Annotated in this window: 50 protein-coding genes, 1 tRNA gene and 1 pseudogene (1 of these 52 only partly in view); 26 read left to right on the plus strand and 26 right to left on the minus strand. The window is 30.5% G+C overall.

The genetic code is table 11. The features are described 5' to 3' along the window. The 12 genes in view from H0I28_RS00240 to H0I28_RS00295 are tightly spaced (at most 31 nt apart) and all read left to right on the plus strand, a layout consistent with a single transcriptional unit that may run on beyond the window. Window positions 1-772: the 3' portion of a glycosyltransferase gene (locus H0I28_RS00240; RefSeq protein WP_218759996.1), read on the plus strand. It extends 347 nt beyond the left edge of the window; only the last 772 of its 1,119 coding nucleotides appear in the window; the start codon falls outside the window, past its left edge; the stop codon is at window positions 770-772. Window positions 773-785: 13 nt separating this feature from the next. Continuing rightward, window positions 786-1,760 (plus strand): nitroreductase family protein, encoded by a 975-nt coding sequence (locus H0I28_RS00245; protein ID WP_218759998.1) that lies wholly within the window; start codon window positions 786-788, stop codon window positions 1,758-1,760. 16 nt (window positions 1,761-1,776) lie between these two features. Beyond that, window positions 1,777-2,919: a polysaccharide pyruvyl transferase family protein gene (locus H0I28_RS00250; RefSeq protein WP_218760000.1), complete on the plus strand. Its 1,143-nt coding sequence runs from the start codon at window positions 1,777-1,779 to the stop codon at window positions 2,917-2,919. A 1-nt stretch (window position 2,920) separates the two neighbouring features. Next, window positions 2,921-3,466 carry a putative colanic acid biosynthesis acetyltransferase gene (locus H0I28_RS00255; protein WP_218760001.1) on the plus strand — a complete coding sequence of 182 codons (546 nt, stop codon included), beginning with the start codon at window positions 2,921-2,923 and terminating at the stop codon, window positions 3,464-3,466. Then, entirely contained in the window at window positions 3,459-4,382 is a 924-nt protein-coding gene (locus tag H0I28_RS00260; RefSeq protein ID WP_218760003.1) for a glycosyltransferase family 2 protein, read from the plus strand. Before H0I28_RS00255 ends, H0I28_RS00260 begins: the two co-directional genes overlap by 8 nt. After that, complete coding sequence (locus tag H0I28_RS00265) at window positions 4,383-5,132, plus strand: glycosyltransferase family 2 protein (protein WP_218760005.1); 750 nt, start codon at window positions 4,383-4,385, stop codon at window positions 5,130-5,132. It begins immediately after the preceding gene. A gap of 3 nt (window positions 5,133-5,135) precedes the next feature. Then, window positions 5,136-6,059, plus strand: a complete 924-nt coding sequence (locus tag H0I28_RS00270) for an NAD-dependent epimerase/dehydratase family protein (protein WP_218760007.1) — start codon at window positions 5,136-5,138, stop codon at window positions 6,057-6,059. A 4-nt stretch (window positions 6,060-6,063) separates the two neighbouring features. Then, window positions 6,064-7,038 carry a glycosyltransferase family 4 protein gene (locus H0I28_RS00275; RefSeq protein ID WP_218760009.1) on the plus strand — a complete coding sequence of 325 codons (975 nt, stop codon included), beginning with the start codon at window positions 6,064-6,066 and terminating at the stop codon, window positions 7,036-7,038. After that, entirely contained in the window at window positions 7,028-8,134 is a 1,107-nt protein-coding gene (locus tag H0I28_RS00280; RefSeq protein ID WP_218760011.1) for an aminotransferase class I/II-fold pyridoxal phosphate-dependent enzyme, read from the plus strand. The genes H0I28_RS00275 and H0I28_RS00280 overlap by 11 nt, the downstream gene beginning before the upstream one ends. Window positions 8,135-8,165: 31 nt before the next feature. After that, window positions 8,166-10,079 carry a nucleoside-diphosphate sugar epimerase/dehydratase gene (locus H0I28_RS00285; protein ID WP_218760013.1) on the plus strand — a complete coding sequence of 638 codons (1,914 nt, stop codon included), beginning with the start codon at window positions 8,166-8,168 and terminating at the stop codon, window positions 10,077-10,079. Window positions 10,080-10,103: 24 nt separating this feature from the next. Then, a complete protein-coding gene (locus tag H0I28_RS00290) occupies window positions 10,104-10,871 on the plus strand; it encodes a polysaccharide biosynthesis/export family protein (RefSeq protein ID WP_218760015.1) in 768 nt (255 codons plus the stop codon). Window positions 10,872-10,874: 3 nt separating this feature from the next. Then, window positions 10,875-13,268, plus strand: a complete 2,394-nt coding sequence (locus H0I28_RS00295; RefSeq protein WP_218760016.1) for a polysaccharide biosynthesis tyrosine autokinase — start codon at window positions 10,875-10,877, stop codon at window positions 13,266-13,268. Window positions 13,269-13,362: 94 nt separating this feature from the next. Here the strand turns inward: H0I28_RS00295 and H0I28_RS00300 are convergent, their stop codons facing one another. Then, window positions 13,363-14,100 (minus strand): tyrosine-protein phosphatase, encoded by a 738-nt coding sequence (locus tag H0I28_RS00300; RefSeq protein ID WP_218760017.1) that lies wholly within the window; start codon window positions 14,098-14,100, stop codon window positions 13,363-13,365. Window positions 14,101-14,254: 154 nt separating this feature from the next. On the opposite strand from H0I28_RS00300, the gene H0I28_RS00305 reads away from it, so the two are divergent. Further along, window positions 14,255-15,106: an N-acetylglucosamine kinase gene (locus tag H0I28_RS00305; RefSeq protein ID WP_218760018.1), complete on the plus strand. Its 852-nt coding sequence runs from the start codon at window positions 14,255-14,257 to the stop codon at window positions 15,104-15,106. Window positions 15,107-15,243: 137 nt separating this feature from the next. Here the strand turns inward: H0I28_RS00305 and murF are convergent, their stop codons facing one another. Both murF and gldJ read right to left on the minus strand, forming a co-directional pair. Further along, window positions 15,244-16,500 carry a UDP-N-acetylmuramoyl-tripeptide--D-alanyl-D-alanine ligase gene (gene murF / locus H0I28_RS00310; RefSeq protein ID WP_218760019.1) on the minus strand — a complete coding sequence of 419 codons (1,257 nt, stop codon included), beginning with the start codon at window positions 16,498-16,500 and terminating at the stop codon, window positions 15,244-15,246. A gap of 67 nt (window positions 16,501-16,567) precedes the next feature. Continuing rightward, the gene (gene gldJ / locus H0I28_RS00315; protein ID WP_218760020.1) at window positions 16,568-18,241 is read right to left on the minus strand and encodes a gliding motility lipoprotein GldJ; all 1,674 of its coding nucleotides are present in this window, start codon (window positions 18,239-18,241) and stop codon (window positions 16,568-16,570) included. 202 nt (window positions 18,242-18,443) lie between these two features. Here gldJ and porU point away from each other — a divergent pair, with 202 nt between their 5' ends. The 7 genes from porU to H0I28_RS00350 all read left to right on the plus strand — a co-directional run bounded on the left by porU (window position 18,444) and on the right by H0I28_RS00350 (window position 28,771). Continuing rightward, window positions 18,444-21,881 carry a type IX secretion system sortase PorU gene (gene porU / locus H0I28_RS00320; protein ID WP_218760021.1) on the plus strand — a complete coding sequence of 1,146 codons (3,438 nt, stop codon included), beginning with the start codon at window positions 18,444-18,446 and terminating at the stop codon, window positions 21,879-21,881. A 43-nt stretch (window positions 21,882-21,924) separates the two neighbouring features. Next, window positions 21,925-23,070 carry a type IX secretion system outer membrane channel protein PorV gene (gene porV, locus H0I28_RS00325; RefSeq protein WP_218752270.1) on the plus strand — a complete coding sequence of 382 codons (1,146 nt, stop codon included), beginning with the start codon at window positions 21,925-21,927 and terminating at the stop codon, window positions 23,068-23,070. Between the two features lie 80 nt (window positions 23,071-23,150). Next, on the plus strand, window positions 23,151-23,633 hold the full coding sequence (locus H0I28_RS00330; protein WP_208888576.1) for a cytidine deaminase: 483 nt from the start codon (window positions 23,151-23,153) through the stop codon (window positions 23,631-23,633). Window positions 23,634-23,785: 152 nt separating this feature from the next. Then, window positions 23,786-24,166, plus strand: coding sequence for a group III truncated hemoglobin (locus tag H0I28_RS00335; protein WP_218760022.1), 381 nt, complete (start codon window positions 23,786-23,788; stop codon window positions 24,164-24,166). Window positions 24,167-24,314: 148 nt separating this feature from the next. Beyond that, window positions 24,315-25,379: a 3-oxoacyl-ACP synthase III family protein gene (locus H0I28_RS00340; RefSeq protein ID WP_218760023.1), complete on the plus strand. Its 1,065-nt coding sequence runs from the start codon at window positions 24,315-24,317 to the stop codon at window positions 25,377-25,379. Between the two features lie 243 nt (window positions 25,380-25,622). Next, a complete protein-coding gene (gene guaA, locus H0I28_RS00345; protein WP_218732744.1) occupies window positions 25,623-27,158 on the plus strand; it encodes a glutamine-hydrolyzing GMP synthase in 1,536 nt (511 codons plus the stop codon). Window positions 27,159-27,163: 5 nt separating this feature from the next. Then, complete coding sequence (locus tag H0I28_RS00350; RefSeq protein ID WP_254712810.1) at window positions 27,164-28,771, plus strand: LysM peptidoglycan-binding domain-containing protein; 1,608 nt, start codon at window positions 27,164-27,166, stop codon at window positions 28,769-28,771. A 465-nt stretch (window positions 28,772-29,236) separates the two neighbouring features. Here the strand turns inward: H0I28_RS00350 and H0I28_RS00355 are convergent, their stop codons facing one another. Both H0I28_RS00355 and ccsA read right to left on the minus strand, forming a co-directional pair. Further along, a complete protein-coding gene (locus H0I28_RS00355; RefSeq protein ID WP_218732746.1) occupies window positions 29,237-29,752 on the minus strand; it encodes a DUF2892 domain-containing protein in 516 nt (171 codons plus the stop codon). A gap of 59 nt (window positions 29,753-29,811) precedes the next feature. Next, on the minus strand, window positions 29,812-32,967 hold the full coding sequence (ccsA, locus tag H0I28_RS00360) for a cytochrome c biogenesis protein CcsA (RefSeq protein ID WP_218760026.1): 3,156 nt from the start codon (window positions 32,965-32,967) through the stop codon (window positions 29,812-29,814). A gap of 111 nt (window positions 32,968-33,078) precedes the next feature. On the opposite strand from ccsA, the gene H0I28_RS00365 reads away from it, so the two are divergent. Beyond that, window positions 33,079-33,654, plus strand: a complete 576-nt coding sequence (locus H0I28_RS00365) for a hypothetical protein (RefSeq protein ID WP_218760027.1) — start codon at window positions 33,079-33,081, stop codon at window positions 33,652-33,654. Window positions 33,655-33,727: 73 nt separating this feature from the next. Here the strand turns inward: H0I28_RS00365 and H0I28_RS00370 are convergent, their stop codons facing one another. The 3 genes from H0I28_RS00370 to H0I28_RS00380 are packed head-to-tail and all read right to left on the minus strand — an operon-like array spanning window position 33,728 to window position 38,311. Next, on the minus strand, window positions 33,728-35,095 hold the full coding sequence (locus H0I28_RS00370; protein WP_218760028.1) for an NAD-dependent succinate-semialdehyde dehydrogenase: 1,368 nt from the start codon (window positions 35,093-35,095) through the stop codon (window positions 33,728-33,730). A 4-nt stretch (window positions 35,096-35,099) separates the two neighbouring features. Continuing rightward, window positions 35,100-36,749, minus strand: coding sequence for an acetolactate synthase large subunit (locus tag H0I28_RS00375; protein WP_218760029.1), 1,650 nt, complete (start codon window positions 36,747-36,749; stop codon window positions 35,100-35,102). A gap of 38 nt (window positions 36,750-36,787) precedes the next feature. Beyond that, window positions 36,788-38,311, minus strand: a complete 1,524-nt coding sequence (locus tag H0I28_RS00380; protein ID WP_218760030.1) for a GH3 auxin-responsive promoter family protein — start codon at window positions 38,309-38,311, stop codon at window positions 36,788-36,790. A gap of 168 nt (window positions 38,312-38,479) precedes the next feature. Between H0I28_RS00380 and H0I28_RS00385 the strand changes: the two genes are divergently transcribed. Beyond that, window positions 38,480-38,809 (plus strand): hypothetical protein, encoded by a 330-nt coding sequence (locus tag H0I28_RS00385; RefSeq protein WP_218732752.1) that lies wholly within the window; start codon window positions 38,480-38,482, stop codon window positions 38,807-38,809. Between the two features lie 11 nt (window positions 38,810-38,820). Here the strand turns inward: H0I28_RS00385 and scpA are convergent, their stop codons facing one another. From scpA to H0I28_RS00475, 18 genes and pseudogenes are all read right to left on the minus strand, one after another. After that, complete coding sequence (gene scpA / locus H0I28_RS00390) at window positions 38,821-40,884, minus strand: methylmalonyl-CoA mutase (RefSeq protein WP_218760031.1); 2,064 nt, start codon at window positions 40,882-40,884, stop codon at window positions 38,821-38,823. After that, window positions 40,877-41,212 (minus strand): hypothetical protein, encoded by a 336-nt coding sequence (locus H0I28_RS00395; protein WP_218732754.1) that lies wholly within the window; start codon window positions 41,210-41,212, stop codon window positions 40,877-40,879. The genes scpA and H0I28_RS00395 overlap by 8 nt, the downstream gene beginning before the upstream one ends. After that, complete coding sequence (locus tag H0I28_RS00400) at window positions 41,205-42,581, minus strand: methylmalonyl-CoA mutase subunit beta (protein WP_218760032.1); 1,377 nt, start codon at window positions 42,579-42,581, stop codon at window positions 41,205-41,207. The genes H0I28_RS00395 and H0I28_RS00400 overlap by 8 nt, the downstream gene beginning before the upstream one ends. Before the next feature lie 3 nt (window positions 42,582-42,584). Beyond that, window positions 42,585-42,899, minus strand: a complete 315-nt coding sequence (locus tag H0I28_RS00405; protein WP_218732756.1) for a septum formation initiator family protein — start codon at window positions 42,897-42,899, stop codon at window positions 42,585-42,587. A 6-nt stretch (window positions 42,900-42,905) separates the two neighbouring features. Continuing rightward, window positions 42,906-43,511: a uridine kinase gene (gene udk / locus H0I28_RS00410; RefSeq protein WP_218732757.1), complete on the minus strand. Its 606-nt coding sequence runs from the start codon at window positions 43,509-43,511 to the stop codon at window positions 42,906-42,908. A gap of 219 nt (window positions 43,512-43,730) precedes the next feature. After that, a tRNA-Thr gene (locus H0I28_RS00415) sits at window positions 43,731-43,804 on the minus strand. Between the two features lie 238 nt (window positions 43,805-44,042). After that, window positions 44,043-45,350: a deoxyribodipyrimidine photo-lyase gene (locus H0I28_RS00420; RefSeq protein WP_218760033.1), complete on the minus strand. Its 1,308-nt coding sequence runs from the start codon at window positions 45,348-45,350 to the stop codon at window positions 44,043-44,045. Between the two features lie 38 nt (window positions 45,351-45,388). Continuing rightward, window positions 45,389-45,865: an SRPBCC family protein gene (locus tag H0I28_RS00425; protein WP_218760034.1), complete on the minus strand. Its 477-nt coding sequence runs from the start codon at window positions 45,863-45,865 to the stop codon at window positions 45,389-45,391. Window position 45,866: 1 nt separating this feature from the next. Further along, on the minus strand, window positions 45,867-46,328 hold the full coding sequence (locus tag H0I28_RS00430; RefSeq protein WP_218760036.1) for a TspO/MBR family protein: 462 nt from the start codon (window positions 46,326-46,328) through the stop codon (window positions 45,867-45,869). Window positions 46,329-46,336: 8 nt separating this feature from the next. Then, a complete protein-coding gene (locus H0I28_RS00435) occupies window positions 46,337-46,507 on the minus strand; it encodes a Lacal_2735 family protein (protein ID WP_218732761.1) in 171 nt (56 codons plus the stop codon). A 3-nt stretch (window positions 46,508-46,510) separates the two neighbouring features. Further along, window positions 46,511-46,984, minus strand: coding sequence for a glutathione peroxidase (locus tag H0I28_RS00440; protein WP_218760037.1), 474 nt, complete (start codon window positions 46,982-46,984; stop codon window positions 46,511-46,513). Window positions 46,985-47,000: 16 nt separating this feature from the next. After that, on the minus strand, window positions 47,001-47,684 hold the full coding sequence (locus tag H0I28_RS00445; RefSeq protein WP_218760039.1) for an SDR family NAD(P)-dependent oxidoreductase: 684 nt from the start codon (window positions 47,682-47,684) through the stop codon (window positions 47,001-47,003). Window positions 47,685-47,690: 6 nt separating this feature from the next. Further along, a complete protein-coding gene (locus tag H0I28_RS00450; RefSeq protein WP_068448590.1) occupies window positions 47,691-47,906 on the minus strand; it encodes a hypothetical protein in 216 nt (71 codons plus the stop codon). Window positions 47,907-47,983: 77 nt separating this feature from the next. Next, window positions 47,984-48,208, minus strand: a complete 225-nt coding sequence (locus H0I28_RS00455; protein WP_165732956.1) for a hypothetical protein — start codon at window positions 48,206-48,208, stop codon at window positions 47,984-47,986. 3 nt (window positions 48,209-48,211) lie between these two features. Next, window positions 48,212-48,460 (minus strand): annotated as a pseudogene (locus H0I28_RS00460) (TIGR03643 family protein). Window positions 48,461-48,809: 349 nt separating this feature from the next. Next, on the minus strand, window positions 48,810-50,231 hold the full coding sequence (locus tag H0I28_RS00465) for an SDR family oxidoreductase (RefSeq protein ID WP_218760041.1): 1,422 nt from the start codon (window positions 50,229-50,231) through the stop codon (window positions 48,810-48,812). A gap of 397 nt (window positions 50,232-50,628) precedes the next feature. Continuing rightward, window positions 50,629-51,933: an AarF/ABC1/UbiB kinase family protein gene (locus H0I28_RS00470; protein ID WP_218760042.1), complete on the minus strand. Its 1,305-nt coding sequence runs from the start codon at window positions 51,931-51,933 to the stop codon at window positions 50,629-50,631. Between the two features lie 6 nt (window positions 51,934-51,939). Continuing rightward, window positions 51,940-52,596 (minus strand): TetR family transcriptional regulator C-terminal domain-containing protein, encoded by a 657-nt coding sequence (locus tag H0I28_RS00475; RefSeq protein ID WP_218752293.1) that lies wholly within the window; start codon window positions 52,594-52,596, stop codon window positions 51,940-51,942. A gap of 155 nt (window positions 52,597-52,751) precedes the next feature. Here H0I28_RS00475 and H0I28_RS00480 point away from each other — a divergent pair, with 155 nt between their 5' ends. The 4 genes from H0I28_RS00480 to H0I28_RS00495 all read left to right on the plus strand — a co-directional run bounded on the left by H0I28_RS00480 (window position 52,752) and on the right by H0I28_RS00495 (window position 57,648). Then, window positions 52,752-53,846 (plus strand): formylglycine-generating enzyme family protein, encoded by a 1,095-nt coding sequence (locus H0I28_RS00480; protein WP_218752294.1) that lies wholly within the window; start codon window positions 52,752-52,754, stop codon window positions 53,844-53,846. 332 nt (window positions 53,847-54,178) lie between these two features. Continuing rightward, a complete protein-coding gene (locus tag H0I28_RS00485) occupies window positions 54,179-55,069 on the plus strand; it encodes a hypothetical protein (protein WP_218760044.1) in 891 nt (296 codons plus the stop codon). 36 nt (window positions 55,070-55,105) lie between these two features. Next, a complete protein-coding gene (locus H0I28_RS00490; RefSeq protein WP_218760046.1) occupies window positions 55,106-56,689 on the plus strand; it encodes a sulfatase in 1,584 nt (527 codons plus the stop codon). A 179-nt stretch (window positions 56,690-56,868) separates the two neighbouring features. Beyond that, window positions 56,869-57,648 carry an aspartate/glutamate racemase family protein gene (locus H0I28_RS00495; RefSeq protein WP_218760048.1) on the plus strand — a complete coding sequence of 260 codons (780 nt, stop codon included), beginning with the start codon at window positions 56,869-56,871 and terminating at the stop codon, window positions 57,646-57,648. Window positions 57,649-57,671 lie beyond the last annotated feature (23 nt).

Raw genomic sequence — 57,671 nt, forward strand, 5'->3', positions numbered from 1 at the left:
AAAAGATGAAGATAGTTTTAAATCTAAATTTTATCTAAATTTTTATAAACTTTTTGATGGTATAATTCTTTATGGAAATGGAGCTAAGAAGAATATGATTAATAAAGGGTTTCCAAAAGAAAAATTAACTGTTATTTATAATTCTTTAAATTATAAAAAACAAATTATAAATAGAGATAAATTAAACGTAGATGATTTTATTACTTTAAAGAAAAAAATATTTGGAACTAATTATAAAAGACCACAATTAATATTTATAGGTAGATTAACAAAACAAAAAAAATTAACAGTTTTATTAGAATTAATTGATATTTTAAATAAAAAAGGACAAAATTTCAACCTTGTTTTTGTGGGTGATGGCCAAGAAAAAAAGAATTTAGAACTAATAACATTAGATAAAGGTTTAGATGATCAAATTAAATTTTATGGTCCTTCTTATGATGAATTTGAAATTTATAGTTTAATTGCAAGTAGTGATTGTTGTGTCTCTCCAGGAGAAATAGGTTTAACAGCTATTCATTCTCTAACATACGGGACTCCAGTTATATCTCACAATAATGCTAATTATCAAATGCCAGAATTTGAATCTATTATTGATGGAGTAAACGGAAAATTATTTGAATATAATGATACCAATAGTTTAGTAGAAGCTGTTTTATCTTGGTTTAATGATAATAAAGATAGAGAAGTTGTAAGGAATAATTGTTACAAGGTTATAGACGAAGTTTTTAACCCTGTAAATCAAAAAAAAATTATTAATAAAATAAAATAATAATTGTAAGATAATGAAAAAGTTTATTAAAAAATATTTACCATTTGGTTTATATATTGGTGTTTTAATAGCCTATTTTAAGGCGTATATTAAATTTGTAAAGTACTCTTCTATAGTTAATGATAACGGAAGCACTAAACTAATAAGTAAGATTATAGCAGATTATCATGTCGTAGAAAAAGGGCTAACGATGTCTGAAACAAGGTTAGGTTTTGGTAAGGATAGAGTTTTACAACTTATTAAATATTGCGAAACTTATGTTTCTAAATACGATAATAAAGATGTTCAACTTATTCATGCTATAAATGTTATTACAGAGTATAGAGTTTTTCATGAAAAAGTAGATTTTACTTTAGATAAAGACCTTTTAGATCGTATTTATAAAGTAGAAGCTTTATTAGCTAAAGCTACACCATCTCAACAAAAGTACTTTACAAGAGATGAATATTATAAAAACATAGATGAACGTTTTGAGTTGTTTTCAAAATCTAGGTTAAGTGTTAGAAATTATTCAGACAAAGTTATCCCTGTAGAAGAATTAAAAAAAGCGGTAGATTTAGCAAAGCACTGCCCTTCATCTTGTAATAGACAAACAATTAGAACTAATGTTTATTCTGATAAAAATTTAATTAAGCAAGTCTTAGAAATTCAAGGAGGAAATAGAGGTTTCGGTCATTTAGCAGATAAATTAATAATTCTTACTTCAGATTTGTCTTATTGGCATGGTGTTTATGAAAGAACAGGCCCTTATGTAGATGGAGGTATTTTTGCAATGAATTTGTTATTATCGCTACATTCATTAAAAATTGCTACTTGCCCATTAAACTGTAACTTATCACCAGCAAAAGAAAAAGCATTAAGAAAACTGTGTAACATACCTTCTAATGAGGTATTTGTAGTAATGATGTCTTGCGGTTACACACCAGATGAATTTAAAGTACCTTATTCTAAAAGGTATGATGTAGATAGTTTAATAAGAATTCATTAAAATTGATATAAAAAATATGAAGAAAATTGGAATAATTACTATTGTACATGTAAATAATTATGGAGCAGAATTACAAGCTTTTGCATTACAACATAAATTAAATAAATTAGGTTATAATGCAGAGTTAATTAATTACTTGTTTTATAAAAACCCTAAATTTAAACCTACAAAAAAGTCTCAACCTTTTATTCAATTATCGTTAAAACAAAGAGTAAAAGAATTTGTTTATCCATATTTTAAAACAGTTAAATCATTACCATATTTAAAACAAAAAAAGTTAAGAGATAATAAGTTTGCAGAATTTCATAAGTTATATACTAAACAAACAAATGAGATTAATACAATAGATAAATTGTATAATACAAAGTTTGATTACGATATTTATGTTGTGGGAAGCGACCAGGTTTGGAACCCTAATACGAATATTAATATAGAACCTTATTTTTTAACATTTGCACCAAAAGATAAACTAAAGGTTTCTTATGCTTCTAGTTTTGGGGTTAATTCAATACCGTTAATTCATCAAGAAAAGTACGCTTCTTTACTTGGTAATTTAGATAAAATTGGGACTAGAGAAAAAACGGGTGTAGAAATTGTAAAAAGTATCTCTTCTAAAGAAGCAACATGGGTGTTAGACCCAACTTTTTTATTAAATAAAAGTGAGTGGAGCGAATTTGAAGTTTCTACAGATATTAAGAAACCCTATTTATTAATGTATGTTTTAACAGATTCTGATTATATTTCTAATTTAGCTAATCAAATAGCAAAGAAACATAATCTTCAAATAGTTAGAATTTGTAAAAATGCGTTTGTTGAAGATAAATCAGAAAACGTTATTAATATAATTGATGCTGGACCAAGAGAATATTTAGGTTTGTTTGCTAAAGCAAGTTTTGTTTTAACAACATCATTTCATGGTACCTGTTTTTCTGTTAATTTTAATATTCCATTTTTTACTATTTTAAAGAAAAATAAAACAAACAATTCTAGACAAATAGATTTATTAGCAGACTTAGGTATTAAAGATAGAATACTTTTTATAGAAGATAAAGTTTCTGACGATGATTTAATGTCTATTAACTTTGCGGATGTAAATGTTAAATTAGAAAAAAATAGAAACAATTCTTTAAAATTCTTAACTGATTCAATTTCAGAATAAAATGAAGTACGAAAAATATAAAAATCAACTAGGTGTTAAGAATAAAATAGCACGGCTTTTATGGTGGTTTGTTTGGTTGTTTATGTTTCGTCCTTTTGGTTTACCTTTTTTTAATGGATGGAGGATTTTTTTGTTAAGAATGTTTGGTGCAAAGATTGGCAAAGGATGTAAAATAACGGCCTCCGTTAAAATTTGGGCACCTTGGAATTTAGAGATGGGAGATTTTGTAGCTTTTGGCTTTGATTCTTTTTGTTACAACCCAGGTAAAATAATTATTGGTAATAAAGTAGCTATTTCTCAAAGAGCACATTTGTGCAGTGCTTCTCATGATATAACAAAAAAGGAAAACCCATTAATTGTTAGTCCCATTATTCTTAAAGATAGATCTTGGGTCGCTGCAGATTCTTTTATTGGTATGGGAGTTACTGTAAATGAAGGTGCAGTTGTTGGTGCAAAAGCGGCTGTTTTTAAAGATGTAGAAGCATGGACTGTGGTAGGTGGTAACCCAGCCAAATTTATTAAAAAAAGAGTTTTAGATAATGATTGATAAAAAAACATCACTAACAGCTTTAGTACTTACTTATAATGAAGAAATGCATCTTAAAAGATGTTTAGAATCATTAAAAGATATTTGTGACGAGATTGTAATTATAGATTCTTTTTCAAATGATGAAACAGAAAATATTGCTAAAGAATTTGGAGCAAGATTTTATCAGAACCCATTTGTAAACCATGCAGTTCAATTAAATTGGGGAATAGAAAATGGAGAAATAAATACAGATTGGGTAATACGAGTAGATGCAGATGAATATATTTCTGATGAATTAGCAAGTAGTATTAAAAATGAGTTACCTACTTTAAAAGAAGATATAACCGGTGTAAGAGTTAAAAGATTAATGTATTTCTTTAATAAACCTCTTAAGAAAGCAGGTATGTATCCAATTTGGCATTTAAAGCTGTGGAGACACGGTAAAGCACTATGCGAACAACGTTGGATGGATGAACGAATGAAGTTATCTAATGGAGATACCACAACTCTAGAAGGTGATTTAATTGATAATAATTTAAACAATTTAACTTGGTGGACACAGAAGCATAATAGTTACGCAACTAGAGAAGCTATAGATATTTTAGATAAAATTTATAATTTTACAAACTCAGACGTAGTTAATGCAAACCTTTTTGGTTCAGCAGAAGAAAGAAGAAGATGGTTTAAGAAAAAATATTTAAACCTTCCGTTGTTTGTTCGGCCAATAATTTTTTGGTTTATAAGGTATATTCTTCAGGGTGGTTTTTTAGAGGGTAAAAGAGGTTTTATATGGAATGCATTACAATGTGGATGGTATCGTTTTTTAGTAGATGCTAAAATCTATGAAGCGTATAAAGCTGCAGGAAAAGATAAAAATGAATTAATAAAGTACTTTAAGGATACTTACGGTTACGATATTACTAAAATAGGGTAGATGAAAATATCTATAATTACAGTCTGTTACAATAGTGCTAAAACAATTGAAAAGACTTTTAAATCTGTACAAAGTCAAACTTATAATAATATAGAATATATTGTTGTAGATGGAGGTTCTAAAGACACTACATTAGATATTGTACAAAAATATAAAGAATTAGTATCTCAATCGGTTTCTGAACCAGACAAAGGTTTGTATGATGCCATGAACAAAGGAATTAAAATGGCTACTGGAGATTTAGTAGGTATTTTAAATTCTGATGATATTTTTACAGATGACCATGTGTTAGAAAATATAGCAAATTTTCATCTAGAAAATAAAGAAATAGATGCTTCTGTAGGTAATATTTTACAATTTAATGAAGAAGGAAAAACAGTAAGAAAATATTCTGCTAAAAACTGGAACCCAGAGAAGCTAAAAATTGGTTTTATGCCAGCGCATCCAGCGATATTTTTTAAAAGAGATTTGTTTAAAAAATATGGGCTTTACCATTTAGATTTTACGATTGGTGCAGATTATGAATTAATTACTCGATTTTTCTTACAACATAAGATCACTTGGAAATTTTCTGATATTACAACGACATCTATGTTAATTGGGGGTGTAAGTAGTTCTGGTTTTAGTAGTTATCAATTAATTTCAAAAGAAATTAAAAAAGCATTGACTAGAAACAATATAAAATTTAGTTATTTAAAAGTACAGTTAAGAGGTTTCTGGAAAATAATAGGGTTTTTAAATAAAAAGTAATTGATGAACAGTAACTTACATATCATTACAGGAAATAAAGGTTTTGTTGGGCTTAATTTGATAGACTATTTTAAGAGACAGAAAAAAGAAACTGTTGGTGTATCTAGAACACCAAAGAACGAAGAGCTTAGTTATGAAACTTTAAGTTTAGAGCAACTTAACCGAGCTAAGAGTTTTATTCATTTAGCAGGGAAAGCCCACGATTTAAAAAAAACATCTGAAGACAAAGAATATTTTGAGGTAAACACAGAATTGACTAAAACACTTTTCAATCAATTTTTACAAAGTGATTGTGAGGTATTTATATACATGAGTTCTGTAAAAGCTGCTGCAGACGAAGTAGAAGGTCTTTTAACCGAAGAATTAAAGCCAAACCCAGTTACGGTGTATGGAAAATCTAAATTAGCCGCAGAAACATATATTTTAGCACAAGAAATTCCTGACAACAAAAGAGTGTATATTTTAAGACCTTGTATGATTCATGGTCCTAATAATAAAGGAAATTTAAATTTACTGTACACTTTTGTCTCTAAAGGAATTCCGTATCCTTTTGGTAAATATGAAAATGCAAGATCTTTTGTTTCTGTAGAAAATTTATGTTTTATAATTAATGAATTGATAGAGAATACAAGTGCACCATCTGGTATTTATAATGTGGCTGATGACACTTCTTTATCTACAACAGCTTTGGTTAAAATTATAGGGGATGTCATAGAGAAACCTGCTAAGGTTTTAAATATTCCAAAGTTTTTTGTAGAGGTTTTAGCAAAAGTAGGAGATGTATTGCCATTACCTGTTAACTCTGAAAGGGTACAGAAATTGACAGAAAATTACGAAGTATCTAATGTAAAGATCAAAAAAACACTTCAAAAAGAATTACCTTTATCAGTAGAAGAAGGAATCAAAAAAACAATAGCATCATTTTAAGTTTATGGAGAAGAATTTAATCGTTTTATGTATATTAATTGTAGCCTCTTTTGTGTATTTAAAGTTGGCTAATAAATTTAATATTGTAGACAAACCCAATGAAAGAAGTTCGCATACGAAAGTAACAATACGTGGAGGGGGAATTATTTTTCCGATTGCAATTTTATTATTCTTCTTTTTGAATGATTTTCAATATCCCTTTTTTGTTTTAGGATTGTTTTTAATTGCTTTTGTTAGTTTTTTAGATGACATCTACACGTTAAGTTCAAGAGTTCGGTTTCCTTTTCAAATAATTGCTATATCCTTAATATTATTTCAAGCAGCGTTCCCTGTTTTTCCATTGTATTATTCAGTACTTTGTTTAGTGTTGGGGGTTGCAGTAATTAATATGTTCAATTTTATGGACGGTATTAACGGCATTACAGGCATGTATAGTTTGGCTGTATTATCTGGTATGTATTTTATCAACTTAAATGAGGCCATCGTTCATACAGATTTAATTGTATTTTCTGGTTTGTCTCTTCTGGTTTTTGGTTTTTATAATTTCAGAAAAAAAGCACTTTTTTTTGCTGGAGATATTGGGAGTATCGCCATAGGGATGTTGCTCTTTTTTATCGGATTTTTATTTGTTTTAAAATTACAATCTCCAATATTTTTATTGTTAATTTTAGTGTATGGAGTAGATACAGCTCTTACAATGCTATATAGAATTGTCTATACGAAGGAAAGTGTTTTAGATCCTCATAGGCACCATGTGTATCAAAAATTGGTTGATGTATCTAAAATGTCACATTTAAAAGTTTCTATAGGATATGCTGTACTTCAGTTAGTTGTAAATTTTACCATCCTTAAAACATATAAATTAGAGTTGTCAACTCAATTGATAGTATTTTTTGGGGTGATTGTACTTTTTATTATACTTTATATTTTCCTTTTTAGATTGCTTGCTAAAAAAGCAAAAATGAACAATGCAACATAAAATTCCTTTAGCTGAGTCTCATATAGATATTGATTTAAAAACTTCTTTTTCATCAATAGATATTGATGTTGTTGCAGAATTTGAAAAATCTTTAGAAAAGTATTATGATTATAAGAAAAGTGTTTTAGCAGTAAATTCTGGAACTTCTGCCATTCATTTGGCATTAATTTTAAGTGGTGTAGCAAAAGGAGATGAGGTTTTATGTCAATCGTTAACTTATGTTGCTACTATAAACCCAATTATTTACCAAAATGCAACCCCTATTTTTATCGATAGTGAGCAGGATACTTGGAATATGTGTCCTATTCAATTAGAGCGCGCTATAAAAGATAGAATCTTAAAAGGGAAAAAACCAAAGGCAATTGTTGTTGTCCATTTGTATGGTATGCCAGCAAAAATTGATGAAATAGTTGCTATTTCTCGTAAATACAATATCATTTTAATTGAAGATGCTGCCGAAGCTTTGGGTGCAGAGTACAAAGGAAAGAAATGTGGTACTTTTGGAGATTTTGGAATTCTTTCTTTTAATAATAATAAGATTGTTTCTACTTTAGGTGGCGGAGCATTAATTTGCAATACAGAAATTGAAAAAGAAAAAGCCTTTTTTTATGCCACACAAGCTAAGGAAAATGAAAGACATTATGAACACAAAGTAATAGGGTATAACTACAGAATGAATTCTTTAGGTGCCCTTATTGGAATTACTCAACTTAAAAAGCTGAAAACATACCTGAAAAAAAGACGTATAATTAATGATTTTTATAAAGAATCTTTTAAGAACTTTTCAGGAGTATTTTTCTTAAAAGAGCCTTCAGCATCTATTGTGTCAAATCATTGGCTGAGCTGTATTCTTTTAGAAGTTGAAGAGGTTGCTGTTACAAAGCATAAGCTGCTGGATGTACTTAAGAAAAACAACATTGAAATTCGCTTTTTATGGAAACCGATGCACTTACAGCCTGTTTTTAAAGAGTATCCGTACTATGGTGGTGAAATTGCAGAAAATTTATTTCAAAAAGGAATCTGCCTTCCATCTGGATCTACTCTCCTAAAAAATGATTTAATCAGAATCTCAGAATGCATTAAGAAATTTTTGTAGATTTGTAAAAAAAAAACTAGAAAACTAAAAAATGATAAGAACCTTTTTTCTTCGAACCTTAAATAAATATGCATCTAAATGGCTAGTTTTATTGATAGACTTATCCTTAGTTTTTATCGCTTTTTTTATTGCCTATTTTATACGTTTTAATGTAAGCTTTAATTTTAACATCTCTAATTTATTAAATCAAATACCTTATGTTTTAGGTTTTGCTTTCATCAGTTTTTTAACTGTAGGTTCTTACAAAGGGATTATCAGGCATACAGGAGTTCGAGATGCTTTTAATGTATTTATTGCAAGTTCATTAGTTTGTTTGTTATTACTTTTGGCGGTTACCTTTAATGTTTTTTTTAAAGTAATCGATTCTTTTTACATTCCAAAATCCATTATTATTATCCATTATTTAGTAACTACTTTAGTACTTATTTTAAGTAGGTTTATCTTTAAAGCCTTTTATGAAGTGTTATCTACAGAGATAGAAACCATTCATAATGTTTTAATCTATGGAGCAGGTGACTCTGGTATTATTGCTTTAAATGCGTTAAATAGGGATAAACAAAACAATTATGATGTTATCGGTTTTATAGACGACAATAAAAATAAAATAGGAAAGAAAATTGATAGAGTATTGATCTTTAACTCTAATGTTATTAATAAAAAATTTATAGAAAAGCACTCCGTTGATCAAGTGATTATTTCGATTCAGAATATCAAGCCAAATCGATTATTAGCAATTACTGATAAGTTTATAAACCTAGATATTGATGTGAAAATAGTACCTCCTTTATCTAAATGGATAGATGGAGATTTAAACGCCAATCAAATTAGACAAATTAAGATCGAAGATTTATTAGATAGAGCACCTATTATTATTGATAATCCGATTGTACAAAGAGAAGTGAATAATAAAGTGGTATTGGTTTCTGGTGCTGCAGGTTCTATAGGAAGTGAAATTTCTAGACAACTAAGTTTATACAATTGTAAATTAATAGTACTTATAGACCAAGCAGAGTCTCCTTTGTATGATTTACAACAGGAGTTAATTCAGAAAGGAATTACCAATTTTGTAGCCATTGTTTCTGATGTCAGAGACCGGTTTAAAGTAGAGCGTATCTTTAAAAAATACAAACCTCAAAGGGTTTTTCATGCAGCTGCATATAAGCACGTTCCTTTAATGGAAAAATCGCCGTATGAAGCCATTAAAGTAAATGTGTTAGGAACAAAAAACATAGCAGATTTATCCCATGAATATGGCATAGAAAGGTTTGTAATGGTTTCTACAGACAAAGCGGTGAACCCAACCAATGTAATGGGAGCTTCTAAACGTATTGCAGAATTATATATAAGTTGTGTAAGTAAAATTTCTAAGAAAACGAAGTTTACCATTACTAGATTTGGAAATGTTTTGGGATCTAATGGGTCGGTAATTCCATTATTTAAAAGACAAATTGAAAATGGAGGGCCTTTAACTGTAACTCACAAAAAAATTACACGATATTTTATGACCATTCCAGAAGCGTGTAGCTTGGTTTTAGAAGCAGGAACGATGGGGAAAGGTGGTGAAATATACATTTTTGATATGGGGAAATCTGTGAAGATTTTTGAAATTGCAAAAAGGATGATTTATTTATCTGGTTTACGATATCCAGAAGATATTGATATAAAAATCACAGGTTTAAGACCAGGAGAAAAATTATATGAAGAGTTATTGGCAGATGGAGAGAACACTACAAAAACCTACCATGATAAAATAATGATTGCGAAAACGCAAAAGTTAGACAACTCAATTGTTAAAATTAAAATTGATGATTTATCTCTTAATTTTGACAAACTAAACAATAGTGAATTGGTGGCATTAATGAAAACGTTAGTTCCTGAGTATGTTTCTAATAACTCTGAATTTGAGATATTAGATGTTAAGCTTAAAGAAGTTAAAATAAAATAGTATTTTCGCAAAAAAAAAGCATAAATGATTAAAGTTAAAATAACAATCCTTTTTTTAATATTGATAACATCTTCTTGTGTTTCTAACAAGGATATTGCCTATTTTCAATTTGATGAAATTGAACAGAGTAAGGTTAGTAATAAATTTGAGACTATTTTTAAACCAGATGATTTGTTGGAGATAACGATATCATCAGACAATATAGAAGCAACTATACCTTTTAATTTACCAGCTGTAACTTTTAGTTCTACCACAGGAGCAGCTTTAGGTAGTCCAAAACAGCAAACGTATTTAATAGATAGTAAAGGAGAGATTGATTTTCCTGTATTAGGTAAATTAAAGTTAGGAGGTTTATCTAGAGAGGCTGCTTTAGAGTTGTTAAAAGAAAAGTTATCTCCAGATTATGTTACCAATCCAACCATTAATATTCGAATCGCTAATTTTAAAGTAACCGTATATGGTGATGTCAAAAATCCAGGTACGTTTACGATTCCTAACGAGAGAGTTAGTATTTTAGACGCTATAGGTTTGGCTGGAGATTTAAATATTTCTGGAAAAAGAGATAATGTATTGGTTATTAGAGAAGAAAATAATAAGAAAGTAAAATATAGAGTAAATCTCTTATCGAATAAAACCTTGACTTCTCCCGTATTTTATTTACAACAAAATGATGTGGTGTATGTAGAACACAATAAGGCAAGGATCCAATCTGCTTCCTCCAATTCGAATACAACCTTAATTATATCCGTTACAAGTTTGATTATTACTTTAGTATCTATTTTAACAAGATAAGAAATGCAATTACATAAAGAAAATACGAGTTTTAAAGGTAACGAAGAAGGTGAAACTTTAAATATTCGTGAGGAGTTAGAAAAGTACTTATTTCATTGGAAATGGTTTGTTCTTGGTGGAATTATTTCACTTATTATAGCTTTCATGTATTTAAGATATAGTACAGCTCAATATAGTGCATCTACTTCTATAATGATAAAAGACAACCAAAAGTCTGGAATCTCACAAGAATTGGAGGCTTTTAAAGATATGGGAATTGTTGGTGGAAGCTCTTCCAATAATACGGATAATGAAATAGAGATTCTAAAGTCTCGTAAAATTATTGGAGCAGTTGTAGATACTCTCAATCTAACGACGCTCTATTTTCAAGAAGGGAGAGTAAAAAGAACAGAAGTTTATACTAAAAACCCTATTAAAATAGAATTTGATAGGAATAATGAATCTTTATCAAAGGTTGAAAAAGATACCACTTTTACAATTAATATCATTTCAGAGAATAAATTTCAATTGAAAGATGTTGAAGGTAATTTTTTTTCAGAGAACAACTTTAATGAAACAATAACTTCAGGTATTGGTGATTTTAAAGTTCTAAAAACAGAAAGTTTTGAGTTTAAAAATGAAAATAACATTTATATTAGAATCTTAAAAAGAAGTAAAGTAATAGATAGCTATAAATCTGCTGTTAGTATTAATACGGTTAATAAAAATTCAAGTGTTTTATCCTTATCATTAACACATCCGATTAAAGAAAAAGCAGAAGATGTTTTAAATGAACTAGTTGAGCAATATAATTTTGATGCGATTAAAGATAAGAGTGAAGTTTCTCAAAAAACGAAAGCCTTTATTGATGAACGCTTATCGGCTATTGGGAAAGATTTAAATTCGATTCAAGATCGGGTAAAGAATTTTAAAACAGATAATAATATTACCGGTCTTTCTGCAGAGGGACAATTAGCTTTGGAAACAGCATCATTAAATAACGAAAAGTTAATTAATATAAAAACACAATTAAATATTGCTGAGGGAGTTTTAAGTAATATAAAAAATCAGTCTAATAGCGACGAAACGTTACCACAAAATTTAGGCTTTTTTGAAGGTTCTATTTCAAGTTCTATTAAAGCATATAATGAGTTAGTGGTGTATAAGAATCGCTTAAGTGTAACTGCTGGTGATAAGAATCCTCAAATTATACAATACCAAAAAGAAATTAATTCTTTAAAAATTAATTTAAGAAATAGTATTTCTAATTTAATTACTTCCTTAGAAACCCAGTATGCTCAAATTAGTAGAGAGGCTAATAAAATAAATTCTAAGGTTTCTGCCATTCCTGCATTAGAAAGAGGGTATATAGATATAGAGAGAGAACAAGAAATTATTTCTGGTTTGTATTCTTATTTATTAAAGAAAAAAGAAGAAACTGCCATCTCTCTGGCGGTTACGGTGCCAAATGCTAAAATTATAGATGTAGCATATAGTAACGGAATTCCAGTTTCTCCAAAAAGGAAAATAATCTTTTTAGGTGCCTTATTACTAGGTTTAATAATTCCTTTTATAATTATTTATGTTAAAGACCTTTTAGATACAAAAATCCACACTCGAAAAGATATCGAAGAATTAACTACGGTGCCTTTTATGGGAGATGTACCACATTCTGAAACTAATGAGAAAGTTGTTATTGGAAACGATGCAAGAACAAGTACAGCAGAGGCTTTTCGTTTGATAAGAACCAATTTAGATTTTATGTTGCCTACTAAAGAAGGTAATGAAGGCAAAACAATTTTTATTACTTCCACTACCAGTGGTGAAGGGAAATCTTTTATCTCTATTAATCTTGCAGCGGCACTTTCGCTTTCTAATAAAAAGGTATTATTAATAGGTTTGGACCTTAGAGCTCCTAAAGTTACAGAATATTTAGGGATTCCAGAACGTAAAGGAATTACTAACTTTATTACAAATGAAAAAATTGTTTTAGATGATATCAAGTTTTCTATTCCAGAAATTAAAGGATTAGATATTATTGCATCTGGTGTTATTCCGCCAAACCCTGCTGAATTATTATTGCATTCTAAGGTAAAAGATTTATTTGAAGAGGTTAAAAATGACTATGATTATATTATTGTAGATACTGCACCTGTAAATTTAGTAACAGATACCTTGTTGGTCTCTAAGTATGCAGATATGTTCTTATATGTTTCTAGAGCTAATTATTTAGACAAACGCATGTTAAATGTTGCGCAGACGTTGTATAATGAAAAGAAGTTACCAAATATGGCTATTGTTTTAAATGACACAGACATGACAAGAGGTTATGGCTATGGTTACGGATATGGTTACGGTTATGGAAACGCTTATGTAGAAACCGTTAAAAAACCTTGGTATAAAAGAATTTTAAGCTAAAAAAGTTGTCTGATTTTGTCATACTGAATTAAAATTTTAATAATAATCTATATATAGATTCACAAAAAAAAGCATCCAATTGGATGCTTTTTTATTATATGAATTTTTTATTGTTACTTAAGAGATGCTTAATTTTTTCTAAATTCTTTTTAGTTCCTATCTTTTTTAGAAGTTCTAAATGGTTCTTATGATGTGTATCGGTACCAACAAAATCATATAAATTTTCTTTTAATATTTTTTCACATACTTTTTGCACTCCTTTTCCATATTGCTCTGTAAGGGATAATAAATTTAACTGAAACAAACAACCTGCTTTTTTTAATTTATAATAATGGGTAAAGTCATTGTGAAGAAAACTATAGCGCTCAGGGTGAGCTAAAACGGGTTTGTATCCTTTAACTTGTATTTCAAAGAGAATTTCATAAAGATTAATTGGAGCACTGAAATAAGACATTTCTACCAAAACATAATTGTCTTTTAATGTAAGAATGTCATTCTTTTCTAATAATTCAGAAAACTGTTCATCCATCATGTATTCTGCAGCTGCTTGTATGTAAACATCTGTAATATTTCTTCTTTGTAACTCTTCTTGTACTTCTCTAAGTTTGTCTTTTATAGTATCCGAAGAGTTTTGATAAAGATCTCCCAAAACATGAGGTGTTGTAATGATATTTTTAATACCATAAGAATGCATCTTATTTATTAATGCTATAGAGGTTTCTATATTTTTTGCTCCATCATCAATTCCTGGCAGTAAATGTGAATGGATATCTATAAAGCCATCTGGAAAAAAATCGATTAAAGGAATTTCTTTCTTTTTAAAAAAGATCATATCATTATTTTAGAACAAATTTACAATAATTTAACGTGTTTCATAAATGTTATACTCAATCAAAATAAAATATTTAATACGAAAACGATTGAATATTGATTTCCTATTGTATATCAATTTTAGTTGTAATATCTTTGAGTAAAACAATATAATTATGATTTTAATTGCAGATGGAGGTTCTACAAAAGCAGACTGGATTGCTATAAATAAAAATAAGGAAGAGGCTTTTAGAACAAGGACACTTGGTTTAAATCCTGCTATAGTTCCAGCAGAAGAACTTTATAACAGAATCATTAACATGTTTCAATTAATTAATGTTAAAGACGATGTAGAAGAGATTCATTTTTATGGAGCGGGTTGTGGTACTCCTAAGCCTATTCAGATTTTAAAAACTATTTTAGAATCTATTTTTGTGAATGCAAAAATAGTTATTTCAGAAGATATGTTAGCGGCTGTTTACGCGGCAACAGGTAATGAACCAGCTTTAGTTTGTATTTTGGGTACGGGATCTAATAGTTGTTATTATGATGGTAAAAACATGGAAATGTTAGTGCCTTCTCTAGGATATATTTTAATGGATGAAGCAAGTGGTAATTACTTTGGTAAAAAATTGATTATCGATTATTTCTATAACAATATGCCAGTAAAAATTGCTGAGAAATTTAAAGAAGAGTTTGATCTTGATCCAGACTATATTAAGAAAAACTTATACAGAGAACCAAACCCGAATATGTATTTAGCATCTTTTGCAAAGTTTATGTTCGATTTTAAAGAAGAAAAATATATTAAAGAAATTATTATAGCAGGTTTTCAAGAGTTTTTTAAATATAGAATTTTACCTTACAACAAAACTGCAGAAACACCAATTTACTTTATTGGTTCTATAGCGCATTACTTTAGAGATATTTTAGAAGAAATGGCTGTAAAAAACAATTTAGTTATTACTGATGTCATACAGAGACCTATTGATAACTTATTAGAATATCATAGAAATAATATCAAATAATAGTAAGGTCCGATAAAAATATTTTTATCGAGAAATGGTAGACATTTGATTTTAAATTATAATTATTTAGAATAATGTTGTGGACTCGATTGTTGTTTCCCAAATCGAAGCAATCTTAAGTTTTTTTGGCAATAATATCAACTAATAGCATCTAACAGTCTTTCTAAACGCATTCCTCTTGAACCCTTAATCAGAATTGATTGATGTTTAAGAGGATTGTTTTTTAGATGGCTTAATAAGTCCTCAAACGTTTTAAACAACGAGTTCTTTGTTTTGGTTTGATGAAAATTTGCGCCAACAAAAAAACAATTGTTAAAGTGCAGGCTCTCTACAAAGTTTACTATATTTTGATGTTCTTCTAAGCTCGTTTTTCCCAACTCGAACATATCACCCAAAATAACGGTTTTACTTTCAGCTTTAATATCTTCAAAATTTTCTAAGGCAGCTTTCATGCTTGTAGGATTCGCATTATAAGCATCTAAAATAATGGTATTCGTTGTTTTTTTAATGATTTGCGAACGATTGTTTTCTGGGGTATAGTTTTCTATTCCAGCTTTTATATCTTGATTAGAAACCTTAAAATGATTTCCAATAGTACAAGCAACAGCGATGTTTGTGTAATTGTATTTCCCGATTAGGTTACTTTGTATTTCGTTAGAATTTAAAGCTAATTTTACAAACGGATTTACCTCCATAAATTGCAAATCATCTAGAAACGGAATAGATTCTATGCTCTTTGTCTTGTCCACTTGTATCGGATCTTGTGGGTTTATAAAGACAGTCTTATTATGTTCTTCTAAATAGGCGTATAATTCACTCTTAGCAGTTATAACTCCTTCAATTCCGCCAAAACCTTCTAAATGTGCTTTTCCGAAATTGGTGATATAACCAAAATCAGGTTTACAAATAGTACACAGAAATGCAATCTCTTTTTTATGATTTGCGCCCATTTCTACAATGCCTATTTCTGTTTCAGGCGTCATGGAGAGTAGGGTAAGAGGTACTCCAATATGATTGTTTAGATTTCCCTTGGTGGCACTCGTTTTATATTTTGTAGATAATACGGCGTTTATCAACTCTTTGGTCGTTGTTTTACCATTACTACCTGTAAGACCAATTATAGGAATAGCGAGTTCTTGTCTGTGGTATTGTGCTAATGCTTGTAGTGTTTCTAAAACATCATCAACCAAAATAGTATGAGGATGTTTATTATATTTTTCTTCATCTATTATGGCATAAGATGCGCCTTGCTTTAAAGCTTCTTCTGCAAATACATTTCCATTAAAATTATCGCCTTTTAGGGCGAAGAAAATAGTATTTTTTCTAATAGTTCTAGTATCCGTGTCTACAAGAAAATGTTGGGTGTATAATTGGTAAATGTCTTCGATTTTCATCTTTTAAAAATAAAAAAACCTCACTGTAATACATACAGTGAGGTTGTGTTCTTTAATAAATAGTGTATTATCTCGCTGAGTTTCTTGCTTTCTTATTTTTAGATGAAGACATAGGGCCTACTTTGTCTGTAACACATCTAAAACCAATAAAGTTTGTTGCCATATATTCTGGCAAATATCTTCTTTGAGCCGGGTCTAACCAGTATTCTCTATCAGACCAAGCACCGCCTTTGTATACTCTTGTTCTATTACTAATTAAAGTAGTTCTTTTTTTGTCATCATTTACTGAAATCTCTTCACCCGTTTCTGGATCTATTTCCTTCGTTGGATTCTTAGGAGAGTTGTACATACTTGGTTTAGAACCAAACTGATCTTGTTCATCTTCATAGAATCTAGAAGAGTTTAAATCACCATCACCTATATCAGTATTGTCTGAAACAGAAAAGTTTCTTCTTAAAGTAGCATCATCTTTAGTAATAGGAATGTATTTAATAGTTCCAGGTAATTGTTTTGGAGTTATTATGCCATTCGGTAAAGTATCATATTCTACTTCTGCGTTACTATTGCTATTTACAATAACAACTTTACCATCTTTATCAATCATCTTTTTGGTAAAAATATTACCTCTAAAATAATTAAAATCATTTGCTTCACTGTCTATAATAGGTCTGTACACATCAGATACCCATTCAGCAACGTTTCCAGACATGTCATACAGTCCGAATGCATTTGGTGGATACGATTTTACTTTAATAGGAATGTCAGATCCATCAGAACTCCAACCAGACAAACCACTATAGTTACCTTTTCCTTGTTTAAAGTTAGCCATTTGGTCTCCTTTATGTCTTTTGCTGGTTTCTCTAGAATATTTACCATCCCAAGCATATTTTTTTCTACCTCTAATATTGTTGTATTCTCTATTTTCAATATTTGCTTTAGCAGCAAATTCCCATTCTGCTTCTGTAGGTAATCTGTACTTCTGACTTAAAACACCGTCTGCTTGTGTAATTTTTCTACCCTGAAAAGCATCTCTACCTCCTTTAGTAGAACCACCTGTTCTAATCCCTCTTCTGTAGATTGTAGAATCTCCATCAAAAAGATTATCAGAATCAGCTAAGAAAACATCGGTATCAAAAAAGTTTCTAATACTATCGTTTTCAAAAATATTTTTAACATATCCTTTATCTATTAACTTTTTTAAGTTAACGGCATTGGTACGCCATTTACAGTATTGGTTAGCTTGTAACCAACTAACACCAACTACAGGATAATCTGAATAAGCCGGATGTCTTAAGTAATTTTCAGATAAAATATCTGTATTACCTAAACTCTTTCTCCAAACTAAAGTATCAGGTAAAACTGAGTTATAAATATGTTTGTATTTTTCTTCTGAAGGAGGAAAAACGTCTTTTGTATTCTGTACATATAAAAAGTACTCAGAATTAGTTACTTCGGTTTCATCCATATAAAATGAACGAATATGCATTTTTTTAGGAGTTGTATTCCAATCAAACATAACGTCATCTTGTACTTGTCCCATTGTAAATGAACCACCTTCTATAGCAACCATTCCTAAAGGAATTTCTTGTCCGGCAGTTTCACTTCCTCTTATATAGTTACCATACTTAGCATTGTTAAATGGCAATCCTGTAAGTGTCGATTTTCCTGAAGTTGATTTACTGCAACTAGCCAAGCTTAAGGCTGATAGTACAACTAAAGATATTTTTAATACGTTTCTCATTTCCTAATTAAAAATTAGTTTAAGGTTTTTATTATAGCGATGCAATTTACAATAATTCTACATTCATACAAGTAAAAGAGAAAATTTAACGCTGCATTTTTATTGCCACATTTAATTAAACGCTTGCTTTTTAAATTTAGTATAATTTATCTTTGTAAGACTTAAAATATCTCTAAATTATTTGCGTTATTTGAATACTATTATGAAAAAACAATATTTACTCCTTTTTTTTATTTTTTTAGTTCAAGTAATTTCTGCTCAGACCACTAATTCTGTACTTTCTACAGGAGATTGGTTTAAATTTTCTGTGGATACTACTGGCGTTTTTAAAATAGATAGAAGCCTATTACAACAAATAGGAATCTCTACAAATGGCTTAAATCCAAAGAAAATAAGTATTTATGGAAATGGTGGCGCCATGTTACCTGTTTTAAATTCTGATGACAGATTTCAAGATTTACAAGAAAATGCCATTTATGTAGAAGGAGAAGATGATGGTTCTTTTGGTGCGAATGATTATATCCTTTTTTATGCACAAGGACCACATGATTGGGAGGTAGATGCAACAAATAGTACCGCTAAACATAGGCAAAATATTTATTCGGATGAAGCATATTACTTTATCACAGTGTCTAATGACGATGGTAAACGGATTCAAGATAAGGCACCAATAACAACTACTGCTACCAAACAAATTACCATTTTTGACGATTATACTTTTTATGAAAAGGAGGAAAGAAATTTAATTGCTGCAGGTACTCAATGGTTTTCCAATACAGATTTTAATATAGAAAATACACAGAATTTTAAAATACCTTTTCCCAATGCGGTTTCTGGAGCAAATATATCAGTTGCAGTTAGAGGTGTTTCTACGTCTATCTCTTCTTCTTCAATGGCAGTAAATGTGAACGGACAAGACCTTTATAGTCTTAATTTTTCGCCAGCAAATACTACCGTTAGAGCATACACTTCTGAAAGAACAGGGAATATTGTAAATTCTGCAGATATTTTAGAGGTTTCTATTAGCTATAATAATAACGGAAACCCATCTGCAACTGCTTTTTTAGATTATATAGAAATTGTAGGTAAAAAAGAACTGATTGCAGCTGCAAACCAATTTTCTTTTAGAAGTTTTGAACAAGCAAATTCAGCAGGTGCTGTGGAGTATCGAATTGAAAATAATTCAACTATTTTTCAAGTTTGGGAGGTGTCAGACCATGTATCTCCTAAAATAATTCAGAATAATAGTACTGATACTAGTTTTACTTTTATTGCTGATGGAGGCACGTTAGCGGAATATCAAGTGTTGAATCCAAATGATTACTACACACCCAAAGCATTGCAAAACGGACGCATTGCAAATCAGAACCTACATGCTTTAAAAGATCTTAATTATGTTGTAATTACCAATACAGAACTTTCTAGTGAAGCCCAAAGATTGGCAGATTATCATCAAGAAAATTCTGGACTTATAACCAAAGTAATTATTTTAGATGATATTTATAATGAGTTTTCTTCTGGATCAAAAGATATCACCGGAATTAGAGATTTTCTAAAGCACTTATACAATCCTGATGCATCAGAAGAAAATAAACTAAAGTATGTGTGCTTTTTTGGGGATGCTTCTTATGATTATAAAGATAGAATTACGGGAAATAATAATATTGTACCTATAAAACTGTCTGATATTAGTTTTAACTTAGCTACTTCTTGGGTAACGGATGATTTTTATGTAATGTTAGATGAGCATGAGGGAACCATGAACCCTACTATATATACTATAGAAACTCCTACACGATTAAACCATACTATCGATGTAGCCTCAAGTAGAATTCCGGTTTCTACTTTAACGCAAGCCAAAGATGTGGTAAATAAAATTTTGTCTTATTATGATAAAAGCTCTTTAGGCGATTGGCGTAATACGATTACTATGTTGGCAGATGATATAGATAACCCTTCTAGTGATGGATCTTTGCAGCCAGGTTTAGATAGAATTGCAGAGTCTATAAAAACGAATAAACCTAGTTTTAACATCAATAAAATTTATGCGGATGCTTTTGTGCAAGAAAACTCATCGGGTGGAGAGCGTTACCCAGAAGTAAATGAAGCCATTACCAATGCCATCGAAAAAGGAACCTTAATATTTGATTATTTTGGTCATGGAGGAGAAGATGGTTTTGCAGAAGAAAAGATTTTAGATAAAGCTCAAATACAGGGTTTTAACAATCCTAATACATTACCTCTTTTAATAACAATTACTTGCGATTTTTCTAGATTCGATAATCCGAATAGAATTACTGCAGGTGAGCTTACTTTATGGAATACCAGTGGAGGTGCAGCTAGTATGATTACCACAACTAGAGAGGTTTATATTAGCACCGGACAAACGTTTAATGAAGATTTAATAAAAATTTTATTAGAGTATGAAGATCCAAATATTCCTGAAAATTTATCTATTTCAGAGGTGTTAACGGTAGCTAAGAATAGATCTTCTAGCTCTCAGAAATTCTTTATATTTTCATTTGGAGATCCAGCAATGAAACTTGCCATCCCTAAACCAAGTGTTCGTATAACTAAAATGAATGAAAAAGACATAACAAGTTCTATAGATACTTTAAAGGCATTGTCTAAAGTAAGTTTTGAAGGTGTTGTGGTGGATGAATTAGATGCTGTTTTAACCGATTTTAATGGTTCTTTATCTACTGTTGTGTATGATAAAGTAATAGAGAAAAGTACTTTAGCAAATGATGGAAACGGAAGTAAAGTGCCTTTTGATACGCAAGATAGTAAGTTGTTTAGAGGGAAGTCTACCGTAACAAATGGTGTTTTTAAATTCGATTTTGTGGTGCCTAAAGATGTGAAAATCGCTTACGGAAAAGGGAAAATAAGTTTTTATGCGGAAAATGGAGTTTTAGATAAAGCAGGTGCTAATTTCGATGTAATTGTTGGGGGAATTAATGATAATGCACCCGATGATACTGTTGGTCCAGAAATAAAACTTTATATGAATGATGAGTCTTTTATTGATGGAGGAAACACCAATGCATCTCCTAATTTAGTGGCTGTCTTAGTCGATGCAAGCGGAATTAATACTTCTATTACCGCAGTAGATCACGACATTGTAGGAGTTTTAGATGGAGATACTACCAACCCAATTATCTTAAATGACTTTTATGAAACTGAATTAGACGATTTTACAAAGGGAAAAGTTACCTATAAATTAAGGGATTTAGAAGTAGGACCACATACTTTAAAAATAAAAGCTTGGGACACTTATAATAATTCATCTGAATTAACGTTAAACTTTGTGGTTGTTAGTGATGCTGTATTAAATTTAGAAAATGTACTAAACTATCCGAACCCATTTGTTAATTATACCGAGTTTTGGTTTAACCATAACAAACCAAACGAGAGTTTAGATGTACAAGTACAGATTTTTACGGTTTCTGGTAAATTAGTAAAAACGATCAACCAAAATATACCCAATGCAGAAACGTTAGTAAGAAGTGTTTCTTGGAATGGTTTAGACGATTTTGGAAATAAAATTGGAAAAGGAGTGTATGTTTATAAATTAAAAGTAAAAGCAACCTCAAGTAACCTTATTTCAGAGAAGTATGAAAAATTAGTAATACTTCAATAAAAATTAGATATTTGTCAAATTAAAATAAGAATAAAGAAATCAAATGAAAAAATTAGGAATTTGTATTGCACTTTGTGCTTTAATAAGTGTAAAACTTTCAGCTCAAGAGAATTCTATTACAACAGCTACGCCATTTTTATTAATTGTACCAGATGCAAGAGCAGCAGGTATGGGAGATGTAGGTGTGGCAACTTCTGCAGACGCTTTTTCACTTTTTCATAATCCTGCAAAAATGACGTTTAGTAATAGACAAGTAAAAGCAGGTATTACGTATTCGCCTTGGTTACGTAATTTAACAGATGATATATTTGCAGGAACTGGTTCATATATAAACAGATTTAGTGACAGAGCAGCTTGGGGAGCTTCTGTAAAATACTTTTCTTTAGGTCAGATAGACTTAACGGATATTGATGCTAGAGGTTTTCCTGTATCCAATGGTATTATTAAACCAAATGAATTAGCGCTTACCGGAGCGTATTCTTTAAAGTTGAGCGAGACTTTTTCAATGGGAGTTTCTCTAAAATATATACATTCAGATTTAGGATTTCCAGGTAATGGATTAGAGCCTATAAATTCTTTTGCTGTGGATATTTCTGGTTATTACCAATCTTTCGAAGAAAACTACGGGGATTTTAATGGTCGTTATAGATTAGGTTTTAACATTGCTAATATTGGTCCGAAGGTTTCTTATAGTCCAGGAACAGGTAATGAAAATTTTATACCTACCAACTTAAAATTAGGTGGTGGATTCGATTTTATATTAGATGATTACAATACCATTTCTACCAACGTAGAATTTACAAAATTATTAGTGCCTACTCCACCAATTAGAGATACGGATGGTAATATTGTAGAAGGAGAAGACGACAATGTTGGTTGGGTAAGTGGAATTTTTCAATCTTTTGGAGACGCTCCAGGAGGATTTAGCGAAGAAATCCAAGAATTCACCTATGCTTTTGGTGCAGAATATTTATACAACAATGCTTTTGCTTTAAGAGGTGGTTATTTTCATGAAAGTCAAGATAAAGGAAATAGACAATATTTTACCTTAGGTGGTGGGTTTAAAACCAATGCTTTAAATGTAGATTTGTCTTATTTAATTAACTCTTCAGATGTAAATAATCCATTAGAAAACTCTTTACGATTTTCATTATCATTTGATTTAGGAGAAGTTTTTGATGATTATTAAAAGTCATTTATTTTTAGTAAGTTTATAACAATATTTAAAAGCAGTCAAATAAGGCTGCTTTTTTTGACGAATAGATTTTTATGAGAAAAATTGAAGTTTCAACATCAGCAACAGTCTATAATGATATTTCAGAATTATCTGCAGAAGATACTCTTTTAATGCAGAAAGCTATAGAAGCTAGAAAGAAAGCGTATGCTCCATATTCTAAGTTTCATGTTGGTGCCGCTTTATTATTAGACAATGGCGAAATTGTTTTAGGAAACAATCAAGAAAGTGCTGCATATCCTTCTGGTATGTGTGCAGAAAGAGTTGCCATTTGGAAAGCAGGTTCTGAATATCCAGATATGAAAATTATAAAATTAGCAATTACGGCAAGTTCTACAATAACCAACGTAAACAAGCCAATTGGACCTTGTGGTGCTTGTAGGCAAACATTGTCTGAATACGAAATCAATCAAAAATCACCATTTCAAGTCCTTTTTATGGGAGAAGTAGGTGAGGTTGTCGTTACAGAATCGCTACTTTCATTATTGCCTTTTTCTTTTGATAGCAAGTATTTATAATATCTTTTGGGCGTTTTAACGGGCTTTACATTTTATCTTTTTACTTAAAAAAGTAAAAAGGATGTCATTTCAATCCCTAACGCAAGCAAACAGCAACCTTGTAAACACTTGTAATATTTAAAGAATCCTTTAGGTGCTCTAAAAAATAAAATATGAAACCAGATATTTCATCAAGAAAAGATATAAAAAATATCATCACAAAGTTTTACGACTTGTTATTAACAGATAAAAAAATGATTCCTTTTTTTGAGGATATTGTTGCGCAAAACCATTTAGAAGAACATTTAGAGGTAATTTCTGACTTTTGGAATGACATTCTTTTTGATACCAATACGTATGCGAATAATGTGATGAAAAAACATGTAGATAAAAATGTTTTTGTTGCTTTTAAAAAAGAGCATTTTACCATTTGGATGTCGTATTTTTTTAAAACTATTGATGACAATTTTGAAGGAGAAAGGGCACATAATATGAAAAACAGAGCGAGGTCTATTGCTACTGTTATGAAGTTAAAAATGGGCGTATACCAATAACATAAGCGTAATTTTTCTCTATTTATATTTTTTCTCAAAAAGTAGTTTTGAATATCATTTTTTGTAAGGTTTTTTAATTCTATTAATAGTGAAATTCGTACTTTAGAGGGCTAATATTTTTTAAGTAAAATAATATTTAATATCAATTATGATTTCATCAAAAATAACAGGAACCGGAGCTTTTATTCCTTCTATAACTAAAGAAAACAAAGATTTTTTAAACGAACACTTTTTAAATGAAGATGGTTCGCCTTTTAATTCTGAGAACGATGTAATTATAGAAAAATTTAAGGCAATTACTGGTATTGAAGAAAGAAGATATGCAAAACCAGAATATACATCATCTGATTTAGCTTTTTTTGCGGCTCAAAAAGCAATAGAAGATGCTAACATCGATCAAGAAGAGTTAGATTATATTATTATAGCGCATAATTTTGGAGAAGTTAAAGCAGGGGGAAGTCAGAGTGATTTATTACCAAGTTTATCTACAAGAGTAAAACATAAATTGGGTATAAAAAACCCTAATTGTGTCGCCTATGACATTCTTTTTGGTTGCCCAGGTTGGATAGAAGCTACCATACAAGCGCACGCATTTATACAAGCTGGTATGGCTAAAAAATGTTTGGTAATTGGTGCCGAAACATTATCTAGAGTAGTAGATAAGTACGATAGAGATTCTATGATTTTTAGTGATGGAGCTGGAGCTTGTATCTTAGAAGCTACAGAAGAAACTGATGCTGGTATTTTGAGTCATGCAACCCAAACTTTTGCAAACGAAGAAGCTTATTATTTACATTATGGCAGTTCTTTTAACAAAGAAGTAGACCAAGACGTACAATATATAAAAATGCTAGGAAGAAAAATTTATGAATTTGCTTTGGTTCATGTTCCTGTAGCTATGAAATTCGCTTTAGATAAAGCTGGTGTAGAAATAGATGATGTTAAAAAGATTTTCATTCATCAGGCCAATGAAAAAATGGACGAAGCAATTATGAAACGCTTCTTTAGACAGTTTAAAAAGAAAGTTCCAGAAGGTGTAATGCCTTTAAGTATTACTAAATTAGGTAATAGCTCTGTAGCAACTGTACCTACACTTTTAGATTTGGTTTTAAAAGGAGAAATTGAAAATCAAGAAGTAAATAAAGGAGATGTTGTTATTTTTGCTTCTGTTGGTGCAGGAATGAATATAAATGCAATCGTTTATAAGTTTTAAAAAATTAAGGTTACAAGCAAACATATTAAATGATAGTTTGTTTTTACAATAGATAAGAAATATTGTAAAATATTTATAAAAGAAAACTCAAGAACATAAATTTCTTGAGTTTTTTTTATGCTTTATTTTTAATATATAGCAAGATATATTAATAAGTAATTGCAATTATATTTTCTTTGAAATCTTAGCGAAAATTCTTTGCGTCCTTTGCTTTAATTTCAAATCAATATATTATTTTTGCGCATGCAACAACACAACGTACTTATTTTAGATTTCGGATCGCAATACACACAGCTAATTGCGAGAAGAGTAAGAGAATTAAACATTTATTGTGAAATTCATCCTTATAACCATCCACCAAAAAATCAATCAGAGTTTAAAGCAGTTATCTTGTCAGGTAGCCCAAATTCTGTAAGAGGGGAAAATGTTTTACACCCAGATTTATCAGAAATTAGAGGAAAAAAACCTGTTTTAGCAGTTTGTTATGGTGCGCAATATTTAGCGCATTTTGCAGGCGGACAAGTAGCTCCTTCTAATACGAGAGAATATGGTAGAGCAAATTTATCATTTATAAAAAGTGATGAAACTTTTTTTGAGAACATTTCTGCAGGTAGCCAAGTTTGGATGAGTCATTCAGACACTATTAAAGAATTACCAACCAACGGAGAATTATTGGCGAGTACTAAAGACGTAGAAAATGCGGCTTATAAAATTAAAGGAGAAGAAACGTATGCTATACAGTTTCATCCAGAAGTATACCACTCAAAAGATGGTAAACAACTATTAGAAAACTTTTTAGTTAAAATTGCAGGTGTTGCACAAACATGGACACCAGATTCTTTTGTAGAAAGTACAGTAGCAGCAATTAGAGAAAAAGTTGGTAACGATAAAGTAGTTTTAGGCCTTTCTGGAGGTGTAGATTCTTCTGTAGCAGCGGTTTTGTTAAACAAAGCAATTGGTAAAAACGTATACTGTATTTTTGTAAATAACGGACTTTTACGTAAAAATGAGTTCGAAACAGTATTGAAGAGATACGAAGGTATGGGATTAAACGTTAAAGGTGTGGATGCATCGGCACGTTTTTTGAAAGCCCTAGAAGGTTTAACAGATCCAGAACAAAAACGTAAAGCAATAGGTAATGCTTTTATAGAAGTTTTTGATGATGAGGCACATAAAATTAAAGATGTTACTTGGCTAGCACAAGGAACTATTTATCCAGATGTTATTGAGTCTGTTTCTGTAAATGGAGGTCCATCTGCAACTATTAAAAGTCATCATAATGTGGGAGGTTTACCAGATTTTATGAAATTAAAAATTGTAGAACCTTTAAAAATGATTTTTAAAGACGAAGTAAGAAGAGTAGGTGCTTCTATGGGGATAGATCCAGAATTATTAGGTCGTCATCCATTTCCTGGACCAGGTTTAGGAATTCGTATTTTAGGAGATATTACGGCAGAAAAAGTAAGAATTTTGCAAGAAGTAGATGCTATTTTTATAAACGGTTTAAAAGAAGACGGTTTGTATGATAAAGTTTGGCAAGCAGGTGCTATGTTACTTCCGGTAAATTCTGTAGGAGTTATGGGCGATGAAAGAACTTATGAAAAAGTAGTAGCCTTAAGAGCAGTAGAAAGTACAGATGGAATGACGGCAGATTGGGTAAATTTACCTTATGAATTTTTGCAAAAAACATCTAATAAAATAATAAATCAAGTAAAAGGTGTAAATAGAGTTGTTTATGATATTAGCTCTAAACCACCCGCAACTATAGAATGGGAGTAATGTATATGAAACATGTAAAGTTTATTGTATTTCTATGTATTTTAACGTTTACCGTTTCTTGCGGTCAACAAAATAAATACGTTCAGTATAAAGTAAAAGAAGGGGAAACAATGAGCGGTATTGCTCAGAGGTTTAATATGAACACCAAAGATTTACTGCGATTAAACCCAGATGTGGGAAGCAAGCCAGCAGTAAATTCTGTTATTGTAATCCCTAATAAAAAAATAAAAGCAACAACTTCTACCCAAGATAAAACGGTAGAAGATGTTGCAACCGGTGCTAAAGACAAAGAAGCTGCTTTAAAAGAAAAAAAAGAGGAGCTTATAGATGAACTTAAAAAGAACTTTGTTGTTTATGAAGTTAAAAAAGGAGATACCTTTTATAGTTTAACTCGTTTTTATAATGTGACTCAAGAAGAGTTGACAACACTTAATCCTGTTTTATCAGAGGGTTTAAAAGTGGGGCAGATCATTAAAATAAAAGCCATTGAAGAAGGAGAAGTTGTTCTCGAAAACAATATCTATGAAGATGTAATTGATACTAAAATTCATTTAAAAGCGGCGTTGTTACTACCTTTTAGAGCTGATGAATATAGTTCTTCTACATCAAAAGATATTTTTCAGAAGAGCAAATTGGCAGATATGGTTACAGACTTTTATTTAGGTGCTCAAATTGCCGTAGACTCATTAAGGAGTCAGGGAATTAACATCGAATTAAATGTCTTTGATACAGGAAGTAATAGTGCAAAGATTAAAACAATTTTGTCTGAAAACAACCTGAATAAGAATGATGTGGTAATTGGTCCTTTGTACTCGGAAGAGGCAGAATTGGTGGCGAATAGGTTAAATGTACCTGTTGTTTTTCCTTTTTATTCTACCAAGCAATCTAAATTTACTGCTTCAAAATTGATTAAAACATCACCTGAGAAAAAAGTTTTTAGAGATGAATTAACGACCTATATAAAAGATAATTTTACAAGCGGAAATTTAATTTTAGTAGGAGACGGTGGATATGAATCAAATATCTCTAATGCTGCAATAAAAGAGTCGTTACAATCGCATGATTCTATTGCTGTTGTTCATGTTTTAAAACCTTTAAAAGGATATATTGCTAAAAATCGTTTTTTAGAAATATTAAAACCAAATCAGAATAATTGGGTTGTTTTAACTTCTGATAACACTATTTTAGTGGCAGGTGCTATAAATAGTTTAATTAGTTTACCAGATAATACAAACGTTCAATTATTTACCTATAACAAAGGGGATGCTTTTGATAAAATTGCAAATTTAAAATTGGCAAAAGTTAATTTAACGTATGTAAGTGATGAGTATGTAAGTGAAGCTTCAATTTCAACACAACAATTTAATAATCAGTATTCTCGAAAAAACAATGCATTGCCTTCATTTTCTGCAACCAAAGGTTTCGATATTACTTATGATGTTTTAATTCGATTGGCTTCTGGGAATGATTTAAAAGACACGTTTAAAGAAGGTGCTTCTTTTAGAGTAGAAAGTAAGTTTGATTATACCGACAAGTCTGGTGGTGTCACAGAAAACAAAGGTTTATTTATTGTAAAGTATAATAATGACTTAAGTTTAACTAGATTAAAGTAGTTAAGGTTTAGCTTGTAGTAGAAGTATTGATTATCTTTTTAAAGATATTTCTTGCTTTCACTATTCGCTTTTTTATCCGATAAAATTGGAATAAAAAGAGCTTAAACAAATCGTTTGTATTGAGCTTGACGAAAGGCTCAAATCTGGGGTAGATAAGTTTTATAGCTTGCTGCTTAAAGTATATCCAAAGCCTTTAAAGTATATATATAAGTCATAAAAAATCCGCTAAATAGCGGATTTTTTTATCAGTAAAATGTAAGTGTTAGATTTTTTTTACTTGCTCTTTCATCATCTTGATTTGGTCTTTTAGCAAACCGCATCTGTTTAATTTTTTAGTTTAAGTAATTAAGTTAGTTGCCTTACGTTTGTATTTTTTTTATTACAATATCTTATAACTATAATAATTATAAGTCATAAAAAAATCCGCTAAATAGCGGATTTCTTTATATCAGTAAAATGAAAGGATTAGATTTTTTTCATCTGATCTTTCATCATCTTCATTTGGTCTTTTAACATACCGTGTTTGTCTAATTTTTTAGCTTCAGCCATTAAGTTAGTTGCTTCACGTTTGCGTCTTTTTGTCATTGCAATACCTGCTAACTGTAATTTAGCCATTGCTAAATCATGATCCATAGGTAAACCTATTTTTACAGCTTTACGTAAAAACTTCTCTGCTTGTGTAATATTAGTCTGACTTAATATAATACCATGTAAATAATTAAAATAACCTTGTTGCTTAAGAATTAATGCCGCTTCTGGATTTTTAATATACCCTAACCATTTTTTAGTTCCTTCAAAATTTTGCTTACGTAGTTGTAAAAAAGCAAGTAAAATAAATTCGTTTTTAAAATAAAATAATACAAAAATTCCTGCCAAAAGTAAGATAGAAATTCCGTTCATTATATTACCTAAAGTAAATTGATACACTGCCCAAGCTGATATTAAACCAGCTAAAATTAATTTTATATTTTTATGAAACATATTGTTTTTTATTGTTATTAAATCAGTTGCAAAAGTACATTTTCTTGATAAATTATCTGTTACTTTTTAAAGTATTTCTTGTATTTAAAGGATGCTAAAACTGTTAGTAAAACTAATGCGCCAATATAAATATAAGCCTCTCTAGGTGTTACAGCTTTGTCTCCACTTGCATAAGAATGCAAACCAGATAAATAGAAGTTTACTCCAAAATAAGTCATCATTATAGCTAAATAAGAAAAAGCAGAAGCAAAATTAAACGCCAACCTACTACGTAAACCTGGTATTAAACGCATGTGTAAAACAAAAGCATATACCATAATAGAAATTAGAGCCCAAGTTTCTTTTGGATCCCAACCCCAATAACGTCCCCAGCTTTCGTTGGCCCACATACCTCCTAAAAAGTTACCAATAGTTAACATAACCAAACCAACACTAATGGCCATTTCGTTAATAATGGTTAACTCTTTAATATTGATATCCATTCTTTTCTTGTTTTTCTCGGTCGTAAATACGATAAGAATTAAAGAAATAATACCCAAAATCATTGCTAAAGAGAAAGGACCATAACTAGCTACAATAATAGACACATGCACCATTAACCACCAAGAATTTAAAACAGGTTGTAAGTTAGCAATTGCAGGATCTAACCAATTTTGATGTGCAAAAAATAGAATAATTGCGGCTAAAAAAGTAGTTGCACCAATGGTTAAAGTAGATTTTTTTCCTAAAAACAAACCAAATAACATGGTTGCCCAAGCAACGTAAATAATTGATTCATAGGCATTACTCCAAGGTGCGTTACCACTTATATACCATCTAGAGGCTAACCCAAACGTATGAAATAGGAAGCTTAAAACGGTTAATACAATCAGTCCTTTAACAATATAACCTAGTACTTTAGATTTATAATAGAATATTTTTAATATCTCAATAAATATTAATAACAATCCTAAAATTAAATAAAATAAAGAAGTCTTTGTAAAGATTTCCCATTTATTATAGGTTATTTCTAGGTCAATTCTATTTTGAGAAGGGTATACTTCAGTTCCAAATTTCTTCTGAAACTTTTTAATACCATCTAAAATTTGATCTGCTTTAGTATAATCATTAGATTTTTTAGCTTCTTGTAAAAGTTGAATATAAACAGGTAACGATTGTCTAACAAATACTGAATCCGTAGCTTTAAAACCTGCAGAGGAAGTTTCTGGTTGAGAAACCCAAGTATTATTATCATCATTTGGTATTGGGTAAATACGTAAAATACCACCTCCAATAGCACTGTATAATAAACCTACACGTTTATCAATTTTAATTAAATCGTTTTCATATTTATTTTTTATATTCTTCTTCTGTGCTTCTGCTACGTCATCTTTTATTTTATAAGCACCAGTTGGGGTAATAAAATCAGATAAACGAGCGTGTGTAGTAGTTACTGGTAAACTTAAAACCTCTCTAATTTTTGAGTTTCCTTTTTCTAAATATACAATAGGCACTTCATACCAAAGTCTTGGGTTTTCTATAATAGATAGTAAAACCTGGCTAGGTTGCATTCCTTTAAAAGTTTCTGTTTTGCTTACTTTTCTAACCAATTCAGAAGCAAAGGTGTGTGCTGGTTTCATTCTACCTCCAGCATCTTGAATAACCAACTTATTAAAGCTTTCAGCATGATGAACATCCACTAAATTAGCTTGTAATATAGAGTCTATTTGTTGGTTTGTAATTTGATTTGGTTCATGCGGTGCGTGTGCTGTCTCTTGGGTAAAACTAAAACTAGAAAGTAATAATGTTGCTACAATAGACAGAGTAAGTTTTTTCTTTCTAATTTTCTTTAAAGATTCTTTTAGGTAATTAAACCTCGTATGTTTTGCGAATAGAATACAGATTAAACCTGTGTACAAGAAAGAATACCCTAAGTATGTAATAAATGTTCCTACAAAATCATGATTTACAGATAGATGTGTTTCTTCTACTGGTCCAGATAAGTCGTAACTAGATTGGAAGAATTTATAGCCTTTATGGTCTAAAATGTGATTCATGAAAATTCTATAATCAAAAGATTCATCATCGTCTATTACGGTTACTTCACTGGCATAAGATGCAGCACTTTCAGATCCTGGGTATTTTTCTAATTGGAAATCATTTAGTTTTACTAAAAAAGGTGTTTCTAAAATCTTTGCACCATATAATAATCTAAAGTTCAGTCCTCCAACAGTAACTTCTTTAGAACCTTGAGAGTTATATTTACCTCCTGTTAATTCTACTCTTTCAGTTTTGCCATTACTTTTAATATCTACAACAACAACATCTAGTTTTTTATCGTCTTTTGGACCACTAGTTGTTTTCATTATACCTTTTTCTGCTGGTTTAGGAATTACAAACTGTAATCCAGATACATTGTGTAATGTTAAATATTGAAAATTTTGCAGAGAGTCTTTTACAATATTACCTTTTTTTTGGTCTGCCATTCTAAACCAATCACCATCATCTTTAGAAACCATTTTTAAGTTTCCATTTTCTTCTATAAAGTTTATAGATGGATTATCACTTTCTGCATTGAAACCAACCAGTACTCCGTGAATGTTTTGAATTGTTCCTTTTTGAATCCAGTGTTCATGACGACCTCCTTCCGAGGATTCTACAAAAAACAAATGATCAACGCCATTTTCATCCTCAACTAATTTTCTTTCGGCCCAAGGAATATATTCAACAAGCTCAAAACTAAAATCTTGTTCTGTGTCTTCTGTTTTAAAGTAATCTGAGTAAGACCAAGAGTTTTTACCCCAAGCAGATAACAACATTGGTTTGTTTATTTCTGGCTTTTGCACTTTATTATTATCTACGATTGCATTTAAGTAAGTCGTTTCAGATAAGAATTTATTGGTAGATTCTCCTTCTTTAATTAACATAATGCCTTCAAAACCAATATAACGAGTTGCTCCCGCACCAATAAGAATTAATAGAAAGGCTAAATGAAACATTAAAACAGCCCATTTTTCTTTTTTATACAATCTGTATCTAAAAATGTTTCCAAAGAAATTAATCACAAAGAACACCATAATTAGTTCAAACCACCAGGTGTTATAAACGAGTGCTTTAGAGGTTTGTGTGCCAAAATCGTTTTCTATAAATGTTGCAACTCCCATTGCAACTGCAAAAAGGATAAATAAAACGGCCATTAAACGAGTCGAGTAGAGAATACTAATAATTTTTTTCATCCTTCTGAAATGCTTTTTTAAAAGAGCTACAAATTTAAGCATAAAAGCACAAATGGACTTCTAGATATGGGTATATTTATGTATTAAAGTTTTAAAAAAATCATAAAGTTTATGCCTAAATATCATGTAATTCCTAAAACCATAAAAGATGAAGTAGAAACTGCGCTAAATTACTATCCGCAGTTAAAAAAGATACACATTGAGTTTAAATTTAAAAAGAATATTAAAAAATCTACCATGCAGGCAAGACCTACTTTTGATAGTTTCTTTAAATTGAAAAAAAACAGAAAATTTTTAATTTTGATTAGTGAAAAATTTAAAATTTCTGATAAGGAATTTTCTACACGAGATATTCCTAAAGATATTTTTATTGGTTGGATTGGTCACGAGTTAGGGCATATTATGGATTATCAAAATAGAAGCAAGTTGAATTTAATTTGGTTCGGACTTAAATACTTGTTTTCAGATAATCATATTGTTGAAGCAGAAAGAGCCGCAGATGGATTTGCTGTAAAGCACAAAATGGAATCGTACATTATAAAAACAAAGAATTTTATTTTAAATCATGCTGATATTTCAGAAGCATATAAAAATCGTATTAAAAGATACTATTTATCTCCAGAAGAAATTATGGTTTTAGTGGATGATCGAAATAAATTAGAAGAAAATTTAGAGAATATAAAATAAGTATTCTTAAGGTAAAAGTAAAAACCATCACTAATTTGTGATGGTTTTTACTATGTTTTAAATCTTCGAAGAATTAATCTATCCAAATAGACTTTGTGTTTACAAATTCTCTAATTCCGTAGCTAGAAAGTTCTCTACCATAACCACTATTTTTAATACCACCAAAAGGTAATCTTGGATCCGAAGTAACTAGTTTGTTTACAAAGCTATTTCCTGCTTCTAATTGCAAAGCAATTTTTTCTCCTCTTTTAGAATTAGCCGTAAGTACACCAGAACCCAAACCAAAAGTGGAATTATTTGCAAGCTCTATGGCTTCCTCTTCACTTTTTGCTTTTATTACAGAAGCTACAGGTCCAAAAAGTTCTTCGTCAAAAGCCGTCATACCAGGTTTTAGATCTGCTAAAATTGTTGCAGGATAATAAGCTCCTTTTCTATCAGGAATTTTTCCTCCTAAAATTAAATTTCCACCTTGTTTAATAGTTTTTTCTACCTGCTCATGAATTTCATTACGTAAATCTATACGTGCCATAGGGCCGTAATAAACATCTTCGTCTGTTGGAATACCCATTTTTGCGGCTTTCATTTTTTTTGTGAATAGTTTTAAGAAATCATCATAAATTTCTTCTAAAACAATAAAACGTTTTGCAGCAATACAAGTTTGTCCGTTATTTTGTAACCGTCCAAATGTTGCTAAATCTGTAGCTTTTTCTAAATCTACGTCTTCCAGAACGATATAAGCATCACTTCCACCTAATTCTAAAACGATCTTTTTTAAGTTTTCTCCTGCAGTTTTAGCAACAGAACGTCCTGCTGGTTCACTTCCTGTTAAGGTTACAGCAACAATATTATTATCTTCTATGATTGCTTCTATAGCATCTGACGCTACATTTAAGTTTGTAAAAACTCCTTCGTGAAAACCTGCTTCTGCAAAGGCTTCTTCTAAAGCAAAGGCACAACCTTGTACGTTAGACGCGTGTTTTAAAACACCTGTATTTCCTGTCATTACTGCTGGTGCGGCAAAACGAATAACTTGATAAAAAGGAAAATTCCATGGCATTATGGCTAAAGTAACTCCTAAGGGCTGAAACGTTACATAACTTTTACTTGCTTCTGTTTCTACTATTTTATCGGCTAATAATTCCGTGATGTTATCTGCATAATACCTACAGATTAGAGCACATTTTTCTATTTCTTTACGAGATTGTTCAATTACTTTTCCCATTTCTTGGGTAGCTAATTGTGCGTATTTCTCTTTGTTATTACCAAAGATATCAGCCAGTTTGTACATCAACTTAGAGCGTTCTTCTAAACTTGTTTTTTTCCAAGATTTATAAGCATCGTTTGCTTTTGCAACTTTTTCTTTAGTTGTTTTTTTTGAAATTCTGTTATAAGTTGTAATTTCTTCCTCTGTGGCAGGGTTTATAGTGGTGATTGTTTTCATAATTTTATTTTTTAGAATTTTCACTTAGTAATACATTTAATATTTCATGATTTAATGAATAATCTACGGCTAAATCAATTACATGTACTCCTTTTAAATTTAATGTTTTTGTTAAAGTTTCTTCGAACTCTGATGAGGATGTTGGTCTGTGTCCAATAGCTCCAAAACTTTCTGCATATTTTACAAAATCTGGGTTTTTATATTCTAGTCCAAATTTAGGGAATCCTTCTCCTTCTTGTTTCCATTCTATCATTCCGTAAGCGTTATCATTCAAAATAATGATAACCAAATCTAAATCCATTCGAACGGCAGTTTCTAATTCCTGAGAATTCATCATAAAACCACCATCACCGTTAATAGAAATAACTTTTTTATGGGGGTGTAATTCTTTTGCCATCATTGCTGAAGGAAAACCTGCGCCCATTGTTGCCAAAGCGTTGTCTAATAGTAAAGTGTTTTGAGCATAAGCGGGGTAGTTTCTAGCAAACCATATTTTATAAATTCCGTTGTCTAGCGTTACAATTCCATCTTTTGGTAAAATGTTTCTTGTAATTTCTACCAAACGTTGTGGTAGCATTGGAAAGCGATTGTCATCTTTGTATTTAGAGAGATGACATAATACATTGTCTTTCACTTTTAAGAAAAAGTCAAGATTCCATTTTTTCGCATTCGATTTTAACTCTTTTGTTAATTGATGAATACTTGTTGCAATATCTCCAATTACATTTAACTGTGGAAAATAAACCTCATGAACTTCTGCAGCAAAAAAGTTAATATGAATCACTTTTCTTTTGTCATCAGGATTCATAACAAATGGAGGTTTTTCTATAGTATCATGACCAACATTTATAATTAAATCTGCAGCTTCTATTGCTTCGTGTAAAAAATCGTTTGAAGAAAGTGCAGCAGTTCCTAAATAAAGCGGATTCCTTTCGTCAATAATTCCTTTCCCCATTTGTGTGTTAAAAAAAGGAATTCCTAATTGATCTACGAAATTAGTTAAAGATTCACTGGCTCTTTTTCTATTTGCTCCAGCGCCAATTAATAATAAAGGTTTTTTGGCTGAAAGAATCATCTCTTTTGCTTCTAAGATGGAACTTGTATTTGCTGATGGGATTTTAGCGCTATTTACATCAAAATATTGCGGATTTTCAACGATTTCTTTACATACGTCTTCCGGAATTTCTATATGCACAGCACCTGGTCTTTCTTCTTGAGAAACTCTAAAGGCTTCTCTAATGATTGCACTTGCATTTTTACCATAAGTTATTTGTTTAGAAAACTTTGTAAGTGGTTGCATCATCTCTAAAATGTCTACAATTTGAAATTTACCTTGTTTGCTTTCTTTTATTGGTTTTTGTCCTGTAAGCATTACCATTGGCATTGCGCCCAATTGTGCATAAGCTGCAGGCGTCATTAAATTGGTTGCACCAGGGCCTAATGTAGACATGCAAACTCCAGGTTTTCCTGTAAGTCTGCCATAAGTTGCTGCCATAAAGCCCGCTCCTTGTTCGTGTCTGGTAAGTATTAATTTTATTTTATCAGATTTCCTGATGGATTCTAAAAGATCTAAATTTTCTTCACCAGGTAAGCCAAAAATATATTCTACGCCTTCATTCTCTAAAGATTTTATAATAATATCTGAAGTTTTCATTTTAGTAAGTTTAAAAGTTAATTTTAGTTTTTTATGAATTATGCTTTATGAACAAATTTTTCCCAATCGGCAAACTTTTCTTCTTTCATTACACGTTCCATTTTTACTTGTCCACCTTTTTTCTTGTTATTGTCATTCCAGTCATGAAATGTTTCAACAGGAATTACGGTAACCTTGACACCTTTTAATGCTTTGCTTCTTGCAACTTTATAATTATTATTTGCTTCTTTTAGAAAATCATCTAACGCTGTTGCAATTTTATCATTGTCACCTTTTAAATCGGAACCTAAATACCAAGAATGATAAAATTCACCATCTTCAAATCGCTTTGCACAAATGGTATATTCTGTAATGGTTGTAGAGAATTTTTCTTCTATATGTTTAATAGCATCATCCATTTTATTAACGGATAATTGAGATCCAACAGTATTTAAGAAGAATTTAGTACGTCCTGTAATCTTAATTTCAGCCTTTTCTACATCTGTAAATTTAATGGTATCACCTATTAAATAACGCCAAGCTCCACTCACGGTACTTATAATTAAAATGTAATCGGTGCCTGTTTCAACCTGTTCTAAAGTTAAAGAAGGTGCATTTTGTTTGATAGATCCATCCTCATTTATATAATCTGGATTCATAGGAACAAATTCAAAATAAATACCATTCTCGGTATTTAGCTGCATTGCATCGGTTTCTGGTCTTACTTGTGTAGCAATGTATCCTTCGGAAGCCAAATAAGTGTCTATAACCGTAACGGGTTTTCCTAATAAGGCTTTAAAACTTTTTTCATAAGGACCAAAAGCAACACCACCGGAAGTGTACACTTGAAGATTTGGCCAGATTTCATGTATGTTTTCTAAATGATGAAAATCAATCACTTTTTGCATCATTAATTCTATCCACGAAGGTATTCCGCTTAAAGCACCAATATCCCATGATTTAGCATTTTCTGCAATATGTTGCACGCGCTCGTCCCAATCTTCAATCTTGGCAATTTCTTCTCCGGGTTTGTAATAACCTTTAAACCAAAAAGGAATATTACTAGCACTAATTCCACTTATCTCTCCCTCAAAGTGATCGTCTTTCTCATCTAAATCTGTAGAGCTTCCTAACATCATAATATCTTTCTCGAAGAAATCTACAGGTAAATCAAAGTTATTTAAAGAAGTAACTTGTTTTATTCCAGAACTTTTTATGGCAGCAATCATTTCATCCGTAACTGGAATTCTTTTACTCTTTTTTCCGGTGGTACCGGAGCTTAAAGCAAAATAAGATGGACTTCCGACCCAAGTTACATTTTCTTCTCCATTATGAATTTTGTACCACCACTTTTCGTTCAGTGTATTATAATCAAAAAAAGGAACTTTATTAGCAAAGGAGGTTTGTAAATCATCACTTAATAGGATGGATTCAAAATTATAAGCTTCACCAAATTGAGTTTCTTTGGCTGTTTCAAGTAAGTTTTGCAAAACTTCTTTTTGAGCTTCGACGTGGTTTGTTTCTGATGAAAGTGTATCAGTTAAATTGATAATTCCTTTTATAATATTTCCTAAGATTGCCATAGTTTATGTTTTTTACAAAGATCAAGATTGTATTGCTATTAGATTAACTCGTATCGTGGAAAAAAGAGTCCATTAGAGTTTTTGATTTGAGTTAAAATCTAAATGGTTTGCAGTACTCTTTTCTATGTAATTTCTTTTATTTTGTGAGGAACCTAAATTATATATAAAATGAATAACGAAAAAAATGAATTAGAAATAATAAAAAAATACCAAGAAAAAGGGTATACCAATAATTATAGAGTAGTAGATGGAGTGTTAATTGATAATAATACAAAAAGTAAATACAAGCCTACTGAAATTTTTATTGTAGCAGAACATCGTTTTGAAGGAATGAGTAATCCTGCAGATATGTCTATATTATATATCGTTGTAACAAAAGATGATGCTAAAGGTACTTTTTTAGCTTCTTATGGAGGAGCATCTAGCACCGAAGCAGCAGAATTCTTTAATGAGATTCCGAAAGAAAATGTTTCAAATAAAGAAAACTTATTTATGTAAAAAATGTTTTTTTACTCGTCCGTACTATCAATTAAAATAGTTAGTAAATCAATAGCGGCTTGTGCGATTTTTGTTCCAGGACCAAAAATACCAGCAGCACCAGCTTCTAATAAAAAAGGGGAGTCTTGTACAGGTACAACACCGCCAACAATTACCATAATGTCTTCTCGTCCGTATTTTTTTAATTCGGCTATAACTTGTGGAACTAAAGTTTTGTGTCCTGCAGCTAAAGAAGAGATTCCTAAAATATGGACATCATTTTCTATCGCTTGCTTTGTAGCTTCTTGTGGTGTTTGAAATAAAGGACCAATGTCTACATCAAAACCTAAATCTGCGTAGGCAGTTGCTACAACTTTTGCACCTCTATCGTGGCCATCTTGCCCTAATTTAGCAATCATAATTCTTGGGCGTCGCCCATCTAGTTCTGCAAATTTATCAGATAGATCTGCTGCTCTCTTATAGAGTTTGTCGTCTTTTATTTCTTTGCTATATACGCCAGAAATTGTTTTGTGAATTGCTTTGTGTCTCCCGAAAACAAGTTCTAAAGCATCAGAAATCTCACCTAAAGTGGCTCTATTTTTAGCGGCTTTTACAGCTAGGTCGAGTAGGTTTTCTTTTCCAGATTTTGCAGCTTCTGTTAATGCGTCTAAAGATGTTTTAACAGCTGTATTATTTCGTGTACTTTTTAATTGATTTAATCTTTTAATTTGAGAATTTCGTACAGCTTCATTATCAACCTCTAGGATTTGTAAAGGTTCTTCTTTTTTTAGCTGATATTTATTAACTCCTACAATTACGTCTATTTCACTGTCTATTTTTGCTTGTTTAATAGCTGCAGCTTCTTCAATACGCATTTTAGGAATTCCTTTTTCAATGGCTTTTGTCATGCCACCAAGTTTTTCTACCTCGCTAATTAGCTCCCAAGCTTTATTTGCTAAATCTTCGGTTAACTTTTCTACATGATAACTTCCTGCCCAAGGATCTACCGTTTTGGTTATATATGTTTCTTGTTGTAAGTGTATTTGTGTATTTCTAGCTATTCTTGCAGAAAAATCTGTAGGTAAAGCAATGGCTTCATCCAAAGCATTAGTGTGTAAACTTTGCGTGCCGCCAAAAGCAGCAGCCATAGCTTCTATGGTTGTTCTTGCTACGTTGTTAAAAGGATCTTGTGCTGTTAAAGACCAACCACTTGTTTGGCAATGTGTTCTTAAAGCTAAAGATTTTGGGTTCTTAGGGTTAAACTGTTTTACAATTTTTGCCCATAACATTCTTGCAGCTCGTAATTTTGCAATTTCTGTAAAATGATTCATGCCAATTGCCCAAAAGAAAGAAAGTCTTGGAGCAAAAACATCTATTTCCATGCCTGCTTCAATTCCTTTTCGTATATATTCTAAACCGTCTGCTAAAGTATATGCCAATTCAATTTCTGCTGTAGCACCAGCTTCTTGCATGTGGTAACCTGAAATAGATATGGAATTAAATTTCGGTATTTTACTACTTGTAAATTTAAAAATATCAGCAATAATTTTCATGGATGGAGCAGGAGGGTAGATGTATGTATTTCTAACCATAAATTCCTTTAGAATATCATTCTGGATAGTACCAGAAAGTTGCTCTAAAGAAACACCTTGTTCTTCTGCGGCAACAATATAAAAAGCTAAAATGGGTAAAACAGCTCCATTCATAGTCATAGAAACAGACATTTTATCTAACGGAATTTTGTTAAATAAAGCCTTCATATCTTCTACAGAGTCTATAGCAACACCGGCTTTACCAACATCACCTTGTACTCGCTCATGATCGGAGTCATAGCCTCTATGAGTTGCTAAGTCAAAAGCAACAGACAATCCTTTCTGACCTGCTTCTAAGTTTTTTAGATAAAAAGCATTGCTTTCTTCTGCCGTAGAAAACCCAGCATACTGTCTAATTGTCCAAGGTCTTCTAACGTACATAGTCGCATAGGGACCTCGTAAATTAGGAGCAATACCAGCAGCAAAACCTTCTTGATTAAAAGAAGGTTTTATTTTAAGGTCTGTGTTTTTGAGTTTTATATTTTGTAAATTTTTTCTACTCATTTTTAGGGCTACCCTCGTCTAGTTTCATTAATTTATATAATTCAACTCCAATGTTTTTTACTTTTTTTTGTCTTTTCTTAATTTGAATATAACTCTTTAAGATAAAAGCTAAAGAGAATACGCACAATAGCATAACGGCGCTAAATATAAAGTTAACACTGTTCCCAAACAAATGATAAAACTTGTCTTCTAGAAAATAAAGACTGACTGCAACAAAAAAAATAAATCCGATTATAAGTGTAGGAAGTTTCTTTTTTAATTGTTGAATCTCAAGTTTTAGCTCATTTTGTTTTTTCTGTTTAAGTAGAATTTCTCTGTTTTTATCCATTTTTATTTTGTTCTATACTTTTTTCAGAATGTAACCGATCCTTTTCTAATGATTCTGAAAGCCGTTTTCTAGTTAATGGGGGGACTAGTGTTTTTATGTTTCTTTGCTTAACAAAAGGGTACAACTCTAACTCTTGTTGCATTTTATCTTCTTTATTTTGTTGCAAATTTGTACCTAAAAGTATAATTTCTTTTTGGATGAAACTATTTTCTTCTTTTAAAGCACTTTCTTTAATTTTTTTCTGAATGATGCCGTCCTTTAATTGTTTTAAAAAACCGCCACTTTTTTCTATTTGCTTAAAAATAGTTAATGCATTCTCTGCTAATTGTTGTGTTATTGATTCGATATAATAAGCACCTTCGGCAAAACCTTGAGCTTCTGTTAAGTAACTTTCTTGTTGTAGTATTAATAATTGATTTCTAGAAATACGATTTCCGAATTCGTTAGATTTATGATAAATAGCATCGTAAGAAACATTAGAAATTGTATTTGATCCACCTAAAATAGCGCTCATACATTCTGATGTTGTTCTTAATAAATTTACATTATAATCATAAATTGTTTTGTTTCTTAAACTTGGTTGCACAAAAATATGAGCTTCTAAATCCCTAATTTCATATTCTTTTATAAGTGCAGACCATAAAACTCTAAAAGCTCTTAATTTTGCAATCTCAAAGAAATAATTGCTTCCTACAGAAAAAGAAAAACTTAACTTTTCTGCAACAGTGTCTCCAAACTTATTTAGATATTCATTGGCATGCGCTAGTGTATATGCTAGTTGTTGTGTAATTGTTGCTCCGCAATTTTGATATAGATCTCCAGAAATAGCAATGCAATTTGTAGCATTTTTCTGAATTCTCTCTAGCTTTATAAAATCTTCTTTTAAATTAAAAAACCAATTACCTGTTTCGGCTAAGTTCCCTATTATATCTGTTTGAAAATATGTTTTTTCAGAATTTATAAATTTAGAAACTTCTAACTGAAAGGTGTCTTCTAAAAAATGAAACTGAAAGTAAATGAAAATAGATTTTACATCAATATTAAGAAGTAGTATTCTATAATCGAAGTTCTTATATGCAATAAATTGAACTGAGTTTGCACCTCTTTTTAAAGCATCTATAGCTAGTGAGTTTGCTATTTTTTCATCATCAACAAAAATAGTTTCACAAATATTAAACCCTTTCTTGGGAGTTTCTATTTTAAGACTAGATCTATCTTCTTGTGTGTAAAATGGCTTTACAACAATACCTTCTTGAGTTTTCCATAACAACGTGTCATTATAATCTGCACCTTTTAAGTCTACTTGAATTTTATTTTTCCAAGCAGCGGGTGTAGTTTTTAGAAAATCATCAAAAAGAGAATTTTTCATTTTTTATTTTATGGTATCAAATTCTATTAAATAAATTTCTTCATTTTCTTTTTTCATTAAATACTTTTCTCTTGCAAAACGTTCTAATTGAATAGAGTCTTGTAATTTTTTTATGGTGGCTTTGTCTTCTGCTATTTTCTTTTGATAAAATGAAATTGTACTTTCTAAGTCTTTAATCTCATTATCGAATTTTCTATGTGCTAAATAAGAATTTTCATCAAAAAAGAACATCCAAATTAAAAATGGAATTAAGATTAAAACAAAAACATTTGTTAGAATCTTTACTGCCTTGTTATTTTTAAATTTGTTAAAAGTCATACTAGATTATAAACGATCGTTAATTACGGTTCTAACAACATCTATTGCTACGGTGTTGTGTTTGTTATTAGGAATAATAATATCTGCAAAATTTTTAGTTGGCTCAATAAATTGAAGGTGCATTGGTTTTAAAGTATCTTGATACCTGTTTAAAACTTCGTCAATGTCTCTTCCTCTTTCTGTAATATCTCTTCTAATTCTTCTAATTAAGCGTTCGTCTGTATCTGCATGCACAAATATTTTTATATCAAATAAATCTCTTAATGCTTCATTATTTAATATTAAAATACCTTCTACAATAACCACTTTTCTAGGGTGTGTTTTAATAGTGTCTGTAGTTCTGTTATGTGTTACGAAAGAATAAACAGGCTGTTCTATTGTTTTTCCTGATCTTAATTTTTTTAGATGCTTAACAATTAAATCAAAATCGATAGCTCTTGGGTGATCAAAATTTATTTTAGATCTTTCTTCATAAGATAAGTTTACGGTTTCGTTATAGTATGAATCTTGAGAAATTACACAAACCTCACCTGTAGGTAGTTGTTTAATTATTTGATTTACAACCGTAGTTTTTCCACTTCCTGTACCTCCGGCAATTCCAATAATGAGCATATAATTATGATTAAGATAATTAATTGTCTAAAATAATAAAGAATTTACAAATACTTAGGATTTATTTAATCTTAAATAGCTTCTATTTTAAAATAATAGAGCTTTTTTTAATTAGCTACAATTTTTTAAATAAAAATTAAATTATTATTCAGACTGATTTTTAGTGTTTTACATAAAAAAAGTCTCAAAAAATTATTTTTGAGACTTTTTAATAAATTGAGCCGATGGAGGGACTCGAACCCACGACCTGCTGATTACAAATCAGCTGCTCTAGCCAGCTGAGCTACATCGGCTTTTATTTTGAGAGCGCAAATTAAAGGCAATTATTAGTATCTACCAAATAAAATTTCACTTTTTTTTAATAAAAAAGCTTCAATTTACATTGAAGCCCTTAAAACAAGAATAATTTTACATAAAATAAAAGAAAATTGAATGATCATCTTCATATTTTATATTTTAAAAACGCTAATTTATTTTTTTTGTTGCCTTCTTTTTACTTTTAAAATTTACGGCCTGTATATGTATTGTGGGTTAAAAATCTACTAATGCTTTTTTATAGGTGGTTAAGCAACGCTCTCTAGCGGATTTATGCTCTACAATTGGCGCTGGATAGGTGAGTTCTTGAAAGTCTGGAACCCATTTTTTAATATAGTTTAAGTCCTTATCGAATTTTTTAATTTGAGTAGTTGGGTTAAATATTCTAAAGTAAGGCGAGGCATCCACTCCGGTACCTGCAACCCATTGCCAGTTACCTATGTTGCTGGCTTGTTCGTAATCGTGTAATTTTTCTGCAAAATAGGCTTCTCCCCATCGCCAATCTATCAATAAATGTTTGCAAAGAAAACTACCTACCAACATTCTAATTCTATTGTGCATAAAACCTGTTTGATTTAATTCTTTCATACCTGCATCTACTAACGGGTAACCTGTTTCGCCTTTGCACCATGCTTTAAATTCATCTTCGTTATTTCTCCACAGAATTCTATCGTATTTTGGTTTAAAACTCTCTTTAACGGTATGTGGGAAATGCCATAAAATCTGCATAAAAAACTCACGCCAAATTAATTCTTTTAAGAAAGTAATGTTGTTGCTTTTAGATGCTTCGTCAACCATTTTACGGATGCTTACAGTACCAAAACGTAAATGAGTACCTAATTTAGAAGTACTGTCTTTTGCAGGGAAGTTTCTAGTTTCTTCATACGTATCAATTAATTGAGGTGATACTTTATAAGAAGCTACTTTTATAGCAGATTCTATAAAACCAATTGCTTCTAATTTTAAAATAGGTTGGTTTTTATTTTTTATTAAATTATCTAACAGTGTTTCTGAAGGGTAAAATTGAATTCCTTTAAAATGAAAAGCTTCTAGCCATTTTTTAGAAAAAGGTGTGTAAACTTTATACGGTGTCCCATCTTTTTTTACAATTTCATTTCTTTCAAAAATTACTTGGTCTTTATACGTTTTTAAATTGATGTTTTTTGATGTTAGAAATTCTTTAATTTCTAAATCTCTTTTTATCGCATAGGGTTCATAATCATGATTTGTGAATACGGTATCGATGATGTGCTTTTCTGATAATGAGTTGTAAATTTCTTTAGGTGTTCCGTGATAAACCTCTAAAACACTCCCTATTTCGACTAATTTTTTATGAATATGGGCTATTTCTTGATAGATAAAGGAAACACGTGCATCATCTTTCTTTAATTTACTTAAAATTTCTTCATCAAAAATAAAAATTGGAAGTACTTTTTTACCTGATTTTAATGCATGATATAATCCGCAGTTGTCATCTAACCGTAAATCTCTTCTAAACCAAAAAATGTTTATCTCTGTCTTCATTTATTTTCCTTATTTTATTTTTATAAACTAGAAAAATTCTATTTAATTGGTGGGTAGTATTGTCCAAAAAGTTCAATTAATTTTTTTTGTCTGTACTCAAAAATTTCTTCAAGTTTGGGTTTAACTAATATTGGGTGTGCAATTTGACCTAAAATTCCCATAGGAACTTTGTAGTCTATAATGTCTTCCATTTCTATACCGCCTTCAATTTCTTTGATAAAATGTTTGTGATGCCATAATGCATAAGGTCCAAAACGTTGCTCATCTACAAAGTATTCGTTTTCTTTTACGTGTGTAATTTCGGTTACCCATTTTGTTTTTATCCCAAGAATTGGGGTAACAATATATTGTATAAACTGACCAGCAAACATTGGTTTTTCTGCACCAGAAAGAATATCAAAACTCATATAAGTAGGCGTAATTACTTTTAAGTTTTTTGGACTCGATAAAAACTCCCAAGCTTTTTCTAATGTAATTGGTAATTTCTGTTTTCTGTGGAATGTGTATATTTTCATGTTAATTATGAATTAAAATGTAGAGGTTTAATGAAGTTGCAATACAAAGCCAAATCATATATGGTAATAGTAAATATTTGTATCCGCCTGTTTTATTACTTAATTTAAAGAAATAATAAAATAATGTAGCTGTCAGTAATACAATTGATATCAAACCAATTAAGACTAAGTGTTGGCTGAAGAAAATGTAGTTCCAACTAACGTTTAGAGTAAATTGAATTATAAAAACGGAAAGTATTTTAGAATTGTAATTGATTGTAAATTGTTTACCTAAAAAGATAGAAAAACATATCATAATAAAGGTCCAAGCAATTCCAAATACAATACCAGGTGGTGTCCAAGGAGCTTGGTTTAGGTTGGTATACCAATCGGAAAGTGGTCCGTTATCCATTAACCAACTCCCAATGGCTAAAGCACCAAAATTGATTACTAAAAATAAAAGTGTAAGCTTTACTTGTTTCATAGAATAAATTATTTAGATTTTAAAGACTCAATTTTTTTTAGGATGTTATCGGCTTCTAAATATTTTTTGTCGCTATTTGTTCTATTAATAGCTTGTAGTTTAAAAGCTTCTTCCATTAATTTCTTGTAAGATTCTTGCAACTTTTCTATTTCACTTTTCTTTTTAAATAGACCGAACATGCTTTATGATTTTAAGTGTTTTATTATTTTTGAACTCAAGGGTTTTGTAATTGAAAAATAATAATCAACTAATTCTCCCTCTGGTGAGACTAAATATTTTTGAAAATTCCATTTTACAGTAGAACTTTTTTTATTATTTAACTTTTTAGAAGTTAGCCATGTATATAATGGATGTTGATTTTTCCCTTTTACATCAATTTTTTCTGTAATTAGAAATGAAACACCATAATTTACTTCACAAAACGTTTCAATTTCAGAAGAAGACCCTGGCTCTTGTTTTCCAAACTGATTACAAGGAACTCCTAATACAACTATTTTGTCGTTATAGGTTTTATGTAATTCCTCTAAATCTTTGTATTGTGGTGTAAATCCGCATTTAGAAGCTACGTTTACAAATAGAATGTACTTGCCTTTAAAATCTGACAAAAGAATAGGGGTATTCTGGAGACTATTAATCTCTGTATTGTAAATATTCATTTAATTCTGATTTTATTTATATTTTAAAACTGACAATTCCGCAGTCTAATTCAAAAATTTGACCAGATATAGCACTTGCTTTTTCGGATATTAAATAAGAAGCTAGGTCTGCAACTTCTTTTGGTGCTAAATATTTTTTTAGAGGGTGTCGTTCTTTTATGTTTTCGATCATTCTTTCATTACGCAATAACTTAGAGGCTAACTCTGTATCTGTTACTGTTGGGGCGATTGCGTTTACACGAATTAATGGTGCTAATTCTGCTCCTAAAGATTTTGTTAAGCCTTCTACGGCAGATTTTGCTGCAGCTACACTAGCGTGAAAAGGCATCCCTAATTTTGCCGCTACCGTGCTAAATAATAATACGGAAGGTTTGTTACCTTTTTTTAAAGAGGGTAAATAATGTTGAATTGCTTTTACAGCACCAATTACATTAATTTCAAAGTCTTCTCTGAAATCATTTAATTGTAGTCTGGAAATTGGTTTTAGGTTGATGCTTCCTGGACAATAGATTGAAGTGTCTATTGCGTCTATTTCAGGTAAATCATCTGTAAGAATATCACAAGTAAAGTGATTGAGATTAGTGTGGGAAAGTAAAGGAGCTGTTCTACTGATATTTATAATTGAATTTTCATCAATTAAGCTATCAATAATTGCTTTTCCAATTCCTTTACTTCCGCCAATAACTAAAATTTTATTCATTTGCTTTTAAGGTCTTCCTTTCAAGCGCTTTTCAATTTTTTGTTTAACTGCTGTAAGGCGCTTCATTTGATCCATTATTTCAAGATCTTTTTCTGCTTTATATACTTCATTTAGCTCTAGTATTAAGGCTTTTACCTCTCTAGAAGCTACAATTCTATCACTAGTTGTTTTAAATGAGAACTTTCTGTGTTCAAATTCTTCCGCTCTTTCTAATAAATTCATTCTCTGTTTCGCTGTTTTAATCTATAATTTGTGAATATAATTATAAAAGTTAGAAAAACAAGAGAAATCTGTAATTATTATGCAGTTAACGGTTTTCCCTTTAAACGTCTCTCTATTCTTTGTTTTATAAGGGTCAAACGTTTCATGATATCCATAATTTCAGAATCTTTATTCTTTTTATATACCTCGTTTAAGTCTAAGATTAAAGCTTTTGCTTCTCTAGCTGCTAAAACACGGTCACTTGTAGTTGGAAATCTCATTTTTCTTGTTTCAAACTCTAATGCTTTTTTGATTAACTCCATAATTTAATTTTTCTGTATTGAACATTTAAATCTTCCTTTTTGGAAAGTTCTTAACTTTAAATGTTTTGTTTTTCTTTCCTGAACCCTTTTTCTCCACATTACAAAGCTTTTTAGGCTTCATTCCTTTCAGCATTAAATCAATAACTTCTTGTTCTTTTAGGTTAAATTGATCTTTTATTGCTTCAAACGTGGTCTATCTTTTCAGTCCATTTCTATTATATGCTCAATAGCTATGCCGTTTAATTGCTTAATGCATAGATTTATCTTATAGCTGCATAGAATTAATTTTTGATTATTTTAATATGTTTATAGCAATCAAATACTATAAACATATTAAAATAAATTTCTTTTTTCTGTTTTTGAAAAAAAAGTAATTAGGGACTATATTTCCTATTAACAGTTATTTATATTTCAAATATAATAAATGTTTAATGATTTACCAAATAAATTAAACAATATTAATATTTTAAATTTATATGTTTTTTTGATAAAAATCTTTAAGATCAAATAGTTTTTAGAATAGAAAAGAGATGAATGTGTCTAGTCCTAGATAAACGATACGGATTAATAAGGATTTTAACTTAAAAGTTATTGTAGTATTTTACTTGTTAATATTGTTAATCATACCGTTAAAAACAAACCAATGGAAAGGCATTACAGCGTACCAATAGAGTCTTCCTGCTAAGCCATGAGGTCTAAATGTTGCTGTTTGGTGTAGTTTTCCTTCGTCAATTTTAAATTCTAACCAAGCTTCACCAGGCATTATCATTTCTGCATAGAGTAGGAGTTTTCCTTTTTCTTTATCAGCATAAATTACGCGCCAGAAATCTAGAGCATCACCGATATTTAATTCTGTAGGATGCCTTCTACCTCGTCGTAAACCGGCACCACCAAAAAATTGATCTAAAAATCCACGAATTTTCCATAGAAAAGTACCATAATACCAGCCTGTTTCTCCTCCAATTGCCCAGATCCTGTCTAGTGTTCTTTTTTTATCCCTTATAACTCTTTCTTTATGATCTTTAAAGCAACCATACTCTGGGACGTTCACAAATTCGTGAACAAAGTTTTTTAATTTTCCGCTACTTATATAGGAATCTTTCCAGCTAGAAATAATGCTATTTTGTTCAATTTTTTTAAAGGCTAATTTCACAGCCTCTTTGTAAGACATTGGGTTTACATCTAAAATGGCATTAATATTACTTTTGTTTCCAATAACTTCTACCCCCATAGAGTTTACTAAGGAGCTTGCTAATTTGTAAGAAGTAGAGGTTACAAAGTAGAGCCAGTAGGAAGATAGTTTTGGCGTCATTATGGGTACCGTTAAGATGTGCCTTTTTAGTTTTCTAACTTCTGCGAATTGCAGTAACATTTCTTTGTAGGTTAGAGTTTCCGGACCAAAAATATCGTGAGAAGTATTAAATAGTTCTTTTTTATCTAATGCTTTGTGTAAAAAAGTTAAAACATCTCTAATGGCTAAGGGTTGTGTTTTTGTATTGAGCCATTTAGGGGCTATCATTGCAGGTAATTTTTCTACTAGGTCTCTTATGATCTCAAAAGAAGAACTCCCGGAGCCAACAATAATTCCTGCTTTAAAAGTGGTTAACGCGTATTTGTCTGACGCTAGTGTAATCTCTACGTTTTTACGAGATAATAAATGTTTAGAGAGTTTAGTGTCATTAGTTATTCCGCTTAAATAAATAACTTGTTTTATGTTTGTTGTTTCTGAAAAAAGTTTAAAATTTAGTGCACATTTTTCTTCTAAGTCATGAAATTCTTTGGCAGAATTAGACATGGAATGAATTAGATAATAAGCAGCGTCAATGTCTTTTGTAATGTTAAGGAGGCTGTCTATGTTTAAAAAATCAGCTTCTACTAATTGAATGTTTTTTTGATTTCTGTAATAATTTTCAGCTCTAATTTTATCTCTTACAGGGCAAATTATGGTATGTCCATCATTTAGTAATAACGGAATTAAACGTTTGCCTATATAGCCAGTTGCACCTGTTACAAGAATTTTCATAGATTTTGTCTCTTTTTTTTAGGTTTTTTATAAGGTAATTGTTCCTTTAATTTGGAATAACAGCCTAAACAATTAATTGTAGCAACATTTCTTTTAGGTAAATTGATTACCCTATCATGTTTGTAACAATTTCCCTTTTATATATAACTCTTCTTAATATTTTGTCGATGTAGGATGTGCGTCTTCAATACTATTTTCATAAATATGATTGATAGTAAAGATACTATTTTCTTTTGTGTTTTAATAAATACCTCTTGGGGCGGTTGTAGACTTTAAAATAAAGTGTAAATTATAAAGTATAAAGTTGTCAAATTTAAAACTAGAGCAACTGTTTATAAGTTTTATTTTATAAACAGCTGTTCTAAGTCTTGGGTGTTCTTATAATTAAAAATGGCCTTTATAGCGATTTAAAATTATTAATTTTTATGTCTTTTGCTTTTAAATCGTGCATTAAATTGTACAAACCAAAAAAGGTTCTATTAATATAAATAAAATGCTTAGAGCCTCTGTTTCCGTTCATGTCTTTTAGTTCTGTGCTTTTTGCGTATTTAGCTCCTAAGTCAGAAAGTTTACCGAAGAAAACTTCATCAGAAAAATCGAAAGTTTCTTGGTGAAACGGTTGTGTAAATAAACTTAGCATTTCATGAAACATAGCTCTGAAAAATACGAGTTCTTCGTTGGAATCATCTGCTCTTAATATTTCTAACTGCAATAATTTTTCTTCAAAAAATGTAGGGTTGCCAATATTTTCTTTTTGAGCTAATTCGAAATAGGGTACATAAAAGTCTTCTGGAATGGTTTTCATACAACCAAAATCAATTACAATTAATTCGTTTTCTGGTGATATTAAAAAATTTCCAGGATGCGGATCTGCATGTACTTTTTTTAACTTGTGAATCTGAAACATGTAAAAATCCCATAGTGCTTGACCTAATCTATTAGCAACTTCTTGGTTGTCTGTGTAGAATTCAGATAAATGAACACCATGCATCCAATCCATGGTTATAATCCTATCTGATGATAAATCAGCATAATATTCAGGAAAATTAAGATTAGGAATGTGTTTGCAGGCAGCTACTATTTCTTTACTTTGTTCGACTTCTAAAATATAATTGGTTTCTTCGACTAGTTTATTTTCTACTTCTTTAAAATATTTATCAGAGTCTTTTCCTCTAATATTAAACATTTTAATGGCAATAGGTTTTACCAATGCTAAGTCTGAAGCAATACTTTGTGCAACGCCAGGGTATTGAATTTTTACAGCTAATTCTTTTCCGTCCTTTTCTGCTTTATGAACCTGACCAATACTTGCTGCATTTATAGAAACAGTATTGAATTTGTCATATATTTCATTAGGATCTTTTCCAAAATATTTTTTAAAGGTTTTGGTTACTAAGGCAGGAGAAAGTGGGGGTACAGAGAACTGAGAGAGAGAAAACTTTTCTACATACGCCTGTGGTAAGATGCTTTTTTCCATACTTAACATCTGAGCAACTTTTAAAGCACTTCCTTTTAAGGTTTTTAAACCGTCATAAATATCTTCAGCATTATTTTCGTTTAAACGTGCTTTTGCTTCGTCTTCTGTTTTGGTTATTTTATCTCCATAATATTTTAGATAATTAACCCCAATTTTTGCGCCAGTGGTAACTAATTTAGAAGCTCTCTGAATTTTAGAAGTTGGTATAGAATCTATTGTTTTCATGGGCTTTTAATTAAAGTTTACTTTTTCTTTTAAAATGAATTTTCCAAAATCGATAATGCTTTGTAAAGGTTTAATGTCCATTAAGTCAAAACGAGCGTTAATCGATTTTTCAATAAAAATATCGGTTTTTTCAAAGGATGGAGAAACATCATCTAGCCAAAACTTCATAGTTACTAATAAATGAAACCAAGAGGATTCTTTAATTGATTTGTCTTGGATTTTTTCTAATTTTTCGTGCTTTAAATCTATTTTTTCTATGCCAATATTCTGAACATAGTTGAGGTAGCTTTCTCTTAAATTTTTTAGCGATTTTAGTTTCTTAAAATCTTTTTTACTGTTTTCTAACGCATACACAACATAGCTTCTATTCGCTGTTAATATTTCGAAAAAAGTAAAATAAAAACTGAGTAATTTGTTTCTTGCATCAAAGTTTTCGTAATCTTCACTTTTAGCTAAAATAGTTATGGTGTGATTAAAAAATTCAGAAAAGATAGCTTCTTCAACAGTTTCAAAAGAACTATAGAATTTATAAAAATCAGCTTCATCAAAATTATTTTCTTTTGCAAAACTATATACAGACTTTGGTTGGTGGTTGTTTTCTAAGACAAATTCCATATACCAAGATATTAAATTGTCTTTTGTAATATTTTTCTTTTTTGCCATAATCTTTTGATATTTATGCAAATATACAATTGTTTAACTAATTCTTGGTTTTGTTAAACAATAATTTTGTGTTAAATTAAATTGAGAGATTTAGAATTAAAAGAATAAACATCAATAGATTATCTATATTTGCGTGCAATCTTAATTTATTATTGATGAATTTTAATTTGAAAACAGTATTAATTACCGTACTATTATCAACAGCTTTTTTTAGTAGTTGTGATAAAAAACAATCAGAAAAAGATAAAAAAGAAACCGTACAAATTAAAGCTTTAAGCCAAGACGTTAAAGCACCAGAAGGTATGGTGTGGGTTTCAAGCAAAACTTTTTTAATGGGAGCTAAAGAAGGAGATCAGTATGCGATGCCACGAGAAAAACCTGCTCATAAAGTAGCAGTAGACGGATTTTTTATCGATGCAAAGGAAGTAACGAATAAACAATTTAGAGAGTTTGTAGTGGCAACTAAGTATGTTACTGTTGCAGAAAGACCAATAGATTGGGAAGAAATAAAAAAAGATTTACCTGCAGGAACAGAAAAACCTGCAGATTCAATTTTACAACCCGGAAGCTTAATTTTTAATAAACATGCTAAAGGAATCGTTTCTATGGCGAATTACGGACAATGGTGGAAGTGGCAAATTGGCGCAAATTGGAAACAACCAGAAGGTCCAGGTAGTTCTATTGAAGGGCAAGATAATTTCCCTGTTGTACATGTTGCGCAAGAAGATGCTTTGGCGTATTGCAAATGGGCTAATAGAAGGCTGCCTACTGAAGCAGAATGGGAGTCTGCTGCACAAGGTAAATTTGAAGATAATATCTTTGCTTGGGGAAATAAAGCTGAAGACTTAGATGCGAATGCGAATACATGGCAAGGTAAATTTCCTACAGAAAATATTTCTGAAGATGGGTTTGATTATATTTCTCCAGTAGGATCTTATCCTGCAAATAATATTGGTTTGTATGATATGGCAGGTAATGTTTGGGAAATGACTTCAGACTTATTTAATGTAAAATATTATGAAACTTTAGATCCTTCCGTGGTTTTAACAAACCCTACAGGAGCAGAAAAATCGTATACACCAAGTAATCCGTATCAAATTGAATATGTTATGAAAGGTGGTTCTTTTTTATGTCATGCATCTTATTGTGCGAGTTTTAGAATTTCAGCAAAAATGGGTATGGAGCCTAATTCTGGTTCAGATCATATTGGTTTTAGAACAGTTGCTACAAAAGACATGTTGGCAGAATAATAAAATATTTATAATTTTTAAATTGATTAAAACTCCTTTTTTTGATAAAAAGGAGTTTTTTTGTTTACAATCATTATAAAATATTATTCCGACTAAGTTTCTATAATAAAGGTTAAAATGAATTATAGATAATGTAATTTTTATCTATATTTACGAAAAATTACTAATGAAAATTTAATAAATTAATTGGTTTGTTGAATAAATTCCCCTTATTGTGTGTTTTTGTTAGTGAAAATGTATATTTATAATTTGATGGGGAATTTTATTACAGATCAAATTTTTTAGAGAAAGTAAAATCTGTTTAACTGTTTAAAATTTAATATTAATAAATAATGAAGTTCTTTTTAATTCCCCTAACTTTTATTTTCTTTAGCTATAATTTTATATTTTCTCAATCTCCTTCAGGGTTCCCTAAAGAATATAAAGTATTAGAAGTTAAGCCTTCTAGTACAGATTCCTTTATTAAAGAAGCAGATTCTCCTCATTTAATTGTTTACAATCCAGATGCAAAACAAGGAAAACTATTGTTTTTTATGCCAGGAACTGGAGGTATGGCTCTAAATGGTCCTAAAAGATTTTTTGCAACAGCTGTATCTCAAGGCTATCATGTTATTAATATATCTTACATTAATAGACCTGCTGTGGCTCAAATATGTAGAGGTGAAAACTTAGCAGACAACTCTAAGTGTACATCAGAATTTAGAAAGCAGCGTATTTATGGTGATAACAATTTTTCATTAATAGATGATGAGCCTCAAGACGCAATAGTAAATAGGCTTACTAAGTTATTAATTTATCTTTCTAAAACAGATAAAGCTGGTAATTGGGATGCTTATTTAGAAGCTGGTAAACCAAAATGGAGTAAAATAGCTGTTTCGGGTCAATCTCAAGGAGGAGGAATGGCTGCTTTTATAGCAAAAGAACATTTAGTTGCTAGAGTTATCGATTTTTCTGGTGGTTGGGATTATTCTGCTAAAAATAAAATAGCAAATTGGTATGCAGCAAAAAGTGTAACACCTGCTAACCTTTGGTATGGAACTTATCATACAAAGGAACCTGCGGCAAAAGTAATTAAAGAAAGTTATAAGGCTATGAAGATTCCTGAAAATCAGATTTATTCTTTTGATTTAGCTGTTCCTAAAGGAAGAAAAGCACACTCTAATGGTATTAGAAATACTAATTATGCTGATCAATGGATTGAATTGTTAGGAAAGGCAAATTAATAATTTTATTTTTAAAAAAAAAACACATAATAATAGATGAAAATTTTAAAACTATTTATACCTGTGCTTTTGGTATTTTTTACTTCTTGTTCACAAAAAAGTAATTCCCAAAAAGGTTTAAAAACAGCACAAAAACCAAATATTATTTTTTTATCCATAGACGATTTAAGAACTGATCTTGGTTCTTATGGAAACAAAGAAATAAAAACACCAAATATAGATGCGTTATCTGAAACATCTATGGTAATGCTAAATACACATTCTCAATCAGCAGTTTGTGCATCTTCAAGAGCAAGTGCAATGTTAGGTTATAGACCAGATTCTACAAGAGTTTGGCACTTGGGAGATAAGTTTAGGGAGATAAATCCTGATGCAGTAACAATGCCTCAGTATTTTAATAAAGCAGGGTATTATACCGTAAATATTGGTAAAATTTTTCATAACTATATGCCTGATTCTATTTCTTGGGATGAACCAGATTTAAAGCCTTTTCCGTATAATACAAAAGAGTACGCTAAAAGAGATGCAGAAACCTATTATTATACAGAAGATGCATTAGAAGATCAAAGGGTAAAAAGAGCAGCTTTGCTAGAGCAAAGAAAAGGAAGAGCAGTTTATGGAGATGGTTGGAATAGAGGGCCTGCATTAGAAAGTGCGGATTTACCAGATTCTTTGTATTTTGATGCTATGCAAACAAAATTAGCCTTAAAAACAATTGATAGAATTAAGGATAAAAAAGAGCCATTTTTTTTGGGTCTTGGTTTTTATAGACCTCACCTTCCATTTGTAGCTCCAAAAAAATATTGGGATTTATACCCTGCGGGATCTGTTTCTCCTGCTGCAAATCCAAAGTTACCAAAGAATGTTCCTGTTATGTCTGCAAATGCTAATTATGAATTAAGAGCGTATACAAATCCAACTAAAATTGGTCGTCCAGAAGATGCTTCATTGCCAGAAAAGTATGCAGATTCTTTAAAAAGAGGATATTATGCAAGTGTAAGTTATATTGATGCTTGTGTCGGAAAATTGGTAGAAGGTTTAAAGGAAAGAGGTTTGTATCAAAATACCGTAATTGTTTTATGGGGGGATCATGGATGGAAATTAGGAGACCATAACGGTTGGGGTAAAATGACAAATTTTTATATTGATACACATGTTCCTTTGATTATAAAAGGAGTAAATCAGAAAGAAGGTAAACGTATAGAAGCGCTTTCTGAGTTGGTAGATATATTTCCTACTTTATGTGATTTAACAGGTGTTGATAAAGCAGATTATTTTCAAGGAACAAGTTTGGTTCCTGTATTTGATAATCCAGATTTGGAGTGGAAAGATGCTGTTTTTACTCAATTTAGAAGACGTAAACGTATTTCTAAAGATGGTTATGAATATATGGGCTATTCTATGCAAACTAAACAATATCATTATATAGAATGGTATACTTGGGATAATGATAAAAAGGAGAAGGGGGATTTTGCAGCTAATGAATTGTATGATCATTATAAAGATGCTAATGAATCCGTTAATATTGCAGGTAATGATGAAGCAGCAGCCGTAGTAAAAAGTTTATCGGTGCAATTATCTAAAGGGTGGAAGGGTGCATTGCCTAAGAATAGATTGTAGATATCTTCACTAACGGTTGTGTTTAAAAATATATAGAAATATTAAATACTTTATAAATGGTACTATTCAATACTTGTAAAATTGAAAATCAAAAAAAAATAAATTTAAAATTTAAAAAGTTATTTGTGAAACTTTGTGTTTGTAGTTTATTTTTAATTGTGTCTTGTAATAACTCAAAAATGAATACGCAAGCTGTGATAAAGGAGCCAGTAGAGGAGGTTGTAACTAGTAAAGCCGAAACCAATAAATTACCTCACCAAAATATGAAAAAATTAGGGCTAATAGGAGGTACTTCTTGGCATTCAACCGTTGAATATTATGCTGCAATTAATCAATCTGTGAATGCTTATTATGGTAATAATACAAATCCGCCTTTAACGGTTTACACAATAAATCAGGCAGAAATTCATAGGTTTCAAAAAGAAAATAAATGGGATTCTATAGCTGTTTTATTAACAGAAGGAGCGTTTAGTTTACGTAAAGGAGGGGCTGAATCTGTAATGTTTTGTGCAAATACGCCTCATAAAGTATTTGATATTGTACAAAGTCAATTAGATTTTCCAATTATTCATATTGGTGATGCTACGGCAAAAGCTATTCTTAAAAAAGATGTTAAAAATGTTGGCTTTTTAGGAACAATTTATACAATGGAAGGTGATTTTATAACCAAAAGAATAGCTGATAACGGAATAAATGTTTTAGTGCCGGAAGAAAAGGAAGTACTTATTGAGTTGCAAAGAATTATTGAAGAAGAACTTACGTATGGCGTGGTTAAGCCTGCATCTAAAAGTTATGTGCTTAATGTTATTAAAGGTTTGGAAGATAGAGGTGCAGAAGGAGTTGTTTTAGGTTGTACAGAATTTCCTTTAATGATTTTTGATGAAGATTTAGAAATTCCAACTTTTGATACAACAGAAATTCATTCTATGGCTGCTGTAGATTTTATTTTAGGTAATTAATGCCTTTTAAATTGTAATACAAT

It is taken from the genome of Polaribacter sp. AHE13PA (assembly GCF_019278505.1).
Classification (GTDB): Bacteria; Bacteroidota; Bacteroidia; order Flavobacteriales; family Flavobacteriaceae; genus Polaribacter.

Coding starts and splice junctions, on each gene's coding strand:
- H0I28_RS00260 (WP_218760003.1), top strand. CDS start 3,459: ATGATTGATAAAAAAACATCACTAACAGCTTTAGTACTTACTTATAAT.
- H0I28_RS00290 (WP_218760015.1), top strand. CDS start 10,104: ATGATTAAAGTTAAAATAACAATCCTTTTTTTAATATTGATAACATCT.
- H0I28_RS00365 (WP_218760027.1), top strand. CDS start 33,079: ATGCCTAAATATCATGTAATTCCTAAAACCATAAAAGATGAAGTAGAA.
- gldJ (WP_218760020.1), bottom strand. CDS start 18,241: ATGAGAAACGTATTAAAAATATCTTTAGTTGTACTATCAGCCTTAAGC.
- H0I28_RS00425 (WP_218760034.1), bottom strand. CDS start 45,865: ATGAAAATATACACATTCCACAGAAAACAGAAATTACCAATTACATTA.
- H0I28_RS00280 (WP_218760011.1), top strand. CDS start 7,028: ATGCAACATAAAATTCCTTTAGCTGAGTCTCATATAGATATTGATTTA.
- H0I28_RS00250 (WP_218760000.1), top strand. CDS start 1,777: ATGAAGAAAATTGGAATAATTACTATTGTACATGTAAATAATTATGGA.
- H0I28_RS00480 (WP_218752294.1), top strand. CDS start 52,752: ATGAATTTTAATTTGAAAACAGTATTAATTACCGTACTATTATCAACA.
- H0I28_RS00420 (WP_218760033.1), bottom strand. CDS start 45,350: ATGAAGACAGAGATAAACATTTTTTGGTTTAGAAGAGATTTACGGTTA.
- H0I28_RS00455 (WP_165732956.1), bottom strand. CDS start 48,208: ATGGAGTTAATCAAAAAAGCATTAGAGTTTGAAACAAGAAAAATGAGA.
- H0I28_RS00370 (WP_218760028.1), bottom strand. CDS start 35,095: ATGAAAACAATCACCACTATAAACCCTGCCACAGAGGAAGAAATTACA.
- H0I28_RS00430 (WP_218760036.1), bottom strand. CDS start 46,328: ATGAAACAAGTAAAGCTTACACTTTTATTTTTAGTAATCAATTTTGGT.
- H0I28_RS00305 (WP_218760018.1), top strand. CDS start 14,255: ATGATTTTAATTGCAGATGGAGGTTCTACAAAAGCAGACTGGATTGCT.
- H0I28_RS00435 (WP_218732761.1), bottom strand. CDS start 46,507: ATGTTCGGTCTATTTAAAAAGAAAAGTGAAATAGAAAAGTTGCAAGAA.
- H0I28_RS00275 (WP_218760009.1), top strand. CDS start 6,064: ATGGAGAAGAATTTAATCGTTTTATGTATATTAATTGTAGCCTCTTTT.
- porU (WP_218760021.1), top strand. CDS start 18,444: ATGAAAAAACAATATTTACTCCTTTTTTTTATTTTTTTAGTTCAAGTA.
- H0I28_RS00300 (WP_218760017.1), bottom strand. CDS start 14,100: ATGATCTTTTTTAAAAAGAAAGAAATTCCTTTAATCGATTTTTTTCCA.
- H0I28_RS00400 (WP_218760032.1), bottom strand. CDS start 42,581: ATGAAAAATTCTCTTTTTGATGATTTTCTAAAAACTACACCCGCTGCT.
- H0I28_RS00465 (WP_218760041.1), bottom strand. CDS start 50,231: ATGAAAATTCTTGTAACAGGTGCAACTGGCTATATAGGCAAACGTTTA.
- H0I28_RS00440 (WP_218760037.1), bottom strand. CDS start 46,984: ATGAATATTTACAATACAGAGATTAATAGTCTCCAGAATACCCCTATT.
- H0I28_RS00470 (WP_218760042.1), bottom strand. CDS start 51,933: ATGAAAACAATAGATTCTATACCAACTTCTAAAATTCAGAGAGCTTCT.
- H0I28_RS00385 (WP_218732752.1), top strand. CDS start 38,480: ATGAATAACGAAAAAAATGAATTAGAAATAATAAAAAAATACCAAGAA.
- H0I28_RS00375 (WP_218760029.1), bottom strand. CDS start 36,749: ATGAAAACTTCAGATATTATTATAAAATCTTTAGAGAATGAAGGCGTA.
- H0I28_RS00265 (WP_218760005.1), top strand. CDS start 4,383: ATGAAAATATCTATAATTACAGTCTGTTACAATAGTGCTAAAACAATT.
- H0I28_RS00450 (WP_068448590.1), bottom strand. CDS start 47,906: ATGAATTTATTAGAAAGAGCGGAAGAATTTGAACACAGAAAGTTCTCA.
- H0I28_RS00395 (WP_218732754.1), bottom strand. CDS start 41,212: ATGGATAAAAACAGAGAAATTCTACTTAAACAGAAAAAACAAAATGAG.
- H0I28_RS00255 (WP_218760001.1), top strand. CDS start 2,921: ATGAAGTACGAAAAATATAAAAATCAACTAGGTGTTAAGAATAAAATA.
- H0I28_RS00340 (WP_218760023.1), top strand. CDS start 24,315: ATGATTTCATCAAAAATAACAGGAACCGGAGCTTTTATTCCTTCTATA.
- H0I28_RS00445 (WP_218760039.1), bottom strand. CDS start 47,684: ATGAATAAAATTTTAGTTATTGGCGGAAGTAAAGGAATTGGAAAAGCA.
- porV (WP_218752270.1), top strand. CDS start 21,925: ATGAAAAAATTAGGAATTTGTATTGCACTTTGTGCTTTAATAAGTGTA.
- H0I28_RS00335 (WP_218760022.1), top strand. CDS start 23,786: ATGAAACCAGATATTTCATCAAGAAAAGATATAAAAAATATCATCACA.
- H0I28_RS00330 (WP_208888576.1), top strand. CDS start 23,151: ATGAGAAAAATTGAAGTTTCAACATCAGCAACAGTCTATAATGATATT.
- H0I28_RS00270 (WP_218760007.1), top strand. CDS start 5,136: ATGAACAGTAACTTACATATCATTACAGGAAATAAAGGTTTTGTTGGG.
- murF (WP_218760019.1), bottom strand. CDS start 16,500: ATGAAAATCGAAGACATTTACCAATTATACACCCAACATTTTCTTGTA.
- H0I28_RS00475 (WP_218752293.1), bottom strand. CDS start 52,596: ATGGCAAAAAAGAAAAATATTACAAAAGACAATTTAATATCTTGGTAT.
- H0I28_RS00245 (WP_218759998.1), top strand. CDS start 786: ATGAAAAAGTTTATTAAAAAATATTTACCATTTGGTTTATATATTGGT.
- guaA (WP_218732744.1), top strand. CDS start 25,623: ATGCAACAACACAACGTACTTATTTTAGATTTCGGATCGCAATACACA.
- H0I28_RS00490 (WP_218760046.1), top strand. CDS start 55,106: ATGAAAATTTTAAAACTATTTATACCTGTGCTTTTGGTATTTTTTACT.
- H0I28_RS00295 (WP_218760016.1), top strand. CDS start 10,875: ATGCAATTACATAAAGAAAATACGAGTTTTAAAGGTAACGAAGAAGGT.
- H0I28_RS00380 (WP_218760030.1), bottom strand. CDS start 38,311: ATGGCAATCTTAGGAAATATTATAAAAGGAATTATCAATTTAACTGAT.
- H0I28_RS00405 (WP_218732756.1), bottom strand. CDS start 42,899: ATGACTTTTAACAAATTTAAAAATAACAAGGCAGTAAAGATTCTAACA.
- ccsA (WP_218760026.1), bottom strand. CDS start 32,967: ATGAAAAAAATTATTAGTATTCTCTACTCGACTCGTTTAATGGCCGTT.
- H0I28_RS00285 (WP_218760013.1), top strand. CDS start 8,166: ATGATAAGAACCTTTTTTCTTCGAACCTTAAATAAATATGCATCTAAA.
- H0I28_RS00350 (WP_254712810.1), top strand. CDS start 27,164: ATGAAACATGTAAAGTTTATTGTATTTCTATGTATTTTAACGTTTACC.
- H0I28_RS00485 (WP_218760044.1), top strand. CDS start 54,179: ATGAAGTTCTTTTTAATTCCCCTAACTTTTATTTTCTTTAGCTATAAT.
- scpA (WP_218760031.1), bottom strand. CDS start 40,884: ATGAGTAGAAAAAATTTACAAAATATAAAACTCAAAAACACAGACCTT.
- H0I28_RS00355 (WP_218732746.1), bottom strand. CDS start 29,752: ATGTTTCATAAAAATATAAAATTAATTTTAGCTGGTTTAATATCAGCT.
- H0I28_RS00495 (WP_218760048.1), top strand. CDS start 56,869: ATGAATACGCAAGCTGTGATAAAGGAGCCAGTAGAGGAGGTTGTAACT.
- udk (WP_218732757.1), bottom strand. CDS start 43,511: ATGCTCATTATTGGAATTGCCGGAGGTACAGGAAGTGGAAAAACTACG.